A 47,811-nucleotide genomic window follows, 5' to 3' on the forward strand; every position below is an offset into this window, starting at 1 on the left:
TGGGGCGATCTCTTGATCCCGGTTATCGTCACCCACGACAAATGATGATGCTCCTGACTATCGCCGTCGCCGCCATGCTCACACACTTCTCTTTTGGCAGCGACACAATGTCCGAACTGGCAGTTGCCCGTAAAATTCGATGAAACGGGGTTGATCTGCCACTCGCTTTATGGTCGGATTTCCTCAACTGACCTCCCCGGCTGGCCCTGCCAGTCGGGGCTTTTTTTTACATCAGAAGATAATCGACGGGCTGAGGAAGGGCGGGCAGGTTTTCCTCACCCAGTGCTTCCCGCAGATTGATTTCGATTGTGTCGGCGATAGCACCGATGGGCAGATCGTTGGGCAATGTTCCGAACGGCTCCTCCAGCTCATCGCCCAGCGCGTCCAGACCAAAGAAAGTATAGGCCACCAGCGTCGTCGCAAATGGCGTTCCCCAACCGAGCATATCCGCAAAGCCGAACGGTATGAAGAAACAGAACAGATAGGCTGTGCGATGCAGAAGCAGCGTATAGCCGAAGGGAACAGGCGTGAACCGCAACCGCTCGCACGCCGCCTGAACCTCTGCCAATGCGGACACTGAACTGTCCAGCGTCCGGAAATCGACCGGATGCAGAGCGTCTTTCACACGCATATCCGCAAGCACGACACCAAGCCGGCGCAAGATGAAATCGGGCTTGTTGCGGCTTCGAGCCAACCCCTTCCGCTCTTCTTCCGACAGCCATTTGTCGTATTTGTTTGAGCCGCCGGTTCCCTCTGGCCGAAGATGACTAACCATTGCCTGCGAAAACGCGATCGCATAACGGAGCAGCTTTTCCCGCCTGCCTTCCAGTCCCGGCACATTTTCCAGCAACTGCGTCTGACGCGCCAGATTGCGCGTCGTATAGACGAGCTTGCCCCAGATTTTGCGGGCTTCCCACCAGCGGTCATAACAGGCGTTATTGCGAAAACCGAGGAAGATCGAAAGCGCAATACCGAGCAGCGCCAGGGCCGTCCCGTTGTTGACGGCTGGCACCCAGCCGGGAAAAGCGCGATGCGCCCAGACGACCAGCACCGACAGAAGGAAAACCGCAAAAATCTGCGGCAGGATACGCAGGATGATGGAGCCCTTGAGAATAAAGAAGACCTTCCACAAAGGGGGACGCGGGCGAACAATCATTTCAAGTGGGTCCGACGAAGATGAGCAAATGCAGCCTATACGCCTTCTTGCAACACACGACCAGAAGCACCCTGTATTTTCTTACCGTATAAGAGAATACAAAATTATATTATTCTAAATAACAGTATTACTTATCATAAAATTGTTCTGACAAATATTATTTCATCAGTTTTCATGGGTGAGACATGTCAATCCAATCCTTGATAGACAATATTGCCTCAAACTCCAATATAGACCCTGGAACCGCCGAGCAAACAGTTGGTATATTGCTCTCCATCATCCAACACGAGGCTCCCATTGTCGCGCCGCAGATATTCAACCTGATTCCCGGAGCGCCCGCACTGGCACGCGCCAATGACGTGCTCAATCCCGAAAATCACCAAGCGAATGGCATCCTCGGAACAGTTTCCAATGTCGCAGGAAACTTCGCGGGCGAAAGAATAGGCGCACTGGTCTGTGGTCTGGCGGCCTTGAAATCGACAGGCATGAGCATGGATCAGACCAATCAGGCATTCCTGACAGTCGTCCGCCATATAAGGCAAAGGGATCGAGAACTTGTGCGAAAGCTCTTTGCTTTCGTCCCGGCACTGAAAAGCCACTTCAATATTCCACTTGCTGAATCTTGACTGAAAATTCACCGAACGCCAACAAAGCCGCGCCTTATGCATTGACGTCGGTGCACCATTGATGATCCCTGCATCCCGATCCGGCGCAGCAGCCTCCGGGTCGCTTCTAGATGGTTGTCGTGGAAGCCTAACGGCTTACCCGCCAACTGCGGTTTGAACCGCCCCTTGCGGGGGCAAGGAATACGGAATTTTCATGTCTGTTCAGTCTCTCATCGACAGTATTGCAACCAAGATCAACATCGATCCGCAGCTTGCAGAAAAGCTGGCCGGTTCGGTGTTTTCCGTGCTGCAGCACAGCACGCCTGAAATCGGCAACAAGATTTTCGCGCTCCTGCCGGACGCGCAGCAACTCGCCGCCGCTCACGACGTGCTTGCAACGGGCACTGGCGGCATCATGGGTGCGCTGTCGGGCCTGATGGACAATGTGGCGGGCGAAAAGATGAGCGCGCTTCTGAAAGCCGCTGCCACGCTTCGTTCCAGCGGTCTCTCCAGCGACCAGATCACCGAAGCAGGCGGACAGGTAATCAACTATGTGCGCGATCATGACCCGAAACTGGTCGACCAGCTGGTGGCGAACGTGCCTGCACTCAAGGGCCATTTCGGCCTCTGACGCATCAAATTTCTTTTGTGTGCGCTTTCTGCGATCGCGCACACAAAAGCTTGCCGGACCCATTTGTCATTGAGGACGGTCACAGCTATCATGCCACTATCGAAATCATTTTCTGGTGATTGATGTCTGCTGATACGACGGAAAAGAAGGTTACGCGCGCCCCGCGTCGCCGTACGCCTGCCTATGTCAAATCTCTTCGCGGTGTGAAGAACTGGAAGCAGGCGACCGAATGGCTTGCCTGGCGTGATATCGAAGACATCGAATGCATTACCCCCGATCAGGCAGGGGTTGCCCGCGGCAAGATGATGCCGTCGAAGAAATTCACCTCCAATACCTCGCTGGCATTGCCTTCTGCCGTCTTCATGACGACGATTTCGGGTGATTATCCGGAAGACGGTTACGGCTTCCATTATCCCGAGGATGACGGCGACCTGAGACTGCTGCCTGATCTTTCCACGCTGTCGGCTGTTCCATGGGAAACCGACCCGACGGCACAGGTTATCTGCGATCTCGTCTATCAGGACGGGCGTGCCGTCGAGTTCACACCGCGCAACGTGCTGCGCAACGTCGTCGCCGCCTACAGCAAGCGCGGGTTGAAGCCGGTTGTTGCGCCGGAAATCGAATTCTATCTGGTGCGCAAGAACCCGGACCCGGATTATCCGCTGACCCCGCCGGTCGGCCGCTCGGGCCGCGCTATTGGCGGCGGACAGGGCTATTCGATTGCGGGCGTCAACGAGTTCGACGAACTGATCGACGATATCTACCATTTCTCCGAAGGTCAGGGGCTGGAGATCGACACACTGATCCACGAAGAAGGCGCTGGCCAGCTTGAGATCAACCTGCGCCATGGCGACCCGGTGGAACTGGCCGACCAGGTATTCATGTTCAAGCGCACGATCCGCGAGGCGGCGCTCAAGCACGATATGTATGCCACCTTCATGGCCAAGCCTATTCAGGGCCAGCCCGGATCGGCAATGCATATTCACCAGTCCATCGTGGACAAGAAGACCGGACGCAACATCTTCACCAATGAGGATGGTAGTGAAAGCGAGGCTTTCCGCCATTTTATCGGCGGCATGCAGCGTCATGTGCCCAACGCGCTTGTCATGTTCGCGCCCTATGTGAATTCCTATCGCCGCCTGACGCCGGATGCTTCCGCACCCGTCAACGTCAAATGGGGCTACGACAACCGCACCACTGCCTTCCGCGTGCCACGTTCCGATCCCAACGGGCGCCGCGTGGAAAACCGCATCCCCTCCTCCGACGCCAACCCCTATCTCGCGCTGGCGGCTTCGCTTGCCTGCGGACTGATCGGCCTTGTGAACAAGATTGAAGCCGAACAGCCTGCGACCACCAGCGTCAACACCAAGGAAATCGAGCTGCCCCGCGGCCTGATCGACGCGGTGGAGCTGTTTGAAGAAGACACGGAGCTGCGCAATCTGTTCGGCAGCTCCTTCGTCACGACCTATGCCGCCATCAAACGCGCAGAGTTCGAAACCTTCATGGAAGTCATCAGCCCGTGGGAACGCGAGTTTTTGTTGCTCAATGTTTAAGGGAGTAAGGGAGTAAGGGAGTAAGGGAGTAAGCAGATATGCGGGGGCGTGGCTGTGGCAATCAATTCTTATCGCGATATACTTGTGTGGCAACAAGCAATGGAGCTCGTGACAGCTATATACAAATCGACTGAAACCTGGCCGAAAGAGGAGATTTATGGCCTCACCAGCCAGGTTCGGCGCGCTGCTGTTTCTGTCCCGGCCAATATTGCTGAAGGTTATGGTCGCGATACGCGTGGCTCCTACCAGCAGTTTCTCCGTATCGCCCAAGGCTCCTTGAAAGAAGTGGAAACCCACTTGCTCATTGCTGAGAGGTTGGGTTTCATCGAAAGCGCAAAAATGGGACCCATAATGGCTATGAGCGAAAGTGTCGGAAAACTGCTACGGCTTCTTATCCGCAAATTATCGGAAACCTGACATACTCCCCTATTCCCTTATTCCCCTACTCCCTTAAACGGAATCGCCAATGCCCTACCAGTCCCCAATCTCACCCGGCTATTCCTGGTACGAGGCGACTGTTCCCGACCGACCGCAATATCCCGAGATGGATGGCTCGCGGCAGGCTGATGTCGTCGTCATTGGCGGCGGATATACGGGGCTTTCGGCTGCCTATCATCTGGCGAGACAGGGTGTGGATGTCACGCTCATCGACGGAGCGCGGTTCGGCGATGGGGCGTCGGGGCGCAATGGCGGCCAATTCGGCACCGGTCAGCGCACATGGGCCGAGGACCTCGAGGCCGAATATGGCTTTGAACGCGCCAAGGCCCTGTTCGACGTGGCGGAAGAGGCCAAGGCCTATCTCCTTGCCTTTGCCGACGAACACAACATCGACATGGAATATGTGCCCGGCCAGATTTCGGTCGTACACAAGCCGCGCTATCTGAAGTCGTATGAACGCCATGTCGAGCTGATGGCGAGTCGCTTCAACTATCAGCATCTGCGTCTGCTCGACCGCACGGAAACAGTGAGCCTCCTCGGTTCAGAGCGCTATTTTGGCGGCGTCTATGACGCAGGCACCGGTCATATCCATCCGCTGAAACTGCTAGTCGGAACTGCAAAGGCTGCCCATGCAGCAGGCGCAAAGCTGTTTGAAGACACCAGAGCCACCAAAATCAGCACCGCAAGCGGACGGGTCGAAGTCGAAACCAACCGCGGAACCATTGTCGCGAAAAACGCCTTCATCGCGGTTAATGCCTATGGCGGATTGCTTGAGCCGGTCAGCGCATCGCATGTCATGCCGATCCGCTCCTTCATCGGCGCAACAGTGCCGCTCGGCGATGACAGCCCCATTATTCCGGGCGGTGAATCCATCGACGATTCCCGCTTTGTGGTGCGTTATTTCCGGCGTTCGAAGGATGGCAGACTGCTGTTCGGCGGGCGCGAAGCCTATACTGCCGACAATCCACGCGACATCAGCACGCATATTCGCCGCCAGATCGCCGAGATTTATCCGGCACTGGACAAGGTTGAAATCACCCATGCATGGGGCGGATCAGTCGGCATCACCATGCCGCGCCAGCCCTTCGTGCGCGAAGTGATGCCGGGCGTCATTTCCGCAGGCGGCTATTCCGGCCATGGCGTCATGCTGGCCAACTATATGGGCAAGCTCTACGCGGAAACCGTCGCAGGCAATCGCGACCGGTTGAAACTGTTCGAGGAACTGCGCATTCCAGCCTTCCCCGGCGGTCGCACTTTCCGCTCGCCGCTGCTGTTCCTTGCCCTGTCGTGGTATGCACTGATGGACAGAATATAGGCCATTGCTTGAGCCCACTCATATGGAAAGGCGGAGTGCCAATCAGCGCCCCGCCTTTCTTACCACCGCCCGGTGCTATTCACTCTTTTACGCTACACTCTCACCGACCTTTGCCGCCAAACGCTGATAGGTTTCCTCAACCACGTCGCGTAGTGGAAGAATGCCGCTCAGGCATAACAATGCATGCATGTGCTGGCGGGCACCTTCATAGCCCATGAGCGGCGCACACGGGCTCATGACGATATTGGCTTCATCCGGATATAGTTCCTGATACTCGGCAAAATTCGTGAAGCTTCTATAGCTGTCGCCGCGCATCAGATAGGTTTCCACGGCAGCCCCTTCCGCCAGCACGGCATCATGACTGTCGAGAACGATATTGTAGTAATCGATAGCCGTGTCCATCGCCACCCGTGCTATGCTCTGGCCGTTGACCAGATCCTTCGCGCGGATCAGCACACCATCGATAAGCAGTGCGTGGTTGGGCGAAAGATAAAGGTCGCGTTGCGGGGTTTTGCTGTCGATGGCAAAGCGCTTGACGCGGATCGGCATCACATTCTCATTCCATTGTGAGCCGCCTTTTCTATGGCTCTGCCAGCCCATCCATTTGACCGGGCGCGTTTCACCCCGAGCCGTTGTCACAAGATCGCCGACGGACAATGTCTCCACTGCCACCGGCCCCATCGGCGTTTCGATCAGCGTGCCTTTCAACAGGCAATTGGAGCCACCGCCACCATGACCACCACCGCCGTGGCCGCCATGCCACCACTTGTTGCCAAGGGCCTGCGACGGACGTGACGACACCATTGAAGCAAACACACCCAGTGCCGCGACCTTGGCGGCAGTGGCGGCTGTAAGACCCAGAAAATGCCGTCGCGCACGACTGCGCGGTGAATGCGCATTCTTTCCTGAAGACATGTATCCCTCCGCTCTTCTCGTTACGGCACCGGCCTGAAAATCAGCGTGGATTTCTAGCAAAGCACGATGCGCAGCTTCAAAAACTGAAGCGTCGTTCCGTGTTGCCCGGATCAGCGGCGCCTCAATGCTTTGCCCCAAGTTTACGAATCTGATCTTAGCCGATCGCGCTCCCGAAAAGATTCCGGCAATCAGGCCATAAGCCTTCTCGAATAGGCGTAAGCCCTACTTCGAAAGGTGAGTTTTTCTGCCATTCAGAGACGCCGCATATACCCGACAGCGCTGATCGAGGTTAAGGCCGCTCCTGCAAGTGTGATTTGTCAGCCTTTTAAAAATAGTATACCCCCCTATTCTAATAGAAAGGCTGTTTCAATGAGCGTGCATCATCATACGAACCATTCCGGCCATCACCTGAATTCCAGACATGAGCATGTCTTCCTGGGCGAAAATCACCGGCGCAACGAAAAGCGCACCTGGATCGTGATCGCCATCACGGCAACGATGATGGTCATCGAAATCGTTGCTGGAAACCTTTATGGCTCCATGGCGCTGACCGCCGACGGCTGGCATATGTCCACCCATGCAGCGGCAATGCTGATTGCGGCCCTTGCCTATCTCTATGCACGCAAGCACGCACATAATTCGCGCTTTACCTTCGGCACGGGGAAGCTCGGCGATCTGGCGGGATTTGCCAGTGCAATTGTTCTGGCGCTGATCGCCCTGCTTATCGGCTGGGAAAGCTTCTGGCGTTTCACCGCTCCGGTAAACATCAATTTTCACGAAGCCATTCTGGTCGCGGTCATCGGGCTTATCGTTAACCTCGTCTGTGCCTGGCTTCTCAGGGACGATCATTCTCACCACCATGGCCATTACCACCATGATCATGGTGATGATCATGCGGGAGGCCACGACCGGAACCTGCGCGCAGCCTATATGCATGTGCTCGCCGATGCGTTGACATCGGTTCTTGCCATCGCAGCGCTTCTGCTGGGCAGTCTTTACGGCTGGCTCTGGCTCGATCCGGCAATGGGCATCGTCGGTGCGCTGGTGATCGCAAACTGGTCATGGGGATTGATAAAAGACACCGGTTCAACACTGCTGGACTATCTGCCCGAGGACGAAGACCTGCCAGAGGAGATTACGGAAATCATCAATCGTGAGGGTGGAGAAATTGCCGATCTGCATGTCTGGCAACTCGGGCCGGGTCATCACGGGGCCATTGTTTCAATCATCGCTGAAGAACCAAGAGCGCCGTCCTATTACCGGAAGAAGCTTGCGGCAATCCATGATTTGTCGCATGTGACAGTGGAGGTGGAAGCGCGCGCCGCCTGAATATGGAGCATGTCTCCCAAAAGAGAGAACCGGTTTTGGGAGACATGCATGAATGCCAGCAACATTGCCATGAAGGATCGAAGCTTCCATGACCCACACCATCCGCGAAAAGCAGAAGCTCATCAACCGCGTGCGCCGCATTCGCGGCCAGCTTGAGGGTGTGGAACGGATGCTCGAAGAAGAGAAGGGCTGCGCGGAAGTCATGCAGGTGATTGCGGGCGTACGCGGCGCGGTCAATGGGCTGATGGCGGAGGTGATTGAAGACCATATTCTGATGCATGTTGCCGATGGCTCCCTTCCGCAAAAAGAGCGCGACGAAGGTGCAGGCGAACTGGTCGACGTGGTTCGCGCCTATATGAAATAGGCTTTCAGAACCCGGCTTCATGTCAAGACGTACTTTTATCGTCACAAGGACAGCGCAACATTTCTGCGCCGGATGTTTTCCCCTATTGCGTGCAATTGGAAAAATACTAACCTTCCAACCGTGGCATAGCGAGTCTATGTCGGGGCTTGGAAGGAAATATGATGAAAAAGAAAATGATTGTTGCGGCTGCTATCATGGCCGCAATGGCGACGCCTGCGCTGTCGGCAGATCTCGGCGTGTCGTTCCAGTGGGGACCGACGAAGAAATGCTTCGATTCAAAGTCGCCGCCGTTCAACATCACCGGCGTTCCAAAGGAAACGAAAACGCTGACGTTCCGCATGGTGGATCGCAATGCCATGGGTTTTGAACATGGCGGTGGCAAGGTCGCCTATAATGGCAAGGCCGCTATTCCCTATGGCGCATTCCGCTACAAGGGGCCTTGCCCTCCAGGCGGTTCCCATAACTATTCGTGGACGGTGAAGGCGCTCGACGCCAGCGGCAAAACGCTTGCCGAAGGCAAAGCAGCGAAGATGTTCCCGTAAGGACTTCATCGTGTGCCAAGTGAAGCTGTTGACATGCGCCCGAAGCAGGAATAGCTAGACGGCATGAACAAAGCACTCATCAACACTCGGTCTTATTACGCCCCGCTCATATAGCGGCGGGTTTGCTTTGTCATAGTTCAACCGCTGCATTGCCAGCGGTTGAGTTTCAAGGACAGCACCTCTGGCCATGCGGCCCTAAAGAGGTCAGTCCATGTCTCGCGACAACAATCAGCATATGAAAATTGGCATTATCGGCTTTGGTGCATTCGGGCAGCTTATCGCCCGTCACCTGAACCCGTATTTCCAGTTATATGCTTACGATCCTGCCGCAGACCTTGAACGGACAGCGCTGATGCATGGCGTCACCCTGACCTCTCTGGAAGAGGTCGCCCTCTGCGATATCGTCATCCTTGCAACGCCGGTCGCAACGCTTGACCGCGTGGTGGAAATGATCGCCCCGCATCTGCGCCCCGGTGCGCTTGTTCTCGACGTCGGCTCGGTCAAGGTCGGCCCCGCCGATACCATGCGGCGCGGCCTGCCTGCGCATGTCGATATCGTCGCCACACATCCGCTCTTCGGTCCGCAGAGTGCACGCGACGGCATAACAGGTCTGAAAATCGCCGTCTGTCCCGTACGCGGCACGCGGTTCCACCGCATTGCTGCTTTCCTGAAAAGGGAACTTGCGCTCGATGTCATCATAACAACGCCGGAAGATCATGACCGCGAGGCGGCAATGGTTCAGGGGCTGACGCATCTGATCGCCAAGGTTCTGGTGCAAATGGAGCCGCTACCAACCCGCATGACAACGAAGAGCTTCGACCTTCTGATGCAGGCGGTCGGCATGGTCCGTCACGATGCGCCGGAAGTGTTTCAGGCCATCGAACATGCCAATCCCTATGCTCCGCAGGTGCGCAGACGTTTCTTCGAACTGGCAGATCGGGTCAATGCGGAACTGGCGCGGCCCGATCCGGTCATAACGCAAAACCGGGCCGCAGAGGTGGCTACAGGGGCATTTCGGAAGTCTGCTTGACCGTCTGGCTCGGTACGTCGGTCTTCAGGTTCTGAACGCCCTTGATCCGGCTCAGATATTCCGACTGGAAGCGGCGGTAATCCTCGATATCCGCCGCAACCACCCGGATCATCGCATCATAATCGCCGAGCATGAAATAGCATTCGAGCACCTGCGGCAGCTTCAATATCTCCTTGGCGAAGGTCTGCAGCGTTTCCTCATCCTGCTGGTCCAGCCGGATGCGCGTGAAAAAAGTCAGCCCCTTGCCGACCTTGGCCGGGTTCAGGACCGCAACATAACGGTCGATCACGCCCGCCTCTTCCAGAAGCTTCACCCGCCGCAGGCATGGCGAAGGCGAAAGACCGACCTCGCGCGCGAGATCATTGTTGGCAATGCGACCGTCGCGCTGCAGTACGCGTAGAATCCGTTTGTCAATCTCATCCAGCTTCATTGGCGCTCAATTCCATTTATGCCAATCTTATTGGCATTCCCTGCCAAATATTGATGCATAAGGGCATAATTCGCAACCAAATTGCTCGCGAAATTGGATATAGTCGCGAAACTTCTCAAGCAAATATGCAAGAGACTGAGCAAGGGGCGGTTGTTAATCAGCGACGAGCCAACGGGAATTTTATGGATATTTCACAGGCCTATGTGCCTCGAAAAAGCAGATCCGGGCGCGGCTCGGAATTCCGTCGCGGGGCCGCAGCCGGTCTGCCTGTTCTGCTTGGCATTATTCCCTATGCGCTGGTTCTGGGCGCGCAGGCCGCGCAAAAGGGCCTCAGCGTCATTGAAGTCCCCGTGATGACCGGGCTGAACTTTGCAGGCGGATCGGAATTCGCGGCCATCCAGCTCTGGACCTCGCCGCCGCATGTCCTCCTGATTGTTGCGATCACCTTTCTGGTCAACAGCCGCCATCTGCTGATGGGCGCGGCTCTGGCGCCCTTCATCCGCCATCTGCCCAAGCGCAAGGCTTTTGCGAGCCTGTTTCTGATGTGCGATGAAAGCTGGGCGCTCGGCCTTGCGGATGCCAAACGTCGCCAGTCGAAAGGCGTCAATCCGGCGCTGAGCCTCACCTTCTATGCCGGTGTGGCCATACCTTTCTACCTCGCCTGGGTCGTCTTCACGACGCTGGGTGCCGCCTTCGGGCCGATGATGGGAGACCTGCGCCCCTATGGTTTCGACATGGCATTCCCGGCAGTGTTTCTGGTGCTGCTGGCGGGCATGTGGAAAGGTTTTGCGGCAGCGCGCCCATGGCTGGTCAGTCTTGTGGTGGCCGCGCTGACCTATCTCACCATTCCCGGCGCCTGGTATGTCGCCGCCGGTGCCTTGTCCGGTCTTGTTGCAGCCTATCTGCTGGCAGGTGAAGAATGATCGATCCATTAGCTGTTCTGACCATCGTTCTGATGGCAAGCGTCACCTATCTCACGCGGATCGGCGGCTATGTGCTGCTGCGCAACCGCACGCTCAGCAAGCGTGCGACGGCGGTGATGGAAGCCGCGCCCGGCTGTGTTCTGATTTCGGTCATCGCGCCCGATTTCGTGTCCGACAAGCCTGCCGACCTGATCGCGCTTGCAATCACGATCTTCGCCGCAACGCGCTTTTCCATGCTTCCAACAGTGCTGATCGGCATTGGCGCGGCAGGCGCCTGCCGCTACCTGATCGGGTAAGCATGTCTCCAAAAAGTGGGAACCGGTTTTTGGATAAAGACATGCTTGAAAGCAAGTAAACATGTCTCCCGAAAGTGGAGACCGGTTTCGGGACAAAGACATGCGTGAAAACAAATAAGCATGTCTCCCGAAAGTGGGAGCCGGTATTGCTCAGTGCAGGTGCTTTAGCTTGTCCGGGTTGCGCACCACATAGATGCCGACAATCTTGCCGTCCTCAATATCGAGAGCTGTCGTCTGGATTTCGCCATCGGCTTCACGCGTGATGATGCCGGGCAAACCATTGATGAAGACCGTACGCAAAAGCGTGGACTGGTTGCCACGGAAATAGCCTGCCAGTTTCTCGTGGGTTTTCATCACCTCGTCGAAGCCGAAAACAGGCTTCGGGAAAGCCGGGCGCTTGCCGCCGCCATCAGCCTGAAGGTTGACATCGGCTGCCAGCATCGCACCAAGCGCATTCATATCGCCGCTGCGCGACGCGGTGAAAAAGGCCTGCGCCAGTTCCAGCCCGCGCTGCTTGTCGACCTGAAAACGGGGACGCTCGTCGCGCACATGCTTGCGGGCGCGTGCAGCAAGCTGACGGCAGGCGGCAGCATCGCGCTGGATTGTTTTGGCTATCTCGTCGAAATCCAGCCCGAAGACATCGTGCAGCAGAAAGGCGGCGCGTTCCAGTGGCGAGAGACGCTCCAGCGCCAGCATGAGCGGAAGGGTAACATCATCATCCGCTTCCTCTTCGACAACCGGATCGGGAATCCACGGCCCGAAATAGGTTTCGCGCTGGTTGCGCCCGGATTTCAGAAAATCGAGGCACAGGCGGGTAACGGTGCGGCGCAGAAACGCTTCCGGCTCACGCACCTCGCTGCGGTCGGCGTTCATCCATCGGATGAACGCCTCTTGCACCATATCCTCGGCATCGGCAACCGAGCCCAACATGCGATAGGCGACGCGGATCAGTTTCGGGCGCAGCGGATCGAAGCTTTCGGCTGCATCGCCTTGCGAGGATATGTCGACCATCAGACGGCTGCCTTTACTGCCGGCTTCTTGGCTTCCGGTTCGAACCAGAGACCAAAGCCAACCGCCATGCGGTTCCATCCATTGATGATGTTGATCATCAGCGTAAGGTTCACTTGCTCCTCCTCGGTGAACTGTGCTTGCATGGCAGTGCGGGCGTATTCCAGATCATGGCCTTGCGACAGGCGGGTCAGCGCGTCGACCCATCCCAGAGCCGCACGTTCGCGCTCAGAGTAGCACGGCGCTTCGCGCCATGCCGACAACAAATAGATGCGTTGTTCGGTTTCGCCAAGAGAGCGTGCTTCAAGCGTATGCATATTGATGCAATTGGCGCAGGCATTGATCTGCGAGGAGCGGATTTTGACAAGCTCGATCAGGCTCGCTTCCAGACTGGATGCGATGGTCATCGAAGCGTTCATCCAGGACTTCATCGTGGCAGGGGCAACATTGAACGGGTTGAGCAGAGGGGTCATGGTATCGTTCCTTTCGGTTCAAGGGGTTCGATAGACATGACGAGACAGCAATGCCGTATGTGACATTCGGCAGAAAAAAATTTTGAATGCCCGATATTTCGGCTTTCGTGCGTCATCCGCTGGTTCTGTCGGTTCCATAGTTATCGCTTGCCGAACCCGACCAAAGCGCGTGAAACGCACCTCCCATGAAAGCCAGCGGGGCGATTATGAGCGGTCCGCTCGTAAGTACCAAATAAAGCGCATGCGGTCACGGACGTTGCCACCGGTAGCTTCGTAAGCCGCAAAAGTGTCGGCAAATGCTTTGCGCCCTTCTTCGATAAAGTCGTAGCGATGGCTGATATCAACCATCTGCCGGCGTGCGGCTGTTGCGGAGAGTGCGACGCGCTCAGCCCAAGTTAAGCCGTATGGCTCGCCCATCAATGCATTTACCTCTACCCAATAACATTCGCAGGTACCTTCCGGCATGAGGAATTGCAGTTGCCCACCAACGTTGAGAAGGCCCAATTTCTCGGCTTCATCGATCACCAGAGGTATCGTTTCAGGTTGCCAGCCCCATTCACCACCGCTGCGGCAAGCAGCAGAACGCAGCGTATCCGGGAGAAACATCTCAGGCGCGCCTTTCATGCGGCAAGGCTATACATCTTCCATAAGTCGTCAACATCTGATTCAGTGTCGGCATGAGATCGATACGATCTGGCCGCCCCCGAAAGGGGCATGAATCCAAGTCAGACCAATCTGTGCGTCCCTCTCATGTCCCCTCCTTCGCTCCGCTCACTTCTTCCTCCGTTTCCCAATCCGTCTCTCCTTTCTCAGCGTCCCCGCTCCTTTCTTGTTCTCCTGAGCCCGATCTCGACAACCTGTCTCCCTACCCTTCCCCCCTCTTCCTCTCCTCTCCTCTACCTTCCTTACGTTCCACTTACGTTGACAACATACCAACTAGTCGGTATTATTTTATGGAAGGTTTTTAACCCGGCTATTCTGGATGGGCTTGCTGGAAAAAGCCCGCAGAAGACTGCGACCGGAACCGGGAGGCATCGGTTTACATCCGGGGTAATGAACGTGACATTGAGGAGGAGCCATTATGAAAAATGCGTCCACCAACAACAACAGTCCGGTACGTCCCGTCATCACCGCATTTGAAAATTCGCCTGATCGCGGCCGGGGAATGGCGCGGGACATGCCTGTTCGATGGGCGCTTGAAGAGACCGGGCGGGACTATGATGTGCGCCTCGTCTCGTTTGAGGCGATGAAAGCCAGCCCACATCTCGATCTTCAACCCTTCGGGCAGATCCCCACCTATGAAGAGGGTGATCTGGCGCTGTTCGAATCCGGCGCGATCGTGCTTCATATCGCGGAACAGAACCCCGGCCTTCTGCCGGATGACGCCAATGGTCGCGCACGCGCCATCACATGGATGTTCGCCGCGCATAACACCATCGAACCGGTGATCGTCGAGCGGGAAACGGCCGGCTTCGTGGAACGGCAGGAAAGCTGGCATGTGCAGCGCATGCCAATGGTGGAAGCGCGTATCCGCAAAAGACTGGACGCACTTTCCGCTCGTCTCGGCAATAATGACTGGCTGGAGGGCGGGTTCAGCGCCGGTGATCTTCTGATGGTGACCGTGCTGCGAAGGTTGAAGAGTTCAGGCATGTTGAACGGCTACCCGAACCTTGCAGCCTATGTCGCGCGCGGCGAAGCCCGCCCTGCCTTCAAGCGTGCATATGACGCCCAGCACGCGGTTTTCCTCGCCGCATCGAAAGATTGAGCCTGTCTTGGCAGCCACCTATCCGCAGTCGAGTTCACTCAATATCCATTCCCTGAATGCGCGGACCTTGGGCGTGTTGCGACGGGATTTGGGATAGACAAGCCAATAGGATCGCCCATCATCGCCAAGGATGTCGAAAGGCTGGATAAGCTGGCCGGTGGCAATCTCTATCTGATGGAAAGCTGGCGTAAGAATGCCCACGCCCTGCCCCGCGACCGTCGCTCGCCCTTCAATATGCTGCGCTCCGAGCCGGCTCTGCGTATTGCCCTGCAATTGCGGGTTTTCAATCCCCGCCGCCTTGAACCAGATTTTCCACCACGGGTCGCTCGCATCGATGATCTTGAGCCGCAGCAAATCGGCAGGTTCCTTCACTCCGCCGATGGTTGCGGCCAGAGCCGGGCTCAGCATGGGCGTGAAACTCGCCTTGATGAGCTGATGCGCTTCCAACCCCTGCCATTTGCCGAAACCGCTCCTGATCGCAATGTCCACGTTGGTTGTCGCAAAATCGATCACGCTGTCGGACGTGTCGAGCCTGACCGCGAGCGACGGATGCCGCATCTGGAACGAGCCAAGCCTATGTGCCAGCCAGTTGGCGGCAAAAGTCGCGAGAACGCTGATCGTCAGTGTGCCCTCCGCATCTTCCCGCAGGCTGGCAAAGGCATTGCGCATCGTCTCGAAGGCTTCCGTGATCGCGGGCGCAAGACATTTGCCGAGTTCGGTCAGTTCCACCTGTCGCGGCAAGCGCAGGAAAAGCGGCGCGCCGACGCGTTCCTCCAATATCTTGATCTGATAGCTGACCGCAGCCTGCGTCATGCCCAGTTCCTCCGCAGCGCGGGTGAAACTTGCGTGGCGGGCGGCGGATTCAAAAACACGAATGGCCGATAAAGGGGGAAGCGCTGTCGTCATGATGCATAAGTCCTCCTTATGCATACTAATCGAGGTTCAATTGGAAAACAAAGGTTATCAGGCGCATACCTATAGGCACAGTTTAACGAGCAGCTGCCTCCCACAGCCGCTTCATTCGATAGGTAAGGTCATGAAAAACCTCGATTCTGCCTGCACAACCGCCACAGCACCCGCCATGAGCCATGCGACAAACAGTGGCTGGAGCGCGCTATTCTCCCGCCTGTTTTCGCGCAAACGCACTTATACCGTCATCACCGAACATTCGCCGGAATACCTCCTGCGCGATATCGGTATCAGTGACGGGCGCACGCAATATTATTCACGCGACGGCCATAAGCTGCCCGAATGGCGGTGACCGTGTCACGCGCTGATGACGGCAAAGCCCCGCGCCTTGAGGCCGCGGCGGTCCTCGTGCAGATTGCTGACGAGGCGGCTTCGGCTGCCGTCCAGATGCGCGCTCATCAACGCCACCGCCCTATCGGCATTTCCATCGCGCACCGCGTCGAGAATGGCGCGATGTTCGGCCCATGCGCGGGCGAGCGCGGCCTCGTCGCGCACTTCCAGCCAGCGCGCCCGTGAGAGGCGCTGCATGGCATCGCGCACGCCACGGCTGAGAAACTCGTTACCGGACAGCCGCGCCAGCTCGATATGAAAATCCATGCCGATACGGTGCCATTCCTCGCGCGAGGTTTCGGCATCGCAGCTATCCAGCATCGCTAAAATCAGCTCCACGCCGCTGCGATCTTCAAGCGCGCAGGTCAGCTTTAACGCGGCAATTTCCAGTGCTTCGCGATAGACGCCAATCTGCTCGATTTCGCCGAGATTGATCGGCGAAACGGTCCAACCGCGCCCTTCGCGGCAGATGAGCCCTTCCGCCTCCAGCCGCAAAAGTGCTGCCCGGATCGGCGTGCGTGAGGCTTCAAACTGCGCCTCGATCCAGCGCTCGGTCAAACGTTCGCCCGGCCCCAGTTCCAGACCGAGGATCATGTCGCGAAGTTGCGTTTCAACCTGCCTCATCTGTGACATTGGCGACCATTCTCCTCTTATACCAAGGCGCTGAGATGCTAACGCATCACGCATTGAAAATGCTCAATCACCGCACGGGCTTGACCAAAACTCCAAGAGTGAAGGCTCTTCGAGTTTTGGTTTTCCACCCGCACTGCAATTGACAAGCCTGATCAACAGGCGCATTCATGCATACCGTTTTGGTATCCCAAAATGGAATACATTGCAATCGCGAGACATGACATGAGCACCGCCCAAGCCGCTGCAAGCGACGAAACCGTCGCCACAGCCCGCCAGGAAAATGTGGCCACTGAGGAAAACCACGAACGCTACTGGAAGCAGAACCTGCTGATCTGCCTCATCGGCTCGTTCACGACACTCATTGCCATGTCGCTGCTCCTCCCCTTCCTGCCGCTCTATGTGGAACAATTGGGTGTCACCGATCATGCGGCAATCGTGCAATGGTCGGGCGTCGCCTACGGCGCGACCTTTTTGGCCGCAGCCTTCGTCGCACCGCTGTGGGGCAGGCTTGGCGACCGATACGGGCGCAAGCTGATGCTGATCCGCGCGAGTCTCGGCATGGCCATCGCCATGTCGCTGATCGGCATGGTCACGAGCGTCTGGCAACTGGTGGCACTGCGCCTGTTCGTGGGCATTGCGGGCGGCTATTCGTCCGGCTCGATGATCCTCGTCGCCACTCAGACGCCAAAGGAAAAGACCGGCTGGGCGCTGGGAGCGCTCTCGGCTGGCATCATGGCAGGCAATCTGGCCGGCCCCTTGCTCGGCGGCGCACTGCCGCCACTGATCGGCATTCGCGCAACCTTCTGGCTGGCGGGCGGCGTGATCTTTCTCACCTTTCTGGCCACCACATTCCTGATCCGCGAAGAGCGCAAGCCACCGAAGCCGACCAAGGAGCAGAAGGCGGAATCCATCTGGGCCGCCATCCCTGACAGGAAACCGGTCATCGCCATGCTGGTGACGGGCATGCTGCTGCTTTTCGCCAATATGTCGATCGAGCCGATCATCACCGTCTATGTGATCCAGCTCATGGACGACCAGACGAAAGTGACACTCATCTCCGGTGTGGTGATGGCTGCTGCCGCGCTCGGCAGCATCATGTCGTCATCGCGGCTCGGCCGCCTTGCCGACCGCATCGGCCATACGCGCGTCATCATCGGGGCACTGTCAGTCTCCGCGCTGCTTCTGATCCCGCAGGCTTTCGTGACGGAAGCCTGGCAACTGATTGGCCTGCGTTTTCTGATGGGGCTGGCGCTGGGCGGATTGCTGCCCTGCATCACCAGCGTCATCCGGCACAACGTGCCCGACCGCGTGGCGGGCGGCATTCTCGGCTATTCCGTCTCGGCTCAATATGTGGGCCAAGTTGCAGGTCCCGTTGCTGGCGGTTTCGTCGGCGGTCACTTCGGCATGCGGTCCGTATTCCTCGGTACATGCCTGATCATGGCTCTCGGCGCATTTTATAACTGGACCGTCCTGCGCAAGAACCCGTAGTTTCCGTCATCCCCCGAATCCCAAAACCCACGGCAGAACCAGGATGACAGCACATATCTTCGCGCCTTTCGCAACGCTTGCCGAAAGCCTTCTGCCCCATGCGCTCGAACATGGCGAGGACGGGTCGCACGACCTGTCCCACCTTGCCCGCGTCTGGAAAAATGCTGCTGCGATCCAGCGCCAGGAAGGCGGCGATGCCGAAGTTCTTTGCGCCGCGGCCCTGCTGCACGACTGCGTGAGCGTGGAGAAGAATTCGCCTGACAGAAACCGCGCTTCGCGACTGGCGGCGGAAAAGGCAATAACCTTGCTGCAGAACCTCGGCTGGAATGACGCTCGCATCGGCCTCGTCGCCCATGCCATCGAGGCACACAGTTTTTCGGCCAATATCGAGCCCGTCACGACAGAAGCGAAGATTCTGCAGGATGCCGACCGGCTAGATGCCATCGGCGTCATTGGTGCTGCGCGGTGTTTCTACATTGCAGGCCGCATGGGCAGCGCGCTTTACGACTGGCGCGACCCGCACGCCGAAAACCGCCCGCTGGATGACAAGCGCTTTGCGCTCGATCATTTCCGCACGAAACTGTTTGGCCTCGCCTCCGGCTTCAAGACGGAAACCGGAAAGCTGATGGCCGCTGAACGACACAGTCGGCTGGAAGCCATTTTTGACGACTTCCTTGCCGAATCCGACAGCTAGATTGAATAGCCGCCGTCGATATTGAGCGCCGTCCCCGTCACCATGGAGGCGGCATCCGAGGCCAGCCAGAGCGCGGCTTCGGCCACATCCTCCGGCGTCGAAAACCGGCCGAGCGGAATGGTCCGTTTCAGCGCCGTGCGAGCCTCCGGCGTATCCTCCTCCAAAAACAGTTTCAGCCCCTCGCCGTCGCTTTCCGCCGGGCAGATGCAGTTCACACGGATATTCTTGTCTGCCAGTTCCAGCGCCATCGCCTTGGTCGCGCTGATGATCCAGCCCTTGGACGCGCTGTACCAGACGAGGCCCTTGCGCGGACGCAGCGCGGTTGCCGAAGCCGTATTGATGATGACGCCGCCGCCCTGATGCTCCATGATCGGCACAACGATCTGCGTCGAATAATAAAGCGCTTTCATATTCACGGACGAGATCAGGTCGAAACTGTCCTCCGTCACTTCCGTCAGCGGCATGTTGCGATGCGTGAAACCGGCATTGTTGACCATGATGTCAATGCGGCCGAACGCTTCGAAGGCCGTGCGCGCCACTCGCTCCATATCATCCTTGCGAGAAACATCCGCCTGCACGGAAAGGGCGTTCTTGCCAATATCGGCAAGTTCATCCTCGACACGTTTTACGTTCACATCAGCGAGAATGACCTTTGCACCTTCGGCTGCAAATCGGCGCGCCATGCCTGAACCGAAGCCCGAACCGGCACCGGTAATGATTGCGACCTTATCCTGCAGCCTCTTCATGTCATTCTCCTTTTGAGCATTTCCCGTAAAGTGCAATCACTTGTATCCAGATTATTGGTTTCAATATGGCGTAAAGAGCCTGAACCAAAATGAACATGTCATGTATGCACAACCCGTTAATCCGTCAATTATGGCAGGGCGCCTTCAATTTCGTGCGATTGCGGCATTGCGACTGTTGAATTTAAATCGATTAGATAATAGACAAGGGCAGCTTGAAAATCGCATGCTGCCCGCAGGCAGACTGATTTGCGCTAGTGGATTGAATTTGACGTTTGCACTCCGCCTGAATGAGATGCTGATTCAAACGTCAAATTCGAAAAATCCACTAAATACATAAAGTCACTAGTGGTCTTTGCAATTCCGACATTTGCTCGGCGCCTGTATCAGAGGAATGCAATTGTCGGAATCAGACCACTAGAAGAGAAGAGAGCGATAGATGACCAGCCAGACAATTCCGGTAGAGCCTTTCGACTGCATCGTGTTCGGTGGTTCCGGCGATCTTGCCGAACGCAAGCTCATCCCGGCACTGTATCAGCGCCAGCGCGCAGGCCAGCTCACCGACCCGACGCGCATCATCGGCGCATCGCGCAGCGCCATGACCGATGACGAATATCGGCAGTTCGCCCGCAATGCCATCCATGAGCATGTGAAGGCCGAAGAAGTCGACGAGAAGGAAGTCGAAAAATTTCTCGCCCGCCTCAGCTATGTGGCTGTCGATGCCAAGTCGGAAGAGGGCTGGGATGCGCTCAAGACCTTGATTGGCAAGAAGCCGGAAAAGATTCGCGCCTTCTATCTCGCCGTCAGCCCGACGCTCTTCGGCGATATCGCCACGCGCCTGAAGGCGCACAGCCTGATTACCCGTGATACGCGCATCATCGTGGAAAAGCCGATCGGTCGCGATCTGGAATCCGCTATGGCGCTCAATGATACGCTGGGCAGCGTTTTCCGCGAAGACCAGATCTTCCGCATCGACCACTATCTCGGCAAGGAAACCGTGCAGAACCTGATGGCGCTGCGCTTTGCCAATGCGCTCTATGAGCCGCTGTGGAACTCCGCCCATATCGACCATGTGCAGATCACCGTTGCCGAAGCCGTTGGCCTGGAAGGCCGCGCTGGCTACTACGACAAGGCAGGCGCGTTACGCGACATGGTGCAGAACCACATTCTCCAGCTTCTCTGCCTCGTTGCGATGGAGCCCCCTTCATCGATTGAAGCCGATGCCGTCCATGATGAAAAGGTCAAGGTTCTGCGCTCGTTGAAGCCGATTACCAACCTTAACGTCGAAGATATGACGGTGGGCGGACAGTATCGCGCCGGTGCTTCGGCAGGCGGTCCGGTGCGCGGCTATCTGGAAGATCTGGAAAGCGAGACCAGCAATACCGAAACCTTTGTGGCGCTGAAGGCTGAAATTGCCAACTGGCGCTGGGCTGGCGTGCCTTTCTATCTGCGCACCGGCAAGCGGCTTGCCACGCGCGTTTCGGAAATCGTCGTTACCTTCAAGCCGATCCCGCATTCCATCTTCGGTGAAAGCGCTGGCAAGGTGATGGCCAACCAGCTCGTCATTCGTCTCCAGCCGGATGAAGGCGTGAAGCAGTGGCTGATGATCAAGGATCCGGGTCCTGGCGGCATGCGCCTGCGCCACGTGCCGCTGGATATGAGCTTTGCCCAGTCTTTCAGCGAACGCAATCCGGATGCCTATGAACGTCTCATCATGGATGTCGTTCGCGGCAACCAGACCCTCTTCATGCGCCGCGACGAAGTCGAAGCGGCATGGCGCTGGGTCGATCCGATCCTTCAGGGATGGGAATTGAACAGCCAGCCTGTACAGGGCTACACAGCAGGAACATGGGGCCCATCGTCCTCCATCGCGCTTATCGAGCGTGACGGGCGTACATGGCACGAAAGCCTCTAGAGCGCATCCCGAAAAGTGTGAAACGGTTTTCGGAAAAGATGCGTGTCAAAACAAAGAGATAGAGCGCCGATCTGATCCAATCAGATCGAAACGCGCTCTAAGCATTTCCAGCAAAAGTGCGCAGCGGTTTTGCGTAGGATAATGCGAAAAACAAAGAGATAGAGCGGCTTCACGATTTTATCCGATTGGAACCGCTCTAGTTTCTGCTTTGGAAAGGAATGGAATGAACATCGAACGTCACGACTTCACCAGCGGAACGGAACTGGCGCAATCGCTTTCTGAGGCAATTGCAATCAAGCTGGCAGCCGCAATCGCTGAGCGGGGGCAGGCCACACTGGCCGTCTCCGGCGGCACCACGCCGTTGAGACTGTTCGAGGTGCTATCACGCAAGATGATCGACTGGAACCTCGTCACGATCACCCTCGTTGACGAGCGTTTCGTACCCGTCGAAAGCGACCGTTCCAACGAAAAGCTGGTGCGTGAGCATCTTTTGCGCGATCATGCGGGCGTGGCCAGGTTCGTCGGCCTGTACAATCCGGCGGCGACGGTCGAAACGGCGGCGCTTGCTGCCGCCAGCCGCATCGATGCATTGCGTCGTCCTTTCGACGTGGTGGTGCTTGGCATGGGCAATGACGGTCATACTGCCTCCTTCTTTCCTGGTGCCGACCGGCTGGATCAGGCGATCAACCCGGAAACAAGGGCGCTTGTGCTGCCTATCCATGCCGAGGGCGCTGGCGAAAAACGCCTGACCCTGACCCTTCCCATTATTGCCGAGGCCGACATGCTGGTTCTGCATATCGAAGGCGCTGCCAAGCAGGCAACGCTGGAAAAGGCGCTTTCCGGCGATGACGAGAATGAAATGCCCGTGCGGGCTGTCTTCCACCATGCGCGCACACCGATCCAGCTCTACTGGACAAGTTAAATTCGATTCAAGCCAGATTGGCACAGGTGATACCCATGCCCACCGAGACGGCCCATAAACGCATTCAGGAAATCACCGCGCGCATTCGCGAGCGGTCCAAGCCGACACGCGAAGCCTATCTTGGCCGTGTGCGCGAGGCTTCATCCAGCAAGCCAAAGCGCGCCGTTCTGGGCTGTGCCAATCTCGCGCATGGTTTCGCCGCCTGCGGCCCGCACGACAAGGCGGCGCTGATCGGCGACGAGATTCCAAACCTCGGCATCATCACCGCCTATAACGACATGCTGTCGGCGCATCAGCCCTTCGAAACCTTCCCGCAACTTATCAAGCAGGCTGCGCGCGAAGCGGGTGGCGTGGCGCAGGTTGCAGGCGGTGTGCCTGCCATGTGCGACGGCGTCACTCAAGGGTTCGCGGGCATGGAACTGTCGCTGTTCTCCCGCGAGGTGATCGCGATGGCAACCGCCGTCGGCCTGTCGCACGACATGTTCGATGCAGCCGTCTATCTCGGCGTCTGCGACAAGATCGTTCCCGGTCTTATCATTGGTGCGCTGACCTTCGGCCACCTGCCCGCAGTGTTCGTGCCTGCCGGGCCGATGACCAGCGGCCTGCCGAACGACGAAAAAGCCAAGACCCGTCAGCTCTATGCCGAAGGCAAGGTCGGACGTGCCGAGCTTCTGGAATCGGAATCGAAGTCCTATCATGGTCCCGGCACCTGCACCTTCTACGGCACGGCCAATTCCAACCAGATGCTGATGGAAATCATGGGCCTGCATCTGCCGGGTGCATCCTTTATCAATCCGGGCACGCCACTGCGTGATGCCTTGACCCGCGAAGCCGCCAAGCGCGCATTGGCGATCACCGCCTGCGGCAATGAATATACGCCGGTCGGCGAAATGCTGGACGAACGTTCCTTCGTCAATGGCGTCATTGGTCTCAATGCGACCGGCGGCTCGACCAACCATACCATCCACCTGATCGCCATGGCGGCGGCTGCCGGTATCAAGCTGACATGGCACGATATTTCCGAGATTTCGGATGTGGTGCCGCTTCTGGCACGCGTCTATCCGAACGGCCTTGCCGATGTGAACCATTTCCATGCCGCTGGCGGCATGGGTTTCCTGATCCGCGAATTGCTCGATGGCGGCATCCTGCATGAGGATGTCCGAACTGTCTTCGGCGAAGGTCTGCGTCCTTACGCCATCGAGCCGAAGCTCGGTGCCGACGGCACGGTCGTGCGTGAGCCGGTGCCGGAAAAAAGCGGCGACGACAAGGTGCTGGCGAAGATCCATGCGCCGTTCCAGCCGACCGGCGGCCTCAAGGTTCTGACCGGCAATATCGGCAATGCGATCATCAAGGTTTCCGCCGTGAAGCCGGAGCGCCAGGTCATTGAAGCACCCGCCAGGGTGTTCAACGATCAGGCAGAAATGCAGGCTGCGTTCAAGGCTGGTGAATTGACGGGCGATTTCATCGCCGTGGTCCGCTATCAGGGCCCGAAAGCCAATGGCATGCCCGAGCTGCACAAGCTGATGACGGTTCTGGGCATTCTGCAGGATCGCGGCCAGCGCGTCGCCCTTGTCACCGACGGTCGCCTGTCCGGCGCGTCGGGCAAGGTTCCGTCCGCCATCCATGTCACGCCGGAAGCACTTGATGGTGGCGTCATCGGAAAAATCCGCGACGGCGATGTCATTCGTCTGGATGCCGTGAACGGCACTCTGGAAGTTCTCGTCAATGTGATGCTGCTGAATGATCGCGGTGAAGATCGCCCTGATCTTTCCGGCAACGAACATGGCATGGGACGTGAATTGTTCCGCGCTTTCCGCCAGATCGCCGGGCGGGCTGACGAAGGCGCTTCGGTGTTCTGAAAATAGCCCGAACGAAATTAAGGCAAAACAGCGATTTCAGCTGTTTTGCCTCTCAAATCATCAAAACCGGAAAGAAACTGCACGAAAAGCGCAGTTCAAATGTGTCAAAAAACTGGCTTTTTCACGCCAGCAGTGCGGCAAGCCGAGGTAAGCGTGTTTGCCATCAGCATGGCGATGGTCATCGGACCGACGCCGCCCGGAACCGGCGTGATCGCTCCGGCGACCTTTTCGGCTTCCGCAAAATCGACATCGCCGACCAATCGTGTCTTGCCTTCACCCCGTTCGGGAGCCGGAATGCGATTGATACCGACATCGATCACTGTCGCGCCGGGCTTGACCCAATCGCCCTTGACCATCTGTGGACGGCCAACGGCAGCAACCAGAATATCCGCCGTGCGGGCAATCGCAGGCAGGTCTTTCGTGCGGCTATGCGCAACCGTAACGGTGGCGTTGGCGGCGAGCAGCAGATTGAACATCGGCTTGCCAACAATGTTGGAACGCCCGATTACCACCGCATTAAGGCCCGAAAGATCACGTCCATGGACGCGCTCGATCATGATCATCGCGCCCGCTGGCGTGCAGGGAACGAAAGCCGTTTCGACCTCGCCGGTGCCAAGCTTGCCAACATTGATGAAGTGAAAGCCGTCAACATCCTTGTCGGGCGAAATCGTCTGGATCACCCGGCCTGAGTCAATGTGCTTCGGCAGCGGCAATTGCACCAGAATGCCGTGAATGGCGGGATCGTTGTTCAGGCTCTCGATCAGGTCGAGAAGCTCCTGCTCCGACGCCGTTTCCGGCAGATCGTGCTGCACCGAGTGGAAACCGCATTCCTTGGCCTTCTTGCTCTTGGACGCGACATAAACCTGACTTGCCGGGTCTTCGCCGACAATAACCACCGCGATGCCGGGCACAATGCCGGTCGCGGCCACGAGCTTTTCGGTTTCGGTCTTCACCGTGGAAACCACATCCTCGGCGAGCTTCTTGCCATCAATCAATTGAGCCATAGCGAGCGCTCCGTTCTTTTGTGATATCGGGCTTAAGTGTCTGGGAGATACACGACATCTTTTTCGTACACATGCCCATAAGCGTCATGACGCCCGATGACAATTGGCGAATGCGCGACAATGCAGGATTTTATGAAGTTTCAGAACGCAAAGTCCTGAGAGAACCAGTCAGGGTCTCGTGATACGGGATGAACGCACATCATCGATGGCACGACCGAGGGCGGCGTTTTCCGTGGTGCGGTTGGCGCCTTCATTCTCGGCTTCCCAGCGCGCATTGGCTTCGCGGATAACGGCAGCAAGCCGGGTTTCGCCGTAGGGTTCCAGAACCTCGTCCGGCTCAGCTTCATTCCTGACCGACGACCGGGGCTTGCGACCGGCCAGCATCATCGAAAGAAGACCAAGCAAAAACCCGGCCAGCAACCCAAGGGCGACAACCCCTTGCGGGGAGAGAGTGCGCGGGTTCGGTTCTGCCATGGCTGGCGTAACAATCCGCACTGTCGCAGCGGACCCAGCCGAGGCAGGCTCGCCCCTTGCCGCACGCATCTGCAAATCTTCAAAGAGTGCCTGCTTTGCCGCCGCATCTCGTTCCAGCATCTGCAGCCGGGCTTTGTCTTCATCTGTTGCGGGCGTCGAGCCGAAACCGGCAATGGCAGCCGCTGCCTTTTGCTCGCGTTCGACCGCATTCTTAAGATCGGCCTGTAACACGCTACGCTGGCTGGAAATCTCCTTGTCGATTTCCGTTTCGATCTGGCTCGCTTCAGCCCCCTGCCCTGCGGCGCGATACCGCTCAACCAGTGCGCCCAGTGCTCCAGAACGCATGGATTCGGGCACGCCCTTACCTGCGAGGCTCTCGGCGGTCGCCCCGGTCAGGCTGTTGGCCTCCGCTGCAATACGCGCTGTCTCGGCCTTGCTGTCGGCGAACTCGCGTTGAAGTGCGGCCTTGTTGTCGTCATTGCCAAAATCCCGGCTGACGCGAAAAGCCGCTGCCGCTTGCTGCGCCGCTTCTGCATCGGCCTCCAGACTTTGCAGACGCGCCGGAAGATCACCCTCTACCTCGTTCAACTCTCTGCCGCCCTGCAGATGATCGCGAAACGCCTGTGCAACGGCATTGGCCAAAAGCGCTGCCGTTTCCGGCCTGTCAGCCCTGGCCTCTACATTGACCGTGCCACTGTCAAGCGCCTGTGTGAAATCAAGGCGCTGGCGCAGCAATTGCACCCCCGATAGCTTTTTATGTCCAGCCACTGCTGGAGACTGCTGATCTTCGGGCAGCAATCGGGTCAGGCGAAAGCGCAATTCCTCCAGAAATGAAGGCGCGCCGAGATCGGCCGCACGTTCAATGCGCGCCATCTGTGCGGCGCGCTCAAGAACAACATTCGAGGCAATTTCGCTGCGCCGTTCAGGCGGGAAAACCTGCAACGATGCCGTCGCGCCATATTGGGGCGGTTCCAGAACAGCATATGTGGTTCCGATAATTCCGCCCAGCATGGTGAAACCGGCCAGAAGTCCCCAGCGACGCCTGCGGCGAGGCAATTGTACCGGCTGTTCAGGTTCCGGGACGGTGGCTGATGCAGGTGATTCCGACGCGGACGGTTCCTTGATCGGGGCACCGTCAAGATTGGCTTGCAACGCCTCCCGCACGGCATTCATCCGGCCCTGCATATCCGCCTTCGGATCGACCCGCTCGCTCTCTTCGGCGTCTAACAAATCCTGTTTGCGGCGGAGCAATTCCTCGCGGCGCCTTTGATGTTCGCGGTCTTCGTCATTGTTTCCGGTCGCACGGACGGATGGCACAGGCTCAAGGAATTCCGGCGCATAGGCCAGAAGTGGGCGCACAGCCGCACGTCTCCTCTCTCCGTCCCGTTTCACCATCGCTCCGTCCCGCTTTTCACCCGTGGCTATTGATCCAGATTAATATTCATCATGGCAAATAAACCGTTAAAATTGCAATTATATGTATTGATTCATACAGATAAATCAGGAGACAGCCATGAGCGCGGAAACGGAATACCCGATCGATCCAGCCCGACTTGGCGGTATAATCCAGTTTATCCAACATGCAGAACGGCTGAAAAGCACTTTGCGTTCCGGCCATACCTCACAGGGCCGACCGGAAAGCACAGCCGAACATAGCTGGCGGCTATGCCTGCTGGTGACGCTGTTCGACCGGGAGCTGGGCGATTGCGACCGGCTGAAACTCATCAAGATGTGCATCGTCCACGATCTGGGCGAAGCGATTTCCGGCGATGTGCCTGCCATCCATCAATCCGCCGATGATGGGCGAGCCGAGCGCGAAAAAGCCGACCTCATGACGCTATGCGCGCCGCTGCCGGACGATCTCAGCACCGAAATCATGGAGCTTTGGACGGATTACAGCGAAGGCAAATCGGCGGAAGCTATCTTTGCCAAGGGCTTCGACAAGCTTGAAACCATGATGCAGCACAATATCGGGCTCAATCCGCCGGATTTCGATTATGCGTTCAATCTCGATTACGGCGTCAAGCAGACGGCACGCCACCCGCTACTGCGCCAGTTCCGCGTAATCGTGGATGCGGAAACCCGGCGCAATGCAGAAAAACGTTAGCTCAGCGTCGCGAAGTGGCGCAGTGTGAAGGTGATCTGGTAAATCAGCGCAACGGCGGCAAAAACCGCATGATAACGCCGGTTACCCCAGAACACCGCGATCAGACTGAACAGGATGAAACAAGCGACCTGAATGGGGTATTCGATGCCGTAAAGCCGGTAATGATCGGCTCCTTTCAGCAGCGTATCAATGAAATCGACCACATAGACCAGCGCCAGAATGCCAAAGAACCACTTGCGCCGTGAAATGAAATAATCGCGATAGCCGGTATATTCTTCCATACTGTCGGGGAAAAGCAGCGTGCTGAGCAGGAAATAAAGCCCAGCATAGAAGATAACGAACAGATACTTCTCGAAGGTCCAGAGCGGAATGGTTCGCAAGCTGAATTCAAACCACCAGAAGTGGATGACGGAAAGCAGAATGAAGCCCACCCATGCCAGATGGACCGGATAGATTTTCTGCTTGCCGGGATGCTGGATGAAACGCGCCAATCCTGTCAAAAGGCGTGAAACGCACAGGCCCAGGATCATGCCGATAATAATACGGACGTGTCCGAAAGCTTCTGATGGCGGAACGCCTGTCGTCAAAGCCGGATCCATTGTCTCCCTATTCCAGCAACGCAAACAGGAACTGCTTCGTTGCTCTGTCCAGAATTTCAGATGGCAAGCATAATGGTCGATACCTTATGAGCAATCGGTAAACCGTACTGCAATAACCAGGCAGTACTTCGCAGGCAAATATCGTGCTTTTCGCCATACCGTCTTGCAGGTTGCAATCGCGCAGGTCTATATCCCGAAAGGAATGAGAAAAGGCGTACAAGACGTTGTGCGCCGAGAATCAAACAGGTGGAACAATCACTATGCATGACACGGTAATTCTGGTCGGTTGCGGCAATATGGGCTTCGCCATGCTGAAAGGTTGGCTCGATAGCGGTATCATCAAGGCGAAAGACGTTTATGTCGTGGAACCGACCGAAGCGCTTCGTGATCGCGCCGCCGGTGCTGGCGTCCATGCCTTTGCCGATGCCGAAGCCCTCCCCGGCGATCTGAAGCCGCGCATGGTTCTCGTGGCTGTAAAGCCACAGGTCATGGCACAGGTTCTGCCAGCCTATAAGCGCTTCGCACCCTCTGCCACTTTCGTCAGCGTTGCAGCCGGTATTCCGGTCGCCCTTTTTGAAAGCAAGCTTGGCCACGATGCAGCCATTCTTCGCTGCATGCCGAACACGCCTGCCGCCATCGGCAAGGGCATGCTGGTCACGTTCAAGAACGCCAATGTCACCGATGAAAACGAAGCCTTCGTCGCGCGCCTGCTTGAGACATCCGGCAAGGTCGCCAGTGTGGAAGATGAAGCGCTTATGGACGTCGTAACCGCCGTTTCGGGTTCCGGTCCGGCTTATGTATTTCACTTCATCGAATCCCTGACCGAAGCCGGTGTGACCGCCGGTCTGCCGCAGGAAACAGCCGCACTTCTGGCCATGCAGACCGTGATGGGTGCAGGCGCTCTGGCCGATGCCAGCACGGACACGCCGTCAAAGCTGCGCGAACAAGTGACAAGCCCGAACGGCACCACCGCTGCCGCGCTCGAAGTTCTTATGGGCGGTGACCGCCTCAAGACGCTTGTGGCAGAAGCCGTGGAAGCTGCCCGCAAGCGTTCGGTGGAACTGGGCAAAAGCTAGAGCATTTCCAGCAAAAGTGCGAAGCGGTTTTGCGTCGGATAATGCGTGAAAACAAATAGATAGAGCGGTTCCGACGATTCCATTTAAACCGGAACCGCTCTAAACTGAGAGACGTGGCACCGCTTCGATAAGCGCTCTAGTGACGGGCGCTTGCGGTGCCGTTATCAGTTCACGCGTCGGGCGGCATTCAACAATCTGCCCGCGCTCCATCACGGCGATACGGTCCGCCATCTGTGCCGCGACCGCTAGATCATGGGTGATGAAAAGATAAGCCGTCTGATCGGCTTTCTGTATATCCCGCAACAGGTTGAGAATGGCGCCGCGCACGGTGACATCGAGCGCCGAGACCGCCTCGTCCAGCACGATCAGCGACGGAGCAGTTGCAAGCGCCCGCGCAATCGCGACACGCTGGCGCTGCCCGCCGGAAATCTCGTGGACGCCGCGCCGCACCAGCGCCGGATCAAGCCCGACCGTTTGCAGAAGGCTCGCAACATCGCGCTTGAGCCCGTGGATACGCAGCGGCTCGCGTAAGAGATCGTAGACGCTCGCACGCGGATTGAAAGCCGAGAGCGGGTCCTGAAACACCATCTGCATGCGCGCCCGCTCTTTGCGGAGATTGGCACCTGTGAGCGCCAGCCAGTCCTTACCTTCGAAGCGGATTGTGCCGCTTTCAAGCAGATGAAGCCGCAGCAGTGCCCGCGCCAACGTGGACTTACCACTGCCGGACGGGCCAACCAGCGCCAATGTCTCGCCCGGCTGGATCGTGAGGCTGACACCATCGAGCGCAAGGGCGTCGCCATAGCGCAAACTGAGATTGTCGGCTTTCAGAAGCGGATCAGCCATGGGACGTCTCATGGGCTGCCTCCAGCACCGGCACGGCAGCGATCAGCGCCTTCGTATATTCTGTTTGTGGGTCAGAAATGATCGTTCGAGCGGGGCCAAGTTCCACCAGCACACCCCGCCGGAAAACCGCGATGCGGTCAGCCAGTCCCGATGCCAAAGCGATGTCATGAGTGATGAAAATCAGCGTCATCCCGTCTGCACGCACCAGTTCGCGCAAGAGCGAGACAATCTCCTTCTGCACGATGGTGTCGAGCGCGCTTGTCGGCTCGTCGGCAATCAGCAGGCGGGGACCGGCGGCAATAGCGAGCGCAATCGCGATGCGCTGTTTCTGGCCGCCGGAAAACTGATGTGGATAGCGCGAAAAACTTAACTCCGGTTGTGGAATGTAGACCCGCTTTAAGAGGCTGACTGCTTTGGCTTTCGCCGTCGTCCTGTCGATTTTCGCATGGGCGCGAATGGTCTCGACAAGTTGCGCGCCAACCGTCATCAGCGGGTCGAAGCTCGATGCAGGATCCTGAAACACGAAGCCGATGTCGCGTCCCGGTCGCCGCTTGCCATCCGCCCAATCCATGCGGCCCGAAATGCGGGCATTGCCCGGCAGGAGCGAGGCCAAGGCCAGCGCCAGCGTGCTTTTGCCCGAGCCGCTTTCGCCAATGATCGCCAGTGTTTCACCGCGACGGATATCGAGGTCGATAGTCTCCAGCGCCATTTCACGGCCATAGTGCACGGAAAGCTGTTCCAGCCGAACGATCACCGTCATGATTGCACCTCGCGCCGGGACAAGGCGTTCGTCAGCCCTTCGCCCGCCAGATAGACGCCCACAACAGTCAATGCCAGCGCCAGTCCCGGCAGGATCGAAAGCCAGGGTGCCGAACGCAGGACCGTGCGCCCCTCGGCAATCATGCCGCCCCAGGTGACGCGGTTCGGATCACCCAGCCCCAGAAAGGACAGAGCCGCTTCGATCAATATGGCGGAAGCGACGACCACCGGCACCAGCGCCAAAACCGGCGGCAGAGCGTTGGGCAGTATCTGGCGGAAAGCGATTTCCATCGGATGCATGCCGATGACACGAGCCGACGCCACGTAATCGCTTTCGCGGATTGTGAGCACCTGTCCGCGTGTGAGGCGCGCAGCCTGCGTCCAGCTTGAAAGCGCAATCGCGGCAATCAACACCGGCAGTGTCGGCCCGGCAATGCTGACCAGCGCCAACGCCAGCAGAAAGCCCGGCACGGTCTGGAAGGCTTCCGTAATCCGCATCAGAACTTCATCGACGATACCGCCCGCAAAACCGGCCAGCGTCCCGATGATGCTGCCGAGGATAATTGAGGCCAAGGCAGCGGCCAGCCCAACGCCAAGCGATGTGCGCGCGCCGTAGAAAAGTTCAGCCAGAACATTGCGTCCAAGCCGGTCGGTCCCGAAGATAAAATCTTTATTGTCAAAGGGTTGCAGCAACGGCGTTGAGACAATGCTTAAAGGATCGGCGGGAAAGATGAGAGGGGCGGCAAGTGCTGCCAGTACGAGCAGCGCCAGCAGGATTGCGCCTGCTAAACCCTCGCCTGTTCTGAAATAACGTTTCACCCCGTTCATACCGCGCGGCCTCCGGTCGCGATACGTGGATCAAGCCAGAGATAGATCAGGTCGATAAGGAAATTGACCACGATCACCATGATGGCGCTGACCAGAATGACGCCGAGCAGAAGCGGCGTGTCACGGCTTGCGACAGCCTCCTGCGCCAGTCGCCCCAGACCCGGCACGGCGAAAACGCTTTCGATCACCACGCTGCCGCCGAGCATGGATGCGGCCTGCAGGCCCAGCACGGTGACGAGCGGCAGCAAGGCGTTGCGCGCCACGTGGCGCAGGACAATGCGCGAATGCGAAATACCCCTCGCCCGCAAGGCGCGCACGAAATCCATACGCCATGTCTCGGCCATGGCGGCGCGCATGACCCGCAAGTAAAGTGCCAGATAGATCACCGCCAGCGAAACAACCGGCAGCACCAGATGAACTGCAATGTCGCCAGCCCGCGCCAGCCCATGCTTGCCGGAAGCGATTGTTTCAATGCCGCTCGACGGCAACCAGCGCAGCCTGATCGAAAACAGGATGACCAGCACGAGCGCCAGCCAGAAACCGGGGATCGCATAGAGGATTAGCGATGCCACGGAGAGAAACCGGTCGCGAAAGCTTCCGGGCTTCGCCCCTGCCACGATGCCAAGAAGCGAGCCCACGGCAAAAGACAAGGCAGTCGCCGCCCCCATCAGCAGAAGTGTGTTGGGCAAGCGTTCCAGTATAACATCGAGAATGGGCCGGTTGAAACTGACGGACCGGCCAAGATTACCCTGCGCAAGGGCTGCCAGATAGGCCCCGAGCCGATGCCAGACCGATTGATCCAACCCCCAGCGCGCGCGCATTTCGGCAATCGTTGCCGCATCGCCGCCGAATGTCACGGCATAGGCGTCAACGGCATCCCCCGGCGCGCTTTCTACCAGGAAAAAGCAGCCGACAATGACAATCAGCAGCACGATGAAGCTGCCGAGCAGTCGTTTGCGGAGAAGGGCCAGAATCTGTTTCACGATGACAGGATACAATCAATCGGAAAGGTTCGTCACTGCTCCAGCCACGTATCCGCCCAGTTGGAAACAGCCCAGCGAGGATTGTTGGAAACATTCTTCACGCGGTCACGGGCAACGGTGATGAAACCCCATTCCGCCACGTTAATCAGTGGCAAATCTGCCTCCACCATCTGCTGGAACTGATGATAGAGCGCCGTGCGCTTTTTCTCATCAATTTCGCGTGCGGCTTTGGCGATCAGCGCGTCCAGTTCAGCATTGGCGTAGCCGCCCTGATTGGAAAACGGCACGCCTGCCGGGATACCGCTTTCGACCAGAATTGTCGTGGATATGGCCGGATCGCCGCGATAAACCGTCGGTGCAATCGCCAGATCGAAGTCATGATCGGTGTAAACTGCCTTCTGGTGCGCGGCGGAATCATTATTGACGATGCGCGCATCGATGCCGACAGCAGCAAGCGCCTGACGCAGATAATCGCCGAACTGTTTCGTTTCATTGAAATAGGGCGCAGGAAGAAGCTTGAGCGCGAAGCGCGTGCCGTCCTTGCCCCGCTTGTAGCCAGCCTCGTCCAGAAGCGCATTCGCCTTCGCGACGTCGAACGGATAGGACGGCACGTCATCGGTATAAAACTGGCTGTCATAACGCGGCACAGGACCGGTCGAGGTTTTGGCATAACCGAGGAAAATCGTCTTCACTACAAAATCGCGGTCGATGGCATGAGCGATCGCCTGCCGAACCTTCAGGTCCGCCAGCTCCTTGCGGCGGTGGTTGATCTCCACCACAAGCTGATAGGTCAGCGCTTCATAGCCTTTCGAAATCACCGTCAGGCCCGGAACCTTCGAAATCCGGTCCAGATCGGCGAGCGGCACGGCGGAAAAAGCGGTAAGATCGATTTCTTCGGCCTCCAGCGCGCCTGCGGCTGCGGCACGGTCCGGTAACACGCGATAGACGATCTCATCCAGATAAGGCTCACCCTTGCCCCAATAATCATCGTTCCGTGTCAGCCGGTAATATTCTCCGGTCTTGTGCTCGGCATATTTGAACGGACCGGTTCCGACGAGCTTCTCATTGGCCGGATTGGCCATGATATCACTGCCCGCAAAGACGTGTTTCGGCAGCACTGCGGTCAATGCCGGTAAGGCATTACGGATAAGCTGGAAGGGCGTCGGCTCGGAGAAATGGAAGATGGCGGTAAGATCGTCCGGCGTATCAACCTTCTCCAGCGCCTTGAACACAACACGTCCCAGGTTTTGCAGCGGTTTCCAGACTTCCATGGCCGAAAATGCCACATCCGCCGATGTAAACGGCTTGCCGTCATGCCATTTGACGCCTTCGCGCAGGTGGAACGTTGCCGTCAGCCCGTCGGTCGAACCTTCCCAGCTCGTGGCAAGCCGTGGCGTGAGACCATTTTCACCTTCAAAAGACGCTTCCGCCAGAGGCTCGATCACCTTGCTTGCGACGAAGAAAACGCCATTGGACGCAACGATGGCCGGGTTCAGATTACGTGGTTCTGAATCTGCGGCCACGACCAGCCGCCCGCCTTTCTGCGCCTCACCAGCCGCATTCGACCGTTGCGGCCAGATGGCGATAGCGGCCAAAGCGGTCGATCCCGCCAGAAAAGCCCTACGCGACAGAACCAGTTGAGCCATATCCATTGCCCCGCAATCACATTTTCATTCTCTGACTTTTTTATACCAGTCATCCGAATTTGACAGGATCAAAACCTGTCACCCGAACAATAAATATCGAAAAAAACATCGTTTTTCGGGATATTTAACCGTCAAGTAAAAATAAGATTTCAATGATTTGCTAGCTTATTATTGCAGTATTTCAACCTATGCGTTTGAATTATTTTTCCGATAAAAGCTTATTTAAAGAAAATCGCCTCTTGCCAAACAGGCCTTCTTCCGTAGATCATGGTTAATTATGTGTTGTCGTATTTCGTGAGCTTCCATTTCGACACGGCACACATAGACCACTGAAGAGCAATTCATGGCTCTTGTTTAAATGCATTTGTTCGCCCCAATTCATTTCCCAGGCAACAAATGCCCCCTAGTTACTCGCGCATCTTGTTCCGAGAACCGTTTCACACTTTTCGGGATGCGCTCTAAGGCTAAACCACATTGGAAGAGAGGAAACAGAAATGTCTAGTTTGCTGCCCCCGCTTCATGACGGTCACGCACCGATCTATCTGCATCATGCATTCCAGGATGCGGTCGATGCCTATGAAGATTGGGCTCTGGAAACGACCGAACCGTCCGTTCAGGTCAACGGCAAGGTTACACGGATCAGCGTCGTCTTTCGTCGCCTGTGGAACTGCACCGATATGGTGCCGCGCCACACGCTGGAAGCGCTGAAGGATATCGTCCCGACCGGCATCATTCATGCCGAACACTGGAAGGAAACGCCGACATTTGCAGAAGCTGCCCGCATCATGCGTGCCGCTCTGGAACGGCGCAAGGCGCGACGGCTCCCGGTCGTGTGCTGATTTTCCTGAACCCCATAAAGGAAACGGGCGGATTTTCCGCCCGTTTTGCATTTCTCGCTCTGAAACAACGCGCTCTAAACGACAGGATCAAGCTTACGGAACCGCACGCGGGCGCTGCGTTCGATGGCGGCAACGGTCAGCTCATCGAGCGTCCAGCGGTCACGCAACATCTGGAGGAACTCCAGCTCCTCCTGCTCCACATGCAGATCGGCGGCGGCCACCTCGACAGCCAGCGCATAGGCCGTATCGTAGAGGCGTTCCGGCAACGCTTCATGAGCGAGGTCGAGAATTTTCTCAAGGCCGTCTTCGTACGCCAGCAACGCATAGCAATCATTGGCAAGCTGCGGCAGACGCCCAGTATCGAAACCACGGAAAACCGGCAGGCGCGTCACCACATTGCCGATGGATTCCAGTTCGGCATCGGTCATGGTGGTATCGGCTGCAGACGTCGTAATCATGATATAGACGAGTGCATCCTGCGGGGTGATCTTTTTCATCGCGTACTCCTGCACAACAATGGCCGGAATCAACTCCAACGGCCCAAATTGGTTTGAAAGTTAGGAAGCCGCATCCCGTTGCGCAAGGAAATTCGGTCGCAACCGTTGACGGACAGTGGTTGCCGCGCCATAGAGCAGTATGCGCCTCCCTTGCGCGTAAGTTTTAACGAGTAGCCCCCTTCACAGGATTGAACCATGACCTCGCACCGCCTTCCCGAAATCACGCTGACCCCGGAACTGACCGTGGCGGCTGCGGAAGCGAAAGCATGGCCTTTTGAAGAAGCGAAGAAAATCCTCAAGCGCTATGCAAAGACCGGCCTGCCGGAGACAGTGATCTTCGAGACCGGCTATGGTCCTTCCGGCCTGCCGCATATCGGCACGTTCGGCGAAGTGGCGCGCACCTCGATGGTGCGCCATGCCTTCCGCATCCTGACCGAAGACAAGGTCAAGACGCGCCTGATCTGCTTTTCGGACGATCTCGACGGCATGCGCAAGATTCCGGACAATGTGCCGGACAAGGCAGCTCTTGAGCCCTATCTGCAAATGCCGCTTTCGACCGTTCCGAACCCGTTCGGCGGCGACTACAAGAGCTTTGCGGATCACAACAACGCCATGCTGTGCCGCTTCCTCGACACTTTCGGCTTCGATTACGAATTCGCCAGCGCGACCGAGTATTACAAGTCCGGCAAGTTCGACGCCGTGCTTCTCAAGGCCGTCGAGCGCTATGATGACATCATGAAGGTCATGCTGCCGACACTCGGCGAAGAGCGTCAGGCTACCTACAGCCCGTTCCTGCCGATCTCGCCGAAGTCCGGCCGCGTGCTTTACGTGCCGATGAAGAGCGTGGATGCCAAGGCTGGCACCATCACGTTCGACGATGAAGACGGCGTTGAAACCACCCTGTCCGTCACAGGCGGCAAGGTGAAGCTGCAGTGGAAGCCGGATTTCGGCATGCGCTGGGCAGCGCTCGGCGTCGATTTCGAAATGTTCGGCAAGGACCACCAGACCAATGCGGGCGTTTATGACCGCATTTGCGAAATCCTCGGCGGTCGCGCACCGGAACATTTCGTCTACGAACTGTTCCTCGACCAGCTTGGCCAGAAGATTTCCAAATCCAAGGGCAACGGCATTTCCATCGATGAATGGCTGGCCTATGCGCCGACCGAAAGCCTTGCGCTCTACAACTTCCAGAAGCCGAAGACCGCCAAGCGTCTCTATTTCGATGTCATTCCGAAGGCGGTGGACGAATATTTCACCTATCTCTCGGCCTATGAGCGTCAGGAATGGAAGGACCGGCTGAACAATCCGGTCTGGCACATTCATTACGGCAATCCGCCGAAGGTGAACCTGCCGGTCACCTTCGCGCTGATGCTCAATCTGGTCAGTGCATCGAATGCCGAAAATCCGGCTGTGCTGTGGGGCTTCATCTCACGCCATGTGCCGGGCGTCACGCCGGAAAACAACCCGGAACTCGACGCGCTCGTCGGCTATGCGATCCGTTACTTCAACGATTTCGTGAAGCCGACCAAGCAGTTCCGCGCGCCTGACGATGTAGAGCGCGCAGCGCTCGAAGCGCTGGATGCCAAGCTTGCAACGCTGCCTGCCGGCAGCGATGGCAACGACATCCAGAATGCCATTCTCGATGTTGCCCGTGCCATCGAGCGTTATCAGGATCACACCAAGAAGAGCCCGGAAGGCGGTCCCGGTGTTTCGGTTTCCTTCTTCCAGATGCTCTATGAAGTGCTGATCGGCCAGGAACGCGGACCGCGCTTCGGCTCTTTCGTCGCACTTTACGGCGTCGACGAAACCCGCGCGCTAATCAAAAAGGCATTGGCTGGCGAACTGGCGTAGACATCAAGACATGCTCTAACCCAGACCAATGAATTCAAACAATAAGGGCGGCTTCGAGCCGCCCTTATTGTTTTGTACCGACACCCTCATCCTGAGCCTGTCGAAGGATCGAAGGACGAGAGTTCAGAAAGCACAAGCCCGACCCTTCGGCCCGACCCTTTGACACGCTGCTTCGCACCGGCTCAGGATAAGGCTTGGTTGCCGCCCAGAACGGGATGATGGTTTGATTTAGAGCAGTCCCAGTTCAAACGGAGTTGCCGGAACCGCTCTAACTATTTGTTTCGACGCATTGTCCGACGCATCGAAGCGGGATCAGAAATCAGTCCAGTGGACTGATTTCCCCGCGTAGGCGCTACGCACTTTTGCTGGAAATGCTCTCAATTCGGCCGCTCTATTGTGCGGGCGGCGCGGGCGGAAAATCACCCTGCGTCTGTGGGGACGGCGAAGACGGCTGCGGCTCCGTTTCAGGGGCCAGCGGCGAAGGATTATCCATCATATTGCCGCTATCCGGCTCCGGATTGGGCAGCGACGTATCAGGCTTGTCGCCGAAGATACCGAGGCGAGCCTCCACGGCCTTGCGGCCCGCTTCGTCATAGGCACCGCCCGGAACAGCCTTCGCCCAGCCATTGGCGACGAGCCATGCGGCTGCATCTTCATTGCCCAGCGTGCACTCGGTTGCGACTGCCGCACCGCTGTCGTTTTCAGGCAGGCGGCACATGACGGCACGAGAGCGCAGCCATTGCCGGAAGGCAGTGCGCGCCTGCATGCCGCATGGCCAGCTTTCGCCGGAAGCTGTCTGGCATGTCTGTTCGACGGGAACGATTTCGATGCCCTGCAGTTCGATCATGCGGCCCTGACTTTCCAGCCGTCCGGCGGCCACCGCGACAGGGCGCTGCAAAAGCTGCATCTGTTCGCCCGCATCGACAGGTGTAGCCGGTGCAGGTGGCTCTGGCGGCTTGGGTGTGGATGCAAGACCAAGATCGCTCAGCGGCGGACGCGGTGCCTCGCGTTGCATGTCACTTTCACTGGATTGATCGTTAGCCGTGCCGTTTTCCGGCGATGCAGGTGACTGCCCTTCAGCGGGTGCGCCCTCGCCCGGCTGCGGTGAGGTCCCCTCCGGTGCATTGCCCGTTTCAGGCGGTGTTCCCGGTTCATTATAGTCAAACTGTTCGACAACGATGCCGTTGCCCGTACCGGAGCCGGTCTGCGTGTCACCGGAATTGATGACGACAGGTCGATCCAGCGCGCCATAGAACGGCGCCACGAAGGCTGCGACCAGAACTGCGCCTGTTATGCCAGCCAGACCGCCGAAAACGGCGCGCGCATGGCTTCTGTCCTGCGATTGCGCCATTACTGGCTCGCCCACAAAATGCGGGCGACCCATTCGATATCCTTCGACTCGAAGATGCGGTTCGGATGTTCGGGATTGAGCGAGTGAAGCTCAATGGTTCGCGGCGTCTGGCGATGCAGGATCTTGGCCATCACTTCTCCGTCTTTCGTTCGCACCACCACGCGATCGCCCCGGCGAATGGCGGTATTGGGTGCAACGATCAGCGTATCGCCATCACGATAAAGGGGCAACATCGAGTCACCCGAAACCTCCAGCGCATACACACTTTCCCCCGATCCGGCGGGAAATTCCACAATGTCCCAGCCTTGCCCCGCCGGGAAACCGGCATCGTCGAAATAGCCGCCCGCACCGGCTTCGGCCATGCCGAGCAACGGGATCGACTGCATGTCCTGCGTATATTCGCCGAATTGCGGCGTGCGGTTTTCGCCCTGAATGAGCCGCGTGAACTCATCGAAGGTCGAGCCGGTTGCCTCCATCACCTTGGCGAGCGATTCCGTCGAAGGCCAGCGCGCGCGCCCGTCGGAAGCATAGCGCTTGGATTTGTTAAAGGTCGTTGGGTCCAGCCCTGCCCGACGCGCCAGCCCGGACGCACTCAGGGAATGACGTTCAGCCAGGGCATCGATGGCCGCCCACACGCTCTCGTGAGAAAACATAGTCATGATCCGCCACGTAGGTTCCAACATATCTTCCTGAACAGTCCCCATCAGGAAAGATATGCTTCAAAGGATTTTAAACCTAATTTCCGTCCCATCTTCGGCTTCAACCTACCGAAAAAGCTATAATTACGCAAGACGGCTGAATTAACAGGGAAAATTTTCTTATTTTCAGGCTATGTCATTTCAGCAAAAGCGGATCACGCAAACAAAAAGCGCGGCATGAAACATGCCGCGCCTGATGATTTTGCGAAGGAGGGAGCTTACGCTGCCTTCTTCGTTTCCGTCTTGTACGGGTTGAAGCGCTGATAGAAGCTTTCGCCGTTCTCGGCCATGTCGAGCAGAAGCTTCGGCGCCTTGAACTGCTGGCCGTATTTCTTCTGCAAGTCCTTGGCGAGCTTGACGAATTTCTTCGCGCCCATGCCATCGATATAGGACAGCGTACCCCCTGTATAAGGCGCAAAACCGAAGGCAAGGATGGAGCCGACATCCGCTTCACGCGGATCGGTGACGATGCCTTCTTCCATCACGCGGGCAGCTTCCAGAGCGATGGTGACGAGGAAGCGTTCCTTCAGCTCCTTCACATCGATCTTGTCAGGATTCTGCTGCTGATAGAGATCCTTGAGGCCCGGCCACAGATGCTTCTTGGCGGGCTTTGCCGGATAATCGTAGAATCCCTTACCGTTCTTGCGGCCCTTGCGGTCGAACTCGTTGACGAGCTTGTCCACCAGTTCCACATGGCGCGGATCGACAGCCTTTTCACCAAGATCGGCAAGGGTTGCCTTGAGGATCTTCTGCGACAGGTCGATGGCCGTCTCGTCGTTGAGCGCAAGCGGGCCAACCGGCATGCCGGCCATGCGGGCGGCATTCTCGATCATCGCAGCCGGAACACCTTCAACAAGCATGTTGTAGGCTTCCGACATATAGCGCAGCACGCAGCGATTGACGTAGAAGCCACGCGTGTCGTTGACGACAATCGGCGTCTTCTTGATTGCACGCACGTAATCGAGGGCTACGGCCAATGCCTTGTCGGAGGTCTTCTTGCCGAGGATCACTTCCACCAGCATCATCTTGTCGACCGGCGAGAAGAAGTGGATGCCGATGAAATTCTTCGGACGCTTCGATACCTTGGCAAGACCGCTGATCGGCAGGGTCGAAGTGTTGGATGCGAAGATCGCGGAAGACTTCAGCACTTCCTCGGCCTTCTCGGTCGCGACACGCTTGACTTCGCGGTCTTCGAACACGGCTTCGATCACCAGATCGGCACCGTCGAGTTCGGCATAATCCGGCGTCGCGGTGATGAGCGACAGAAGCTTTTCCTTGTCGGCCTCAGTAGCGCGGCCCTTCTGCATTTCCTTGGTGACGAGATCGGCGGTATGCGCCTTACCCTTGTCGGCGGCTTCCTGATCGCGGTCGATCAGCACCACCGGAATGCCGGCCTTGGCGGTCACATAAGCAATGCCCGCCCCCATGAAACCAGCGCCGATGACGCCGATTTTCTTGAGCTTGGTCGGCTTTTCATCCGCCGGGCGGCGCGCGCCCTTGTTCAGTTCCTGCAACGACACGAACAGCGAGCGGATCATCATGCCCGCTTCGGTCGTCTGGAGAATTTCGGTAAAGTAGCGCTGCTCAATCTTGAGACCGGTATCGAAAGGAACCAGAAGGCCTTCATAAACCGACTTCAGGATAGCGAGTGCCGCCGGATAATTGCCGGACGTTTCGCGACGCAGGATTGCCGTTGCAGCAGGCCAAAGGTTCGCACCAGCAGCCGAATAGATCGCGCCGCCCGGCAGCTTGAAGCCCTTTTCATCCCAGGGCTGAACCGGCTTGAGGCCGCCCTTGATGAGCTTCTTGGCTGTTTCGACCAGCTTCTTGGCCGGAGCGATCTCGGTGACGAGACCCATAGCCTTGGCGCGTTGCGCCGTCAGGCTGGAACCGGTCGTCATCATCTGAAGCGCATCCTGCTGGTTGGCAAGGCGCGGAACGCGCTGTGTACCGCCAGCGCCCGGAAACAGGCCGACTTTCACTTCCGGCAGGGCCATCTTCACGCCCGGAGCATCGGATGCCACGCGGGCATGGCAGGCGAGCGACATTTCAAACGCACCGCCCATGCAGGTGCCGTTGATGGCCGAAACCCAAGGCTTGCCGCAGGTTTCAAGCTTGCGGAAAAGGCCGCTCATTTTGCCGACATTGTCGAACAGGGTCTGGACCGCGCCTTGTGGGTCCTTGGCCTTCTGCTTCTGAAACTCCTTGAACATGCCTTCCAGCATGGTCAGGTCGGCGCCACCGGAGAAGCTTTCCTTGCCGGACGTGATGACCACGCCCTTGATCTTGTCATCGGCAACCACCGCGTCGATGATGGCGTTCAGTTCCTGCATCGCCTCGACGGTGAAAACATTCATCGACTTTTCAGGCATGTCCCAGGTGACGAGGGCAATGCCGTCGGCGTCGGTCTCAACTTTGAAATTCGTGTAAGCCATTCGTAAAAACCTCCCTCGCCCTTATACGCGCTCGATGATCGTCGCCGTGCCCATGCCAGCACCAATGCACAAGGTCACCAGCGCGGTGTTGAGATCGCGGCGTTCCAGCTCATCCAGCACCGTACCGAGGATCATCGCGCCGGTTGCGCCGAGCGGATGGCCCATGGCAATCGCGCCGCCATTGACGTTGATCTTGTCGTGCGGAATGTCGAAAGCCTGCATATAGCGCAGCACCACAGCGGCGAAGGCTTCGTTGAGTTCGAACAGGTCGATATCCGAAATCTTCAGCTTTGCCTGCTTGAGCAGTTTTTCCGTCACATCGACCGGGCCGGTCAGCATCAGCGCCGGGTCGGAGCCGATATTGGCGAAAGCGCGGATACGGGCGCGCGGCTTGATGTCGAACGCCTTGCCAGCCTTCTTGGAGCCAACCAGAACGCCCGCTGCGCCATCGACGATACCCGATGAATTCCCGGCATGGTGAACGTGATTGACCGTTTCGATTTCCGGATGCGCCTGAATGCCGACAGCATTGAAGCCGCCCATTTCGCCCGGCATCACGAAGGACGGGTTCAACTGGCCCAGCGCCTGCATGTCGGTCGTCGGGCGCATATGCTCGTCATGGTCGAGAATGGTCAGGCCGTTCTGATCCTTGATCGCAATGACCGAATTCTTGAAATAACCCTTTTCCCACGACTTGCCGGCGCGCTTCTGGCTTTCGACAGCATAGGCATCGACGTCGTCGCGGCTGAAACCGTATTTCGTGGCGATCAGATCGGCGGAAACGCCCTGCGGCATGAAATAGCCCGGGAAGCCAACCGATGGATCCATGTACCACGCGCCGCCCGACATGCCCATACCCACGCGCGACATGCTTTCAACGCCGCCCGCTATCACCAGATCATCGGCGCCGAAGGCAACCTTGGCAGCCGCCAGATTAATGGCATCGAGACCCGAAGCGCAGAAGCGCGAAATCTGGATGCCCGGGGCCTTGAAGTCGTATCCGGCTTCGAAAGCAGCAGAGCGCGGAATGACCGCACCGGCTTCGCCAACCGGATCGACACAGCCAAAAATAATGTCATCGACCTTGGCGGTATCGATGTTGTTGCGGTCGCGCAGGGATTCCAGAACCTTTGCGCCCAGACGTACGGCAGGCACTTCATGCAAGGACCCGTCCTTCTTGCCGCGGCCGCGCGGCGTCCGCACGTGATCGTAAATATAAGCCTCAGCCATTTTTTCTCCTTCCCGCCGGGTCCGAAGAACCCGGCCTAACCTTTAAAATATCGGCAGAAAATCAGAACGCATCCGCAGGCAGCGCCATCATGCTATCCGCACCCGACTGGATGCGCGCCAGATGGGCGGCACTTTCCGGCATGATACGCTCGAAATAGTACCGGGCAGTGACAAGCTTGGCTTCAAGGTAAGCCTTGTTGCCTTCACCTGCCGCCAGCTTTTCCTCGGCGACCTTGGCCATGCGGCCCCACATCAGGCCCAGCGCAACCAGACCGAAAAGGTGCATATAGTCATTGGAGGCTGCACCGGCATTGTCGGGCTTCGCCATGGCGTTCTGCATCAGCCACATGGTGGCGGCCTGAAGATCGTTGAGGCCCTTCTTCAGATGCTTGGTGAAAAAGGACAGCTTCTCGTTGTCGCGATTGGCTTCGCAGAACTCGCCGGCTTCCTTGAAGAAGGTCGTGACCGCACGACCGCCATTCAGCGCCAGCTTGCGACCGACCAGATCGAGCGCCTGAATGCCGTTCGCACCCTCATAGATCATCGCGATACGCGCATCGCGCACATATTGGCTCATGCCGTGTTCTTCGATATAGCCGTGACCGCCGAACACCTGCTGCGCCATGACGGCATGTTCAAAACCCTTGTCGGTCAGAACGCCTTTCAGCACCGGTGTCAGCAGGCCGACCAGATCATCGGCGGCCTGACGCTCGGCCTCGTCGCCGGAACGATGCGCAATATCGGAATTCAGCGCCGTCCACAGGATGAGCGCGCGGCCTGCCTCGTTGAAAGCGCGGATCGTCATCAGGTTGCGACGGATATCCGGATGCACGATAATCGGGTCGGCCTTCTTTTCCGGCTCTTTCGCGCCGGAAAGGGCGCGGCCCTGAATACGCTCGCGAGCATAGATCGCGGCATTCTGATAGGCGGTTTCGGCAATCGAAAGCCCCTGCAATGCCACGCCGAGACGCGCTTCGTTCATCATGGTGAACATGGCGCGCAGGCCCTTATGCGCCTCGCCGATCAGATAGCCGGTTGCATCGTCATAATTCATGACGCAGGTGGCGTTGCCGTGAATGCCCATCTTCTCTTCGATAGACCCACAGGAAACGCCGTTGCGCGCGCCCGGATTGCCGTTTTCATCGAGAATGAACTTCGGCACGATAAACAGCGAAATGCCCTTCACACCCTCGGGCGCACCGTCGATGCGGGCCAGCACCAGATGGATGATGTTTTCCGACATGTCATGTTCGCCAGCCGAGATGAAAATCTTCTGGCCGGAAATCTTGTAGGAGCCGTCGCCCTGTGGCGCAGCACTAGTGCGCAGCAGGCCCAGATCCGTACCGCAATGCGGTTCGGTCAGGTTCATCGTGCCGGTCCAGGTGCCTTCCACCATCTTCGGCAGATAGGTATCCTTCTGCTCATCGGTGCCGTGGGTCAGGATCGCGGCAATCGCGCCCTGTGTCAGGCCCGGATACATGGTGAGCGCCATATTGGCCGACGACATATATTCGCCGACAGCCGTGTGCAGGAGATAGGGAAGCCCCTGTCCGCCATATTGTTCGGGCACAGCGAGACCAAGCCAGCCGCCTTCACGATACAGATCATAAGCCTGCTTGTAGCCCTTCGGCGTCGTCACCGAACCGTCCGAATGACGCTTGCAGCCTTCGCGATCAGCGGTCTGATTGACCGGGAACAGGGTGCCTTCGGCGAGCTTCGCGCCTTCAGACAGGATTGCCTCGACGACATCGGGCGACGCGTCGGCAAAGCCCGGCAGGTTGTTGTAGCGCTGATAATTCAGAACGTCGTTGAGAACGAAATTGGTATCCTCAACTGGCGCGCGATAGCTCGGCATAGAAATCCTCCAAATTCACCACCTGAGCCGTTCCGCGATGGCTGGAACGAGCCCGTAACCGCGTTTCATGCCTGCATGCCACATTATAGCGAAACGCTGTGACAGCGCGCATGTTGCAACAAAAAGGACGATTTTCTGCGAAAAACAACCATTTTTGCCGCCTTTTGACCAACCGTATCACGGATTCTGCGCACGACCAGTCAATTCAGAGCAGAAGCTAAACTACTTTGACGTTTCCGTAAACGTCAAAAATTACACAAGTTCGTGCGGGATGGGGAAATGTTCTGCTTGTAAGCGCCACCTTGGTTTGTCCTCCTGCGCCTTGGTATGGGCATTTCGTTGAATTTGATTTGTCCACTTCGAGAAATTAAGCGGAATAGATCAAAGTTTCCCATTATTATCCTTGTTGTTATCGATCACCGGAGCAAAGTGCGTCGCGTACGCCTAATTCGCTGACAGACGTCCAACTCTTCATATCAGCGAAGAAACTGAGGAAATCCCGCCGTTTCAGACTTCGCAAGGATCCTGCCTCTACCGAACACAGATGATCACCACTCATGATTGAAGCAGATGTGTAAGCTGCCTTCCCTTATATGTTGAAAATCGGGCACAGCCAGTAGACCAAAAAACGTGGCCGATGTAGCTTCAGTCAAAAATCTCGGGCTTGGATAGACGAAAATTATGCTTGCGAATACTACGTACCCGCGCGGTTCCGAGTGGAGACTGTGGGATCTTCATATTCATACGCCAGCCTCATTTCACTGGGAAGGTGTGCGATTTATACCGGGCGATGATGTCCATAATAATGGAATTATCGACGATCTAATCGTCGCCCTAAATGAAGCGCAACCGCAAGTATTCGCGTTTATGGATTACTTCACGTTCGATGGATGGTTCGCCCTAAAGCGGAGATTGAAGGATCCGGCGGCTCCCAGACTCGAAAAAACAGTCTTTCCGGGAATAGAGCTTCGTTTGTCTGCTCCGATGCGCGGCAGGTTAAACGCGCATGTCGTTTTCTCTGATAAAATCGAAGATCAACACCTCCGAGATTTCCTTTCCGCTCAGAAGCTGGAGCTAATTAATCGCCCCTTATCGGACGTGGCGCTTGCAGACTACGCACGCCGTGCATCTCCGGAAAAACTCGCTCACCACGGCTTTAAGAAAGCTGACGTTGAAGCGGATGAAACGATAGCGCGCAAAGCGGGCTACACTATTGGTGAGATAAACTGCGATGCGTACAAGGAGGCAATACGTAAGGTCCCTGACGGAATGGCGGTTGGGTTTATGCCATTTTCGACGAATGACGGTTTGACCAAGATTGATCGCAATGACCATTACGCGTATTCGCTAAGCCTCTTCGAAACATCGCCAATTTTCGAGGCGCGCGACCACGATCATTGGGCTGCCTTCGCGGGTGTTCAAACTCCCGGAAACAAAAGCTGGTTTGCGGCCTTTCAAACAGCGTTGCAAAATGTGCCTAGGCTGGCAGTCTCAGGCAGCGACTCTCATCGTTTTCGCGGCGTTGCAGGCGATAACAACCAGCGCGGATATGGCGACTTTCCCTCAAATAAAAAGACGTGGATCAAAGCTGACCCCACGTGGGAAGGACTTTTGCAGGCAATTCGCGAACCTGCGAAACGGTCATTCATTGGCGCAATGCCGCCCAAGCTAGACTTGGTTAACTCCCTAAAAACCTTTTACATAGACAAGATCGCGATTAAAAAAGTATCGACCAGCACTTTCGCAGAAGATTGGCTCGATGGCGTTGAATTGAATTTGAATCATGACCTGGTTGCAATCATCGGGAATAAGGGTAGCGGCAAAAGTGCACTAGCAGATGTGATCGCCTTGCTTGGGAATTCACAACAGCAGAAGCACTTTTCCTTCCTTCAAGCCAAACGGTTCCGTGGAAAGAACGGTGAGCCAGCGCACCATTTCCAGGGAACATTGAACTGGCTTGCTGGAGAGCCCGGTTCGATGGTTCTGAGCGACAACCCGTCTGCAGAGCGCGTCGAGTTAGTGAAGTATATCCCACAGGGGCGTTTCGAAGCCCTGTGCAACGAACACGTCATGGGCACGTCCAATGCCTTCGAAAATGAGCTTCGATCCGTTATCTTCACCCATGTTCCCACCGAGGTAGCAGACGGGGCCCTAGATTTCGACCAACTTATTGAAAAGCAGGAAGAAGTTCATCGAGCTAAGGTTGGAGAACTCCGAAAGCGACTTCGAACGCTGAACGAGGAAATCGTACATATCGAGGATCAGCTGAATCCTGCGCTAAAATTGAACCTCCAGGAACAACTGTCGTTGAAACAACAGCAGGTCGCTGAACATGTCCGTCGTCGAATGATTTGAGACTATTTTTGCTTTTGAAGATTGGAGTTTCCGGCTCGGTTTGGGGTTTGATTTA

46 protein-coding genes are annotated in these 47,811 nt (G+C 57.3%); 23 read left to right on the plus strand and 23 right to left on the minus strand.

Going from position 1 to position 47,811, the window contains the following annotated elements; genetic code table 11:
- Positions 1-226: 226 nt before the first annotated feature.
- Complete coding sequence (locus tag HWX93_RS19275; RefSeq protein WP_176038375.1) at positions 227-1,156, minus strand: bestrophin family protein; 930 nt, start codon at positions 1,154-1,156, stop codon at positions 227-229.
- A 185-nt stretch (positions 1,157-1,341) separates the two neighbouring features.
- Here HWX93_RS19275 and HWX93_RS19280 point away from each other — a divergent pair, with 185 nt between their 5' ends.
- From HWX93_RS19280 to HWX93_RS19300, 5 genes are all read left to right on the plus strand, one after another.
- The gene (locus tag HWX93_RS19280; RefSeq protein ID WP_176038376.1) at positions 1,342-1,782 is read left to right on the plus strand and encodes a hypothetical protein; all 441 of its coding nucleotides are present in this window, start codon (positions 1,342-1,344) and stop codon (positions 1,780-1,782) included.
- Positions 1,783-1,975: 193 nt separating this feature from the next.
- Complete coding sequence (locus HWX93_RS19285; protein ID WP_176038377.1) at positions 1,976-2,392, plus strand: DUF2267 domain-containing protein; 417 nt, start codon at positions 1,976-1,978, stop codon at positions 2,390-2,392.
- Positions 2,393-2,514: 122 nt separating this feature from the next.
- Entirely contained in the window at positions 2,515-3,945 is a 1,431-nt protein-coding gene (locus tag HWX93_RS19290) for a glutamine synthetase family protein (RefSeq protein WP_061346947.1), read from the plus strand.
- Between the two features lie 54 nt (positions 3,946-3,999).
- Positions 4,000-4,362, plus strand: a complete 363-nt coding sequence (locus HWX93_RS19295) for a four helix bundle protein (protein ID WP_061347159.1) — start codon at positions 4,000-4,002, stop codon at positions 4,360-4,362.
- 49 nt (positions 4,363-4,411) lie between these two features.
- A complete protein-coding gene (locus HWX93_RS19300; RefSeq protein ID WP_176038378.1) occupies positions 4,412-5,698 on the plus strand; it encodes an NAD(P)/FAD-dependent oxidoreductase in 1,287 nt (428 codons plus the stop codon).
- Between the two features lie 87 nt (positions 5,699-5,785).
- Here the strand turns inward: HWX93_RS19300 and HWX93_RS19305 are convergent, their stop codons facing one another.
- Positions 5,786-6,613, minus strand: a complete 828-nt coding sequence (locus HWX93_RS19305) for a Hint domain-containing protein (RefSeq protein WP_176038379.1) — start codon at positions 6,611-6,613, stop codon at positions 5,786-5,788.
- Between the two features lie 369 nt (positions 6,614-6,982).
- On the opposite strand from HWX93_RS19305, the gene dmeF reads away from it, so the two are divergent.
- The 4 genes from dmeF to HWX93_RS19325 all read left to right on the plus strand — a co-directional run bounded on the left by dmeF (position 6,983) and on the right by HWX93_RS19325 (position 9,878).
- Entirely contained in the window at positions 6,983-7,942 is a 960-nt protein-coding gene (gene dmeF / locus HWX93_RS19310; RefSeq protein WP_176038380.1) for a CDF family Co(II)/Ni(II) efflux transporter DmeF, read from the plus strand.
- Positions 7,943-8,030: 88 nt separating this feature from the next.
- Positions 8,031-8,306, plus strand: a complete 276-nt coding sequence (locus HWX93_RS19315) for a metal/formaldehyde-sensitive transcriptional repressor (RefSeq protein ID WP_105544021.1) — start codon at positions 8,031-8,033, stop codon at positions 8,304-8,306.
- Positions 8,307-8,464: 158 nt separating this feature from the next.
- Positions 8,465-8,848 carry a YbhB/YbcL family Raf kinase inhibitor-like protein gene (locus HWX93_RS19320; protein WP_235969148.1) on the plus strand — a complete coding sequence of 128 codons (384 nt, stop codon included), beginning with the start codon at positions 8,465-8,467 and terminating at the stop codon, positions 8,846-8,848.
- Between the two features lie 211 nt (positions 8,849-9,059).
- Entirely contained in the window at positions 9,060-9,878 is an 819-nt protein-coding gene (locus tag HWX93_RS19325; protein ID WP_176038381.1) for a prephenate dehydrogenase, read from the plus strand.
- Here HWX93_RS19325 and HWX93_RS19330 read toward each other — a convergent pair.
- Positions 9,850-10,308: an Lrp/AsnC family transcriptional regulator gene (locus HWX93_RS19330; RefSeq protein ID WP_006473061.1), complete on the minus strand. Its 459-nt coding sequence runs from the start codon at positions 10,306-10,308 to the stop codon at positions 9,850-9,852. The genes HWX93_RS19325 and HWX93_RS19330 overlap by 29 nt on opposite strands.
- Before the next feature lie 182 nt (positions 10,309-10,490).
- Here HWX93_RS19330 and HWX93_RS19335 point away from each other — a divergent pair, with 182 nt between their 5' ends.
- Both HWX93_RS19335 and HWX93_RS19340 read left to right on the plus strand, forming a co-directional pair.
- Complete coding sequence (locus tag HWX93_RS19335) at positions 10,491-11,231, plus strand: AzlC family ABC transporter permease (protein ID WP_176038382.1); 741 nt, start codon at positions 10,491-10,493, stop codon at positions 11,229-11,231.
- On the plus strand, positions 11,228-11,527 hold the full coding sequence (locus HWX93_RS19340) for an AzlD family protein (protein WP_010659133.1): 300 nt from the start codon (positions 11,228-11,230) through the stop codon (positions 11,525-11,527). The genes HWX93_RS19335 and HWX93_RS19340 overlap by 4 nt, the downstream gene beginning before the upstream one ends.
- Before the next feature lie 150 nt (positions 11,528-11,677).
- On the opposite strand, the gene HWX93_RS19345 is transcribed toward HWX93_RS19340, so the two are convergent.
- The 3 genes from HWX93_RS19345 to HWX93_RS19355 all read right to left on the minus strand — a co-directional run bounded on the left by HWX93_RS19345 (position 11,678) and on the right by HWX93_RS19355 (position 13,632).
- Positions 11,678-12,538 carry a sigma-70 family RNA polymerase sigma factor gene (locus tag HWX93_RS19345; RefSeq protein ID WP_109989544.1) on the minus strand — a complete coding sequence of 287 codons (861 nt, stop codon included), beginning with the start codon at positions 12,536-12,538 and terminating at the stop codon, positions 11,678-11,680.
- Positions 12,538-13,008: a carboxymuconolactone decarboxylase family protein gene (locus HWX93_RS19350; protein ID WP_109989545.1), complete on the minus strand. Its 471-nt coding sequence runs from the start codon at positions 13,006-13,008 to the stop codon at positions 12,538-12,540. Before HWX93_RS19350 ends, HWX93_RS19345 begins: the two co-directional genes overlap by 1 nt.
- Positions 13,009-13,212: 204 nt before the next feature.
- A complete protein-coding gene (locus HWX93_RS19355; protein WP_176038383.1) occupies positions 13,213-13,632 on the minus strand; it encodes a hypothetical protein in 420 nt (139 codons plus the stop codon).
- A gap of 457 nt (positions 13,633-14,089) precedes the next feature.
- Here HWX93_RS19355 and HWX93_RS19360 point away from each other — a divergent pair, with 457 nt between their 5' ends.
- Positions 14,090-14,773 (plus strand): glutathione S-transferase family protein, encoded by a 684-nt coding sequence (locus tag HWX93_RS19360; protein WP_176038384.1) that lies wholly within the window; start codon positions 14,090-14,092, stop codon positions 14,771-14,773.
- An 18-nt stretch (positions 14,774-14,791) separates the two neighbouring features.
- Here the strand turns inward: HWX93_RS19360 and gcvA are convergent, their stop codons facing one another.
- Positions 14,792-15,679, minus strand: a complete 888-nt coding sequence (gene gcvA / locus HWX93_RS19365) for a transcriptional regulator GcvA (RefSeq protein WP_176038385.1) — start codon at positions 15,677-15,679, stop codon at positions 14,792-14,794.
- Between the two features lie 130 nt (positions 15,680-15,809).
- On the opposite strand from gcvA, the gene HWX93_RS19370 reads away from it, so the two are divergent.
- A complete protein-coding gene (locus HWX93_RS19370) occupies positions 15,810-16,034 on the plus strand; it encodes a hypothetical protein (RefSeq protein WP_176038386.1) in 225 nt (74 codons plus the stop codon).
- A gap of 5 nt (positions 16,035-16,039) precedes the next feature.
- Here HWX93_RS19370 and HWX93_RS19375 read toward each other — a convergent pair whose 3' ends face one another.
- Positions 16,040-16,705, minus strand: a complete 666-nt coding sequence (locus HWX93_RS19375; protein WP_176038387.1) for a GntR family transcriptional regulator — start codon at positions 16,703-16,705, stop codon at positions 16,040-16,042.
- A 222-nt stretch (positions 16,706-16,927) separates the two neighbouring features.
- Between HWX93_RS19375 and HWX93_RS19380 the strand changes: the two genes are divergently transcribed.
- Positions 16,928-18,193 (plus strand): multidrug efflux MFS transporter, encoded by a 1,266-nt coding sequence (locus HWX93_RS19380; RefSeq protein ID WP_109989550.1) that lies wholly within the window; start codon positions 16,928-16,930, stop codon positions 18,191-18,193.
- 43 nt (positions 18,194-18,236) lie between these two features.
- Positions 18,237-18,887 (plus strand): HD domain-containing protein, encoded by a 651-nt coding sequence (locus HWX93_RS19385; protein ID WP_176038388.1) that lies wholly within the window; start codon positions 18,237-18,239, stop codon positions 18,885-18,887.
- Here the strand turns inward: HWX93_RS19385 and HWX93_RS19390 are convergent.
- Positions 18,884-19,633, minus strand: coding sequence for an SDR family oxidoreductase (locus tag HWX93_RS19390; protein WP_176038389.1), 750 nt, complete (start codon positions 19,631-19,633; stop codon positions 18,884-18,886). The genes HWX93_RS19385 and HWX93_RS19390 overlap by 4 nt on opposite strands.
- A gap of 436 nt (positions 19,634-20,069) precedes the next feature.
- Here HWX93_RS19390 and zwf point away from each other — a divergent pair, with 436 nt between their 5' ends.
- From zwf to edd, 3 genes are all read left to right on the plus strand, one after another.
- Complete coding sequence (gene zwf / locus HWX93_RS19395) at positions 20,070-21,545, plus strand: glucose-6-phosphate dehydrogenase (RefSeq protein WP_176038390.1); 1,476 nt, start codon at positions 20,070-20,072, stop codon at positions 21,543-21,545.
- Positions 21,546-21,768: 223 nt separating this feature from the next.
- Complete coding sequence (gene pgl, locus HWX93_RS19400; RefSeq protein WP_176038391.1) at positions 21,769-22,467, plus strand: 6-phosphogluconolactonase; 699 nt, start codon at positions 21,769-21,771, stop codon at positions 22,465-22,467.
- Positions 22,468-22,502: 35 nt separating this feature from the next.
- The gene (gene edd, locus HWX93_RS19405; protein ID WP_176038392.1) at positions 22,503-24,326 is read left to right on the plus strand and encodes a phosphogluconate dehydratase; all 1,824 of its coding nucleotides are present in this window, start codon (positions 22,503-22,505) and stop codon (positions 24,324-24,326) included.
- A 104-nt stretch (positions 24,327-24,430) separates the two neighbouring features.
- Here the strand turns inward: edd and folD are convergent, their stop codons facing one another.
- Positions 24,431-25,330, minus strand: coding sequence for a bifunctional methylenetetrahydrofolate dehydrogenase/methenyltetrahydrofolate cyclohydrolase FolD (folD, locus tag HWX93_RS19410; protein WP_176038393.1), 900 nt, complete (start codon positions 25,328-25,330; stop codon positions 24,431-24,433).
- Positions 25,331-25,498: 168 nt separating this feature from the next.
- On the minus strand, positions 25,499-27,199 hold the full coding sequence (locus HWX93_RS19415; RefSeq protein WP_176038394.1) for a GNVR domain-containing protein: 1,701 nt from the start codon (positions 27,197-27,199) through the stop codon (positions 25,499-25,501).
- A gap of 118 nt (positions 27,200-27,317) precedes the next feature.
- On the opposite strand from HWX93_RS19415, the gene HWX93_RS19420 reads away from it, so the two are divergent.
- Entirely contained in the window at positions 27,318-27,911 is a 594-nt protein-coding gene (locus tag HWX93_RS19420) for an HD domain-containing protein (RefSeq protein ID WP_176038395.1), read from the plus strand.
- Here the strand turns inward: HWX93_RS19420 and HWX93_RS19425 are convergent.
- Positions 27,908-28,510, minus strand: a complete 603-nt coding sequence (locus tag HWX93_RS19425) for a hypothetical protein (RefSeq protein ID WP_109989559.1) — start codon at positions 28,508-28,510, stop codon at positions 27,908-27,910. The genes HWX93_RS19420 and HWX93_RS19425 overlap by 4 nt on opposite strands.
- Positions 28,511-28,770: 260 nt before the next feature.
- Here HWX93_RS19425 and proC point away from each other — a divergent pair, with 260 nt between their 5' ends.
- Complete coding sequence (gene proC, locus HWX93_RS19430) at positions 28,771-29,586, plus strand: pyrroline-5-carboxylate reductase (protein WP_176038396.1); 816 nt, start codon at positions 28,771-28,773, stop codon at positions 29,584-29,586.
- A gap of 99 nt (positions 29,587-29,685) precedes the next feature.
- Here proC and HWX93_RS19435 read toward each other — a convergent pair whose 3' ends face one another.
- Genes HWX93_RS19435 through HWX93_RS19455 form a run of 5 tightly spaced genes read right to left on the minus strand, consistent with a single transcriptional unit; the run spans position 29,686 to position 34,645 of the window.
- Positions 29,686-30,429, minus strand: a complete 744-nt coding sequence (locus HWX93_RS19435; protein WP_176038397.1) for an ABC transporter ATP-binding protein — start codon at positions 30,427-30,429, stop codon at positions 29,686-29,688.
- A complete protein-coding gene (locus tag HWX93_RS19440) occupies positions 30,422-31,189 on the minus strand; it encodes an ABC transporter ATP-binding protein (protein WP_176038398.1) in 768 nt (255 codons plus the stop codon). The genes HWX93_RS19435 and HWX93_RS19440 overlap by 8 nt, the downstream gene beginning before the upstream one ends.
- Complete coding sequence (locus HWX93_RS19445; RefSeq protein ID WP_176038399.1) at positions 31,186-32,016, minus strand: ABC transporter permease; 831 nt, start codon at positions 32,014-32,016, stop codon at positions 31,186-31,188. Before HWX93_RS19445 ends, HWX93_RS19440 begins: the two co-directional genes overlap by 4 nt.
- Positions 32,013-33,014: an ABC transporter permease gene (locus HWX93_RS19450; RefSeq protein ID WP_176038400.1), complete on the minus strand. Its 1,002-nt coding sequence runs from the start codon at positions 33,012-33,014 to the stop codon at positions 32,013-32,015. Before HWX93_RS19450 ends, HWX93_RS19445 begins: the two co-directional genes overlap by 4 nt.
- A gap of 17 nt (positions 33,015-33,031) precedes the next feature.
- On the minus strand, positions 33,032-34,645 hold the full coding sequence (locus HWX93_RS19455) for an ABC transporter substrate-binding protein (protein WP_176038401.1): 1,614 nt from the start codon (positions 34,643-34,645) through the stop codon (positions 33,032-33,034).
- 494 nt (positions 34,646-35,139) lie between these two features.
- On the opposite strand from HWX93_RS19455, the gene HWX93_RS19460 reads away from it, so the two are divergent.
- The gene (locus HWX93_RS19460; RefSeq protein WP_109989564.1) at positions 35,140-35,484 is read left to right on the plus strand and encodes a hypothetical protein; all 345 of its coding nucleotides are present in this window, start codon (positions 35,140-35,142) and stop codon (positions 35,482-35,484) included.
- A 74-nt stretch (positions 35,485-35,558) separates the two neighbouring features.
- Here HWX93_RS19460 and HWX93_RS19465 read toward each other — a convergent pair whose 3' ends face one another.
- Positions 35,559-35,981 carry a tellurite resistance TerB family protein gene (locus tag HWX93_RS19465; protein WP_061346917.1) on the minus strand — a complete coding sequence of 141 codons (423 nt, stop codon included), beginning with the start codon at positions 35,979-35,981 and terminating at the stop codon, positions 35,559-35,561.
- A gap of 195 nt (positions 35,982-36,176) precedes the next feature.
- Here HWX93_RS19465 and HWX93_RS19470 point away from each other — a divergent pair, with 195 nt between their 5' ends.
- Complete coding sequence (locus tag HWX93_RS19470) at positions 36,177-37,832, plus strand: lysine--tRNA ligase (RefSeq protein ID WP_176038402.1); 1,656 nt, start codon at positions 36,177-36,179, stop codon at positions 37,830-37,832.
- Positions 37,833-38,223: 391 nt separating this feature from the next.
- Here HWX93_RS19470 and HWX93_RS19475 read toward each other — a convergent pair whose 3' ends face one another.
- From HWX93_RS19475 to HWX93_RS19495, 5 genes are all read right to left on the minus strand, one after another.
- The gene (locus HWX93_RS19475; RefSeq protein ID WP_176038409.1) at positions 38,224-39,183 is read right to left on the minus strand and encodes a thermonuclease family protein; all 960 of its coding nucleotides are present in this window, start codon (positions 39,181-39,183) and stop codon (positions 38,224-38,226) included.
- Complete coding sequence (locus tag HWX93_RS19480) at positions 39,183-39,836, minus strand: S24 family peptidase (protein WP_176038408.1); 654 nt, start codon at positions 39,834-39,836, stop codon at positions 39,183-39,185. Before HWX93_RS19480 ends, HWX93_RS19475 begins: the two co-directional genes overlap by 1 nt.
- Positions 39,837-40,099: 263 nt before the next feature.
- Positions 40,100-42,316: an FAD-dependent oxidoreductase gene (locus HWX93_RS19485; RefSeq protein ID WP_176038403.1), complete on the minus strand. Its 2,217-nt coding sequence runs from the start codon at positions 42,314-42,316 to the stop codon at positions 40,100-40,102.
- A gap of 21 nt (positions 42,317-42,337) precedes the next feature.
- The gene (locus HWX93_RS19490; RefSeq protein WP_176038404.1) at positions 42,338-43,546 is read right to left on the minus strand and encodes an acetyl-CoA C-acetyltransferase; all 1,209 of its coding nucleotides are present in this window, start codon (positions 43,544-43,546) and stop codon (positions 42,338-42,340) included.
- Positions 43,547-43,607: 61 nt separating this feature from the next.
- A complete protein-coding gene (locus HWX93_RS19495; protein ID WP_176038405.1) occupies positions 43,608-45,401 on the minus strand; it encodes an acyl-CoA dehydrogenase C-terminal domain-containing protein in 1,794 nt (597 codons plus the stop codon).
- Between the two features lie 681 nt (positions 45,402-46,082).
- Here HWX93_RS19495 and HWX93_RS19500 point away from each other — a divergent pair.
- Positions 46,083-47,756: a hypothetical protein gene (locus tag HWX93_RS19500; protein ID WP_176038406.1), complete on the plus strand. Its 1,674-nt coding sequence runs from the start codon at positions 46,083-46,085 to the stop codon at positions 47,754-47,756.
- Positions 47,757-47,811 lie beyond the last annotated feature (55 nt).

The sequence above is a fragment of the Brucella tritici genome, from assembly GCF_902825325.1.
GTDB lineage: Bacteria > Pseudomonadota > Alphaproteobacteria > Rhizobiales > Rhizobiaceae > Brucella.

Excerpts from the sequence above, each read along its gene's own strand:
- HWX93_RS19275 (WP_176038375.1), bottom strand. The coding sequence starts at position 1,156 with ATGATTGTTCGCCCGCGTCCCCCTTTGTGGAAGGTCTTCTTTATTCTC.
- HWX93_RS19280 (WP_176038376.1), top strand. The coding sequence starts at position 1,342 with ATGTCAATCCAATCCTTGATAGACAATATTGCCTCAAACTCCAATATA.
- HWX93_RS19285 (WP_176038377.1), top strand. The coding sequence starts at position 1,976 with ATGTCTGTTCAGTCTCTCATCGACAGTATTGCAACCAAGATCAACATC.
- HWX93_RS19290 (WP_061346947.1), top strand. The coding sequence starts at position 2,515 with ATGTCTGCTGATACGACGGAAAAGAAGGTTACGCGCGCCCCGCGTCGC.
- HWX93_RS19300 (WP_176038378.1), top strand. The coding sequence starts at position 4,412 with ATGCCCTACCAGTCCCCAATCTCACCCGGCTATTCCTGGTACGAGGCG.
- HWX93_RS19305 (WP_176038379.1), bottom strand. The coding sequence starts at position 6,613 with ATGTCTTCAGGAAAGAATGCGCATTCACCGCGCAGTCGTGCGCGACGG.
- dmeF (WP_176038380.1), top strand. The coding sequence starts at position 6,983 with ATGAGCGTGCATCATCATACGAACCATTCCGGCCATCACCTGAATTCC.
- HWX93_RS19315 (WP_105544021.1), top strand. The coding sequence starts at position 8,031 with ATGACCCACACCATCCGCGAAAAGCAGAAGCTCATCAACCGCGTGCGC.
- HWX93_RS19320 (WP_235969148.1), top strand. The coding sequence starts at position 8,465 with ATGATGAAAAAGAAAATGATTGTTGCGGCTGCTATCATGGCCGCAATG.
- HWX93_RS19325 (WP_176038381.1), top strand. The coding sequence starts at position 9,060 with ATGTCTCGCGACAACAATCAGCATATGAAAATTGGCATTATCGGCTTT.
- HWX93_RS19330 (WP_006473061.1), bottom strand. The coding sequence starts at position 10,308 with ATGAAGCTGGATGAGATTGACAAACGGATTCTACGCGTACTGCAGCGC.
- HWX93_RS19335 (WP_176038382.1), top strand. The coding sequence starts at position 10,491 with ATGGATATTTCACAGGCCTATGTGCCTCGAAAAAGCAGATCCGGGCGC.
- HWX93_RS19340 (WP_010659133.1), top strand. The coding sequence starts at position 11,228 with ATGATCGATCCATTAGCTGTTCTGACCATCGTTCTGATGGCAAGCGTC.
- HWX93_RS19345 (WP_109989544.1), bottom strand. The coding sequence starts at position 12,538 with ATGGTCGACATATCCTCGCAAGGCGATGCAGCCGAAAGCTTCGATCCG.
- HWX93_RS19350 (WP_109989545.1), bottom strand. The coding sequence starts at position 13,008 with ATGACCCCTCTGCTCAACCCGTTCAATGTTGCCCCTGCCACGATGAAG.
- HWX93_RS19355 (WP_176038383.1), bottom strand. The coding sequence starts at position 13,632 with ATGAAAGGCGCGCCTGAGATGTTTCTCCCGGATACGCTGCGTTCTGCT.
- HWX93_RS19360 (WP_176038384.1), top strand. The coding sequence starts at position 14,090 with ATGAAAAATGCGTCCACCAACAACAACAGTCCGGTACGTCCCGTCATC.
- gcvA (WP_176038385.1), bottom strand. The coding sequence starts at position 15,679 with ATGACGACAGCGCTTCCCCCTTTATCGGCCATTCGTGTTTTTGAATCC.
- HWX93_RS19370 (WP_176038386.1), top strand. The coding sequence starts at position 15,810 with ATGAAAAACCTCGATTCTGCCTGCACAACCGCCACAGCACCCGCCATG.
- HWX93_RS19375 (WP_176038387.1), bottom strand. The coding sequence starts at position 16,705 with ATGTCACAGATGAGGCAGGTTGAAACGCAACTTCGCGACATGATCCTC.
- HWX93_RS19380 (WP_109989550.1), top strand. The coding sequence starts at position 16,928 with ATGAGCACCGCCCAAGCCGCTGCAAGCGACGAAACCGTCGCCACAGCC.
- HWX93_RS19385 (WP_176038388.1), top strand. The coding sequence starts at position 18,237 with ATGACAGCACATATCTTCGCGCCTTTCGCAACGCTTGCCGAAAGCCTT.
- HWX93_RS19390 (WP_176038389.1), bottom strand. The coding sequence starts at position 19,633 with ATGAAGAGGCTGCAGGATAAGGTCGCAATCATTACCGGTGCCGGTTCG.
- zwf (WP_176038390.1), top strand. The coding sequence starts at position 20,070 with ATGACCAGCCAGACAATTCCGGTAGAGCCTTTCGACTGCATCGTGTTC.
- pgl (WP_176038391.1), top strand. The coding sequence starts at position 21,769 with ATGAACATCGAACGTCACGACTTCACCAGCGGAACGGAACTGGCGCAA.
- edd (WP_176038392.1), top strand. The coding sequence starts at position 22,503 with ATGCCCACCGAGACGGCCCATAAACGCATTCAGGAAATCACCGCGCGC.
- folD (WP_176038393.1), bottom strand. The coding sequence starts at position 25,330 with ATGGCTCAATTGATTGATGGCAAGAAGCTCGCCGAGGATGTGGTTTCC.
- HWX93_RS19415 (WP_176038394.1), bottom strand. The coding sequence starts at position 27,199 with ATGGTGAAACGGGACGGAGAGAGGAGACGTGCGGCTGTGCGCCCACTT.
- HWX93_RS19420 (WP_176038395.1), top strand. The coding sequence starts at position 27,318 with ATGAGCGCGGAAACGGAATACCCGATCGATCCAGCCCGACTTGGCGGT.
- HWX93_RS19425 (WP_109989559.1), bottom strand. The coding sequence starts at position 28,510 with ATGGATCCGGCTTTGACGACAGGCGTTCCGCCATCAGAAGCTTTCGGA.
- proC (WP_176038396.1), top strand. The coding sequence starts at position 28,771 with ATGCATGACACGGTAATTCTGGTCGGTTGCGGCAATATGGGCTTCGCC.
- HWX93_RS19435 (WP_176038397.1), bottom strand. The coding sequence starts at position 30,429 with ATGGCTGATCCGCTTCTGAAAGCCGACAATCTCAGTTTGCGCTATGGC.
- HWX93_RS19440 (WP_176038398.1), bottom strand. The coding sequence starts at position 31,189 with ATGACGGTGATCGTTCGGCTGGAACAGCTTTCCGTGCACTATGGCCGT.
- HWX93_RS19445 (WP_176038399.1), bottom strand. The coding sequence starts at position 32,016 with ATGAACGGGGTGAAACGTTATTTCAGAACAGGCGAGGGTTTAGCAGGC.
- HWX93_RS19455 (WP_176038401.1), bottom strand. The coding sequence starts at position 34,645 with ATGGCTCAACTGGTTCTGTCGCGTAGGGCTTTTCTGGCGGGATCGACC.
- HWX93_RS19460 (WP_109989564.1), top strand. The coding sequence starts at position 35,140 with ATGTCTAGTTTGCTGCCCCCGCTTCATGACGGTCACGCACCGATCTAT.
- HWX93_RS19465 (WP_061346917.1), bottom strand. The coding sequence starts at position 35,981 with ATGAAAAAGATCACCCCGCAGGATGCACTCGTCTATATCATGATTACG.
- HWX93_RS19470 (WP_176038402.1), top strand. The coding sequence starts at position 36,177 with ATGACCTCGCACCGCCTTCCCGAAATCACGCTGACCCCGGAACTGACC.
- HWX93_RS19475 (WP_176038409.1), bottom strand. The coding sequence starts at position 39,183 with ATGGCGCAATCGCAGGACAGAAGCCATGCGCGCGCCGTTTTCGGCGGT.
- HWX93_RS19480 (WP_176038408.1), bottom strand. The coding sequence starts at position 39,836 with ATGTTTTCTCACGAGAGCGTGTGGGCGGCCATCGATGCCCTGGCTGAA.
- HWX93_RS19485 (WP_176038403.1), bottom strand. The coding sequence starts at position 42,316 with ATGGCTTACACGAATTTCAAAGTTGAGACCGACGCCGACGGCATTGCC.
- HWX93_RS19490 (WP_176038404.1), bottom strand. The coding sequence starts at position 43,546 with ATGGCTGAGGCTTATATTTACGATCACGTGCGGACGCCGCGCGGCCGC.
- HWX93_RS19495 (WP_176038405.1), bottom strand. The coding sequence starts at position 45,401 with ATGCCGAGCTATCGCGCGCCAGTTGAGGATACCAATTTCGTTCTCAAC.
- HWX93_RS19500 (WP_176038406.1), top strand. The coding sequence starts at position 46,083 with ATGCTTGCGAATACTACGTACCCGCGCGGTTCCGAGTGGAGACTGTGG.